Origin of the sequence: Candidatus Chloroploca sp. Khr17 (assembly GCF_004138165.1) — a bacterium.
Classification (GTDB): Bacteria; Chloroflexota; Chloroflexia; order Chloroflexales; family Chloroflexaceae; genus Chloroploca.
The window spans coordinates 1-50,181 of record NZ_RYFF01000041.1 but is presented as its reverse complement, the minus strand read 5'-3'; the positions used below and the strand labels follow the sequence as shown (position 1 = coordinate 50,181).

Annotated in this window: 47 protein-coding genes and 1 pseudogene; 17 read left to right on the top strand and 31 right to left on the bottom strand. The window is 59.7% G+C overall.

Annotated features, from left to right (window positions below; translation table 11 throughout):
- Positions 1-103 precede the first annotated feature (103 nt).
- The 4 genes from EKD05_RS19500 to EKD05_RS19485 all read right to left on the bottom strand — a co-directional run bounded on the left by EKD05_RS19500 (position 104) and on the right by EKD05_RS19485 (position 4,857).
- A complete protein-coding gene (locus EKD05_RS19500) occupies positions 104-358 on the bottom strand; it encodes a DUF4160 domain-containing protein (RefSeq protein WP_129676191.1) in 255 nt (84 codons plus the stop codon).
- Positions 359-566: 208 nt separating this feature from the next.
- Positions 567-1,781, bottom strand: coding sequence for a carbohydrate ABC transporter permease (locus tag EKD05_RS26840; protein ID WP_240695862.1), 1,215 nt, complete (start codon positions 1,779-1,781; stop codon positions 567-569).
- A 9-nt stretch (positions 1,782-1,790) separates the two neighbouring features.
- Positions 1,791-3,446, bottom strand: a complete 1,656-nt coding sequence (locus EKD05_RS19490) for a carbohydrate ABC transporter permease (RefSeq protein ID WP_129676188.1) — start codon at positions 3,444-3,446, stop codon at positions 1,791-1,793.
- Positions 3,447-3,639: 193 nt separating this feature from the next.
- A complete protein-coding gene (locus EKD05_RS19485; protein WP_129676185.1) occupies positions 3,640-4,857 on the bottom strand; it encodes a sugar ABC transporter substrate-binding protein in 1,218 nt (405 codons plus the stop codon).
- A 291-nt stretch (positions 4,858-5,148) separates the two neighbouring features.
- Here EKD05_RS19485 and EKD05_RS26835 point away from each other — a divergent pair, with 291 nt between their 5' ends.
- Positions 5,149-5,340, top strand: coding sequence for a hypothetical protein (locus tag EKD05_RS26835; RefSeq protein WP_240695861.1), 192 nt, complete (start codon positions 5,149-5,151; stop codon positions 5,338-5,340).
- A gap of 242 nt (positions 5,341-5,582) precedes the next feature.
- Here EKD05_RS26835 and EKD05_RS27270 read toward each other — a convergent pair.
- From EKD05_RS27270 to EKD05_RS19390, 18 genes and pseudogenes are all read right to left on the bottom strand, one after another.
- Positions 5,583-5,711: pseudogene (locus tag EKD05_RS27270) on the bottom strand (LacI family DNA-binding transcriptional regulator); the annotation flags it as partial.
- 633 nt (positions 5,712-6,344) lie between these two features.
- The gene (locus EKD05_RS19470) at positions 6,345-7,115 is read right to left on the bottom strand and encodes an AAA family ATPase (protein ID WP_129676179.1); all 771 of its coding nucleotides are present in this window, start codon (positions 7,113-7,115) and stop codon (positions 6,345-6,347) included.
- Between the two features lie 87 nt (positions 7,116-7,202).
- Positions 7,203-8,063, bottom strand: a complete 861-nt coding sequence (locus EKD05_RS19465) for a PhzF family phenazine biosynthesis protein (protein ID WP_205703994.1) — start codon at positions 8,061-8,063, stop codon at positions 7,203-7,205.
- An 8-nt stretch (positions 8,064-8,071) separates the two neighbouring features.
- Positions 8,072-9,556, bottom strand: a complete 1,485-nt coding sequence (locus tag EKD05_RS19460; protein WP_129676176.1) for a hypothetical protein — start codon at positions 9,554-9,556, stop codon at positions 8,072-8,074.
- An 87-nt stretch (positions 9,557-9,643) separates the two neighbouring features.
- A complete protein-coding gene (locus EKD05_RS19455; protein WP_255427255.1) occupies positions 9,644-9,973 on the bottom strand; it encodes a DUF5615 family PIN-like protein in 330 nt (109 codons plus the stop codon).
- Between the two features lie 24 nt (positions 9,974-9,997).
- Entirely contained in the window at positions 9,998-10,306 is a 309-nt protein-coding gene (locus EKD05_RS19450) for a DUF433 domain-containing protein (RefSeq protein WP_129676167.1), read from the bottom strand.
- Between the two features lie 306 nt (positions 10,307-10,612).
- A complete protein-coding gene (locus EKD05_RS19445; protein WP_129676163.1) occupies positions 10,613-11,773 on the bottom strand; it encodes a sialidase family protein in 1,161 nt (386 codons plus the stop codon).
- A gap of 152 nt (positions 11,774-11,925) precedes the next feature.
- Entirely contained in the window at positions 11,926-12,339 is a 414-nt protein-coding gene (locus EKD05_RS19440; RefSeq protein ID WP_240695860.1) for a class I SAM-dependent methyltransferase, read from the bottom strand.
- 48 nt (positions 12,340-12,387) lie between these two features.
- Positions 12,388-13,314, bottom strand: a complete 927-nt coding sequence (locus EKD05_RS19435; RefSeq protein ID WP_129676160.1) for an N-acetyltransferase — start codon at positions 13,312-13,314, stop codon at positions 12,388-12,390.
- 35 nt (positions 13,315-13,349) lie between these two features.
- A complete protein-coding gene (locus tag EKD05_RS19430) occupies positions 13,350-14,507 on the bottom strand; it encodes a M28 family peptidase (RefSeq protein WP_129676156.1) in 1,158 nt (385 codons plus the stop codon).
- 29 nt (positions 14,508-14,536) lie between these two features.
- Entirely contained in the window at positions 14,537-15,352 is an 816-nt protein-coding gene (locus tag EKD05_RS19425; protein ID WP_129676153.1) for an ABC transporter permease subunit, read from the bottom strand.
- Positions 15,349-16,293 carry an ABC transporter ATP-binding protein gene (locus EKD05_RS19420; protein WP_129676150.1) on the bottom strand — a complete coding sequence of 315 codons (945 nt, stop codon included), beginning with the start codon at positions 16,291-16,293 and terminating at the stop codon, positions 15,349-15,351. Before EKD05_RS19420 ends, EKD05_RS19425 begins: the two co-directional genes overlap by 4 nt.
- Positions 16,294-16,302: 9 nt before the next feature.
- Positions 16,303-17,553, bottom strand: a complete 1,251-nt coding sequence (locus EKD05_RS19415; RefSeq protein ID WP_129676147.1) for an alpha/beta fold hydrolase — start codon at positions 17,551-17,553, stop codon at positions 16,303-16,305.
- A 69-nt stretch (positions 17,554-17,622) separates the two neighbouring features.
- Positions 17,623-18,189 carry a class I SAM-dependent methyltransferase gene (locus EKD05_RS19410; RefSeq protein WP_165360831.1) on the bottom strand — a complete coding sequence of 189 codons (567 nt, stop codon included), beginning with the start codon at positions 18,187-18,189 and terminating at the stop codon, positions 17,623-17,625.
- An 84-nt stretch (positions 18,190-18,273) separates the two neighbouring features.
- Entirely contained in the window at positions 18,274-19,098 is an 825-nt protein-coding gene (locus EKD05_RS19405) for a type II CAAX prenyl endopeptidase Rce1 family protein (RefSeq protein WP_129676141.1), read from the bottom strand.
- 132 nt (positions 19,099-19,230) lie between these two features.
- Entirely contained in the window at positions 19,231-19,767 is a 537-nt protein-coding gene (locus tag EKD05_RS19400) for a hypothetical protein (RefSeq protein ID WP_129676138.1), read from the bottom strand.
- The gene (locus EKD05_RS19395; RefSeq protein ID WP_129676135.1) at positions 19,760-20,527 is read right to left on the bottom strand and encodes an ABC transporter ATP-binding protein; all 768 of its coding nucleotides are present in this window, start codon (positions 20,525-20,527) and stop codon (positions 19,760-19,762) included. The genes EKD05_RS19400 and EKD05_RS19395 overlap by 8 nt, the downstream gene beginning before the upstream one ends.
- 3 nt (positions 20,528-20,530) lie before the next feature.
- Positions 20,531-22,849: an FtsX-like permease family protein gene (locus EKD05_RS19390; RefSeq protein WP_129676132.1), complete on the bottom strand. Its 2,319-nt coding sequence runs from the start codon at positions 22,847-22,849 to the stop codon at positions 20,531-20,533.
- Between the two features lie 158 nt (positions 22,850-23,007).
- Between EKD05_RS19390 and EKD05_RS25930 the strand changes: the two genes are divergently transcribed.
- Positions 23,008-23,169, top strand: a complete 162-nt coding sequence (locus EKD05_RS25930; protein ID WP_165360830.1) for a hypothetical protein — start codon at positions 23,008-23,010, stop codon at positions 23,167-23,169.
- A gap of 93 nt (positions 23,170-23,262) precedes the next feature.
- On the opposite strand, the gene EKD05_RS19385 is transcribed toward EKD05_RS25930, so the two are convergent.
- The 4 genes from EKD05_RS19385 to EKD05_RS19370 form a co-directional block, all read right to left on the bottom strand.
- The gene (locus tag EKD05_RS19385) at positions 23,263-24,177 is read right to left on the bottom strand and encodes a CPBP family intramembrane glutamic endopeptidase (protein ID WP_129676129.1); all 915 of its coding nucleotides are present in this window, start codon (positions 24,175-24,177) and stop codon (positions 23,263-23,265) included.
- Positions 24,178-24,282: 105 nt separating this feature from the next.
- Positions 24,283-24,912 (bottom strand): response regulator transcription factor, encoded by a 630-nt coding sequence (locus EKD05_RS19380; RefSeq protein ID WP_129676126.1) that lies wholly within the window; start codon positions 24,910-24,912, stop codon positions 24,283-24,285.
- 286 nt (positions 24,913-25,198) lie between these two features.
- The gene (locus EKD05_RS19375) at positions 25,199-28,447 is read right to left on the bottom strand and encodes a two-component regulator propeller domain-containing protein (RefSeq protein ID WP_129676123.1); all 3,249 of its coding nucleotides are present in this window, start codon (positions 28,445-28,447) and stop codon (positions 25,199-25,201) included.
- Positions 28,448-28,510: 63 nt separating this feature from the next.
- Positions 28,511-28,855 (bottom strand): DsrE family protein, encoded by a 345-nt coding sequence (locus tag EKD05_RS19370; RefSeq protein WP_129676120.1) that lies wholly within the window; start codon positions 28,853-28,855, stop codon positions 28,511-28,513.
- 724 nt (positions 28,856-29,579) lie between these two features.
- Here EKD05_RS19370 and EKD05_RS27095 point away from each other — a divergent pair.
- A complete protein-coding gene (locus tag EKD05_RS27095) occupies positions 29,580-31,895 on the top strand; it encodes an SUMF1/EgtB/PvdO family nonheme iron enzyme (protein WP_129676117.1) in 2,316 nt (771 codons plus the stop codon).
- A gap of 350 nt (positions 31,896-32,245) precedes the next feature.
- Here the strand turns inward: EKD05_RS27095 and EKD05_RS19360 are convergent, their stop codons facing one another.
- Positions 32,246-32,419, bottom strand: a complete 174-nt coding sequence (locus EKD05_RS19360; protein WP_240695863.1) for a DUF2442 domain-containing protein — start codon at positions 32,417-32,419, stop codon at positions 32,246-32,248.
- A gap of 340 nt (positions 32,420-32,759) precedes the next feature.
- Here EKD05_RS19360 and EKD05_RS27025 point away from each other — a divergent pair, with 340 nt between their 5' ends.
- Together EKD05_RS27025 and EKD05_RS25925 are read left to right on the top strand one after the other, a co-directional pair.
- A complete protein-coding gene (locus EKD05_RS27025) occupies positions 32,760-32,882 on the top strand; it encodes a hypothetical protein (protein WP_255427253.1) in 123 nt (40 codons plus the stop codon).
- Between the two features lie 173 nt (positions 32,883-33,055).
- Positions 33,056-33,319, top strand: coding sequence for a hypothetical protein (locus tag EKD05_RS25925; protein ID WP_165360828.1), 264 nt, complete (start codon positions 33,056-33,058; stop codon positions 33,317-33,319).
- Positions 33,320-33,423: 104 nt separating this feature from the next.
- On the opposite strand, the gene EKD05_RS19350 is transcribed toward EKD05_RS25925, so the two are convergent.
- On the bottom strand, positions 33,424-34,182 hold the full coding sequence (locus tag EKD05_RS19350) for a DUF4351 domain-containing protein (protein ID WP_129676108.1): 759 nt from the start codon (positions 34,180-34,182) through the stop codon (positions 33,424-33,426).
- A gap of 249 nt (positions 34,183-34,431) precedes the next feature.
- Between EKD05_RS19350 and EKD05_RS19345 the strand changes: the two genes are divergently transcribed.
- The 6 genes from EKD05_RS19345 (at position 34,432) to EKD05_RS19320 (ending at position 40,690) form a co-directional block, all read left to right on the top strand.
- Positions 34,432-37,206: a LuxR C-terminal-related transcriptional regulator gene (locus EKD05_RS19345; protein WP_129676105.1), complete on the top strand. Its 2,775-nt coding sequence runs from the start codon at positions 34,432-34,434 to the stop codon at positions 37,204-37,206.
- Positions 37,207-37,485: 279 nt separating this feature from the next.
- On the top strand, positions 37,486-37,776 hold the full coding sequence (locus tag EKD05_RS19340; protein WP_129676102.1) for a hypothetical protein: 291 nt from the start codon (positions 37,486-37,488) through the stop codon (positions 37,774-37,776).
- A gap of 37 nt (positions 37,777-37,813) precedes the next feature.
- A complete protein-coding gene (locus tag EKD05_RS19335; RefSeq protein WP_205703992.1) occupies positions 37,814-38,578 on the top strand; it encodes a hypothetical protein in 765 nt (254 codons plus the stop codon).
- A 124-nt stretch (positions 38,579-38,702) separates the two neighbouring features.
- Positions 38,703-38,993 (top strand): hypothetical protein, encoded by a 291-nt coding sequence (locus tag EKD05_RS19330; protein WP_129676098.1) that lies wholly within the window; start codon positions 38,703-38,705, stop codon positions 38,991-38,993.
- Positions 38,994-39,045: 52 nt separating this feature from the next.
- Positions 39,046-39,540 carry a DUF6326 family protein gene (locus EKD05_RS19325; RefSeq protein WP_129676094.1) on the top strand — a complete coding sequence of 165 codons (495 nt, stop codon included), beginning with the start codon at positions 39,046-39,048 and terminating at the stop codon, positions 39,538-39,540.
- A 166-nt stretch (positions 39,541-39,706) separates the two neighbouring features.
- A complete protein-coding gene (locus EKD05_RS19320; protein ID WP_129676091.1) occupies positions 39,707-40,690 on the top strand; it encodes an NAD(P)-dependent alcohol dehydrogenase in 984 nt (327 codons plus the stop codon).
- A gap of 111 nt (positions 40,691-40,801) precedes the next feature.
- Here the strand turns inward: EKD05_RS19320 and EKD05_RS19315 are convergent, their stop codons facing one another.
- Together EKD05_RS19315 and EKD05_RS19310 are read right to left on the bottom strand one after the other, a co-directional pair.
- Positions 40,802-41,455: a response regulator transcription factor gene (locus EKD05_RS19315; RefSeq protein ID WP_129676194.1), complete on the bottom strand. Its 654-nt coding sequence runs from the start codon at positions 41,453-41,455 to the stop codon at positions 40,802-40,804.
- 8 nt (positions 41,456-41,463) lie between these two features.
- Positions 41,464-42,519 (bottom strand): sensor histidine kinase, encoded by a 1,056-nt coding sequence (locus tag EKD05_RS19310; protein ID WP_165360827.1) that lies wholly within the window; start codon positions 42,517-42,519, stop codon positions 41,464-41,466.
- 478 nt (positions 42,520-42,997) lie between these two features.
- Between EKD05_RS19310 and EKD05_RS19305 the strand changes: the two genes are divergently transcribed.
- The 5 genes from EKD05_RS19305 (at position 42,998) to EKD05_RS19290 (ending at position 46,666) form a co-directional block, all read left to right on the top strand.
- On the top strand, positions 42,998-43,834 hold the full coding sequence (locus tag EKD05_RS19305) for a type 1 glutamine amidotransferase domain-containing protein (RefSeq protein WP_129676085.1): 837 nt from the start codon (positions 42,998-43,000) through the stop codon (positions 43,832-43,834).
- Positions 43,835-43,889: 55 nt separating this feature from the next.
- Positions 43,890-45,053, top strand: coding sequence for an MBL fold metallo-hydrolase (locus EKD05_RS19300; protein WP_129676082.1), 1,164 nt, complete (start codon positions 43,890-43,892; stop codon positions 45,051-45,053).
- A 7-nt stretch (positions 45,054-45,060) separates the two neighbouring features.
- A complete protein-coding gene (locus EKD05_RS25920) occupies positions 45,061-45,228 on the top strand; it encodes a hypothetical protein (protein ID WP_165360826.1) in 168 nt (55 codons plus the stop codon).
- A 236-nt stretch (positions 45,229-45,464) separates the two neighbouring features.
- Positions 45,465-46,298 carry a heme-binding protein gene (locus tag EKD05_RS19295; RefSeq protein WP_129676079.1) on the top strand — a complete coding sequence of 278 codons (834 nt, stop codon included), beginning with the start codon at positions 45,465-45,467 and terminating at the stop codon, positions 46,296-46,298.
- 5 nt (positions 46,299-46,303) lie between these two features.
- The gene (locus EKD05_RS19290; RefSeq protein WP_129676076.1) at positions 46,304-46,666 is read left to right on the top strand and encodes a hypothetical protein; all 363 of its coding nucleotides are present in this window, start codon (positions 46,304-46,306) and stop codon (positions 46,664-46,666) included.
- Between the two features lie 141 nt (positions 46,667-46,807).
- On the opposite strand, the gene EKD05_RS19285 is transcribed toward EKD05_RS19290, so the two are convergent.
- On the bottom strand, positions 46,808-49,888 hold the full coding sequence (locus EKD05_RS19285) for a hypothetical protein (RefSeq protein WP_129676073.1): 3,081 nt from the start codon (positions 49,886-49,888) through the stop codon (positions 46,808-46,810).
- An 83-nt stretch (positions 49,889-49,971) separates the two neighbouring features.
- Here EKD05_RS19285 and EKD05_RS26420 point away from each other — a divergent pair.
- The coding region (locus EKD05_RS26420) for a hypothetical protein (RefSeq protein ID WP_205703990.1) at positions 49,972-50,181 on the top strand (210 nt) is incomplete at its 3' end.

Sequence of the window (50,181 nt, the reverse complement as noted above, 5' to 3'; positions counted from 1 at the left end):
CACCTCGCGGGTGGTGTGGTCAGTGAAGGTCAGGCGGACGTGAAAGCCCTCAAGCGGCTCGGCCGCCACAATGTCCATAAGTTGCATCACGATTCCCTTCCTCCTATGGATCAATCCATTCGAGCGGCTGATGGCGTTGCGCACGATCCCAGTTCGCTTGGAGTGCTGCCATGCGGCGGGTTGCCCAGGCGAGAACCTGCTGTTCAACCCGCCGTGGAAGTGCTCCGGCAGCAATGCTTGCCGGATCGATCTGCATCAACGCCTGATGGCTGCCATACCGTACATGAACATGGGGCGGATGGTGGTCATCATAGTACAGAAGGATGATGACCCCATCAAACTCGGCAATCCGTGGCATAGGTTCGATCCTGGTGGGTTACCATCATCGGGCGACCCACCACCACAACGATACAATGATAGTATACCATCTTGAAGGAGCCATCCGTGGGAAGGCAGGGCAGCAGGGCTGATGCAAGGTCCACCTGACCGGAGCACCGTCGGGCTGAAGCCCTCGGCTACGGGTCGCGAAGGCCCTCGCAATACATTATACCAGGCGCACGACGCCTCTACTTGATCCCGGTCGTTGCAATGCCCTCGACAAAATAGCGCTGGGCGAGCACGAAGATCAGCAGCGGCACGCTTACGGCGATCGTCGTGCCGGCCATTACCAGATTCGGGCTTTCGGCGGCGCGACCCTGTAGCACCATCAGCGAGAGGGTCAGTACCTGATTGCCGAAGTTGCCCGTATTGATCACGATCAAAGGCCAGACAAAGCTATTCCAGGCATAGAGGAAGGTGAAGGTGGCCTGGGTCGCGATGGCCGGGCCGGCCAGCGGCACGAAGATCTGCCAGAGAATGCGCAACCGCGAGGCCCCATCCATCAGCGCCGCCTCCTCCAGATCTTTTGGAATGCTGATGAAGAACTGGCGCATCAGGAAGGTGCCGTAGGCAGTGAAGATCCAGGGCATCACCAGGGCCGCGATGCGGTCGACCCAGCCGACGATCACCATCAACTGGTACATGGGGATGATCAAGACCACAAAGGGGATCATGATCGTCCCCAGGTAGACCACGAACAGGCTGTCGCGCCCGGGGAAGCGCAACCGGGCAAAGGCGTAGCCGCCCAGCACCGAGGTCACTACCTGCCCGATCACCACCAGGATCGTCACCAGCATGGTATTGGTCAAACTACGATCGATGTTCTGCAACTCAAGCACACGCTGGTAATTCTCGATTTGCAGATTGATCCGCTCGACCGGTGTCGCATCGGTAAGGCTCGCGTCGAAAGTGACTTGCGGGTCGTCCGGGTCAACGAAAACGCCCATGCGCCCACGACTCAACTCGAACACCGGCAGGGTCTGGCCGCCCTCCTCGATTTCCCAGAGCAGCTTCGTCTCTCCGTCGACCGTGATCTGCTCCTGAGCAGTGAAGCCGCCGACGGGTTTCGCGTCACGAGGGGCTCGTTCAAACGTCCGGCTCGGATCATCGACGCTGGCAAAGATCACCAGTGGAGCGCCCTGATCGACCAGGGCCAAAGTACGCAAGCCTTCCGGCGTCTCAACCCGGTAGAGCGGCACCATCTCACCATTGACACTGGCCGTCTGAACGCTGTAAGGCAGCAACTGGGGCGGCGAGCGGAAGACATCGCTTGAAGCCTTGAACGAGGTAAAAAACATGAACATGAACGGGAAGATGATCAACAACCCGAACATGGTCAGCACGGCGTAGGCGCCGATATAGGTGAGCCACTTCTGGGTCTGGTATGATCGGGCACGCTTCATGATGTTCCCCTACATGTCGCCGTAGCGGCGCTGGATCCGGAACTGCACCAGGGTGACGGCGAAGATGAACAGAAAGACCACCCAGGCCACTGCTGCGGCATAGCCCTGCTCGAAGCGGTTGAAGCCGCGCTGGTAGAGGTAGAGCACGGCGGTCATCGTCGAGTTGTTCGGGCCGCCGCCGGGGGGCGGCGTCATCACGAACGGCTCACTGAAGACCTGGAGGGTGGTGATCAGGGTCGTCGTCACAACGAAGAAGGTTGTGGGCGCCAGAAGCGGCAGCGTCATATAGCGAAAGCGCTGCAGGTTGCTCGCCCCGTCGATCGTCGCGGCCTCGTAGATCTCGCCGGGAATGCCCTGGAGTCCAGCCAGGAACAGAATCGTGTTGAACCCCAGCAGTTGCCATGCCGCCATAAGAATAATCGAGGCCAGGGCGGTCTGCTGGCTGGCCAACCAGGAGATCTGGACGGGCGCAATCTCGACGAAAGGCAGCCGGTTGAACAGACCGAGCACCTGGTTGATGCCATAGTTCAGGAAGCCGATATTCGAGTTGTAGAGCCACTTCCAGATCACCGCGACGCCGACCACGCCGGCGATGCTGGGGATGAAATAGATCGCACGGAAGAACTGCATCCCGGGGATCTTGCTGTTGAGAACCGTGGCCACCAGCAGGGCCGGGACGACGCTCAGCATGGTCACCCAGAAGCAGTAGACGATCGTATTCCAGAGTGCGATCCAGAAGATACGATCCTTCGCCCCGATCACAAAGTCACCCAGGCGCACGAGCTCGATATAGCCGCTGCTCAAGACCGCACCCGAGCGCTGGCCGGGCGGCACTTGGGCAAACTGTAGGCTGAAGATCTCGATATAGTTGCGCAGGCCTACGAATTCGGCCGTGAACGAGTCGGAGTTGGTGAAGCTGAGGTAGAGCGAGAAGAGCAGCGGCCCGGCGAAGAAGAGCATGAAGCCAAGCAGGTTCGGCGCGATGAACAGGAAGCCGCTGACCGCCTCGGCATCGCGCTCGCCTGCCCCGAAAGCGACGGCAAGCTGTGGCCGCAGCATCAGCCAGAAGAACAGGCCGAAGAGCACCGTGGCCGAAAGGAGCACTAGCGCCAATGGGTCGCCGAGCCCGCTGAGCAGCCCGATCACGCCCTGGATCAGCCCCATCGCCAGCAGCAGGATGATCGCGCTGGCGCCCATGACCCAGCCGCCGACACGGTGGAAGGCAGCCTGCGTTGTCGGCGCGTGGGTGAAGCGATCGCCGACGGACCCGATCAGAAAGCCTACCAGCACCCCGAGCAGGAGCCAGACCCAGCGGTTGAAACTTGCGGCGACTTCGTCAAGGCTGATGTAGAGGCCGAGCACGCCGAGCAGGCTGAGCAATGACCCGACCCCAAAAATATAGTTGAGGCCAAGGCTGATCGCACGGCCCCGCCTGTCGCGACGGAGCAGCAGTACGAGCGCGCTAACACTGGCGACCGCGGCGAGCAAGATCAGGCCCGCAACATAGAGGCGCAGACCGTCGCGCTGCACCCAGCGGGCCTGAAGCAGCGCCCAGGTCGCGGCGACGAGTCCGAAAGCGAGTAGGGCGTGCCAGGCCGCGCCAAGCCTGATCACAAGGGCCGCGCCGGCCGTTGTGGCCGGCTTCCGTGCGGTCGTGGTTGCCATGGGCTTACCCTTATGCGGGCGCAGGCTGAGCCTGGCTCAGCCTGCGCCCGCATGCATTCACCGTTAGACAAGGTTTCAGAAGGGGGATTTGTGATTGTCAGCTTTTTCGGCGAAGCCGAAAAAACTGACAATCACAACCCTTTCTGACGAGGTTGTGGTTTGCCGGAACTGTCAAGTAACGGCGAACCATGTCTTACTGATCAAAGGCCTGGTTAGCCTCCTCACAGACGGTAGCCCGGTAGTCCTCGAGAGTCAGGTCGCCATTGAGCAACGCGGTAAACTTCGAGCCTGTGGCGGCGTCGAACTCAGGCCACGAGCCGGCCCATAGCGGGCCTTCAACGGCCGGGTCGTTCGCGAGGTTGTTGATGAACGCCTGATTATTGGCCGGTGGGGTGTAGGTCAGGAAGGCCTGGATCGCCTCATCGGAGACGCGCGAAGGAATGTTGGCACCCAACTCGGCGATCTTGCTCTGGGTCTCGGCCGTGGTCAGGGCGCGAACGAGCTGCCAGGCTGCCTCGGGGTGCGCGGTGTTGGCATTGACCACATAGGCGCCCCAGAAGAGCCAACTGCGAGCGCCGCCGGGGCCGATCGGCACGTCGACAACGTCCCAGTCGAACGCGGCGCTTGCGCGGGTGCCGGGTGTCGCCCAGCGGCCGTTGAGGAACATGCCGACATTGCCGGCCAGGAAGGGCGGCTCGGAGTCCTCGCCGTAGGGCACGGCCACACCGAACTCGTTGTAGAGCCGCGAGGCGAACTCCATGCCCGCCACCGATGCATCGCTATCGAGCGCACAAGCGGTGCGATCCTCGTTGAAGAAGCCGCCGCCGGCCGAGTTGATGAACAGACCGGGGTTGGCCCACCATGCGTTCATACCAAAGCCCTTGACGTCGCCGCCCAGGTTGTTGACCGCTACGGCCGTCTCAAGGAACTTGTCCCAGGTCCACTCGCCGTTAGCCGCCAGCACGCGCGGATCCTCGGCGCCGGCCTGCTCGATCAGGTCGTTGTTGATGTAGAGCGCGAAGGTCGAGACGTCGCGGGGCAGGCCCCAGAGCGTCTCGCCGGTCATGCCGGTCTCGGGATTGAAGGTTAAGTGGAACATCGGGCCAGGATAGAAGTCGCCGTCGTTATAGTCGGCATCGGCATCGGCCAGGTCGCGGAGATCGAGGATAAGGCCGCGCGTGGCGAAGTCAGCGATGTCGGTGCCGGGGATCCAGAAGACGTCGGGGGCCGTGCCGGCCGACAGCTCGGTCTTGAGCACATCCTGGTACGACGATGTCTCAGATCCGCCCGGCTCGTAGGTCAGGCTGATGTTGTCGAGCTGGGCGTCGAGTTCGCTGGAGATCTGGCTATACACGTCGATCTCGGCCTGGTTGTCGGGGCGAGTGCGCCAGCGAAGGGCGACCTCGTCCATGGCCACCGGGGCCTCCGTGGCGGCAGCCGCTTCCGTAGGTGCCGGGGCTTCCGTAGGTGCCGGGGCTTCCGTGGCGGCGGGCGCTTCCGTAGCGGCAGCCGCTTCCGTAGGTGCCGGGGCGGTGGTAGGCTGCGCGGTAGTTCCGCCGCCACAGGCCGCAAGAGCCAGGGTAAGAATCGCGATCAGACTGATCCACGAAAATCTGCGTTGCATACGCTGCATGAGCTTGTGTCCTTTCACATATGTGCAACAGTGCAAACTTCCCTACATCGGTGTGGGAAGAGAGAATGTGTGACGAGCACATCAGGCGGTCCATCGTACTGCCCGGTGCTCTGTGTTTGGCGTTTTACGCTCTATATTTCAACCACCTCCTTTCGGGAACCGTCGCGCCGCGATCGCGTCACCCGCGAGGATCGCACCAAGGCAAGCGCAGGCCGCCTCGACCGGCCGGGAGCCGGACGGGCGAAGTGTGCCGAGCAGTAGGATGAGCAGCATCGCCGGGGCGCGAGCGGGCAATCAAGCCGAGCAGCGCCGCCGCTCGTGCCGTGCGCGGTCGAGAATAGCCGGTTGTAGTTATGGCAGGTGGCCGCCGCATCAATGCCGCGTATGATCGCGAACAGGTGCGGAGCGGCAAAGAAGCGGTCTGAGGAGGAGGTGATGAGCAGACCGAGCATGCACGAGCGGCGCGGGCCGCGCAACCGCGCCCACGATCCGGGCACGTAACCCGCCGCGGCGGTCACGCACGCGACCCTGGCCCGGGTCGCCGTACTCACATAGAGGTGCTGGTTGAGTACGTCTGATACGGTCGCAGGCCAGACCCTTTCAACCTGCGCAACCTCATCGATCGTCGCCATGTGATCACCCGTCGGTGAGGCTGGCCCGGCGTTGGGCCGTGTCACACCGCAACATGTAAAACATTTTGCGCCGGAATCGGGGTGGCGAGACGATACGTCCAGATAGCGGCGTAGATAAGATCTATGCGAAAAAGCATACACCGCCCCCGCGAATTTGTCAATGTATCTCGCGCACGTGCGAAACTACTATCCTTCGTCCAGAAGCAGAGAAACGCGATCGTTGGCATAACGACGGCGTGGCTGATGCCGTCGTTGCGGCGACCCCGAACGAACCGCGGTGATCAGGCTGAACCTTGGGTGCTTCTGACGGCGAGACCCGGCATAAGGTGCTGACACAGTTATCCCCCCCCGTGGCGTTATCATGGCCCCGTAGGGGCGCAGCCTCCCCTGGCTTACCCGTTGCACGAAGGGCATGCCTGGTGGCTGCTGCGCCCCTACATTGGTGACCGGGCGATCTCCGTTCACGGGGCGGGCGGCACGCTCAACGTCCACCGCGGACATGGCATGTTGGAAGGCTTCGCCAATCTCCCCGTTTTGCTCAAACCACGCAACCGCTGACCGAGCAGATCACGGAAAAGATGATGATAGCGATACCACCTGCGCTCGTCATCAAGCGGAATGACGAACAGGTTTTCACATGAACGCGGACGTATCCGCTTTGCCTTGCATCGAAAGCGCCGCCAATTGCAACCCTGCCACCCAACCCTCGGTGCGTTGATCTAATGCGGCAACCTCTTCAGCCGAGAGGCGCAGCCCCATCACGTGATTCAGGAATTCGGCGGCTTCGTCTTCGGTGAAACGCAAGTCAGCCGCGCGCATCTCGGTCAGTTGATGTCTGGTGCGCAAACGAGCCAGCGGCAGGGCTGGGTCTTCACGGGTCGTGATGACCAGATGCATCGGCGGCGGCATATGCTCGACCAGGAACGTGAGCAAGGCATCCACCGATGTGGAATCTAGTGCGTGATAATCATCGAGAACAAGAACGAAGGCATCTTCAGTTGAAGAAAGTTCGTTGAGCAGGGAGGTCAGTACATCTAATGTCGAAACAGATTGAGCCGACTGCAGCGCCGCCAACACACCATCGCCGACACCTGAGATCAGAGTTTGCAGCGCTGCCACCAAGTAGGTCAAAAAGCGAATAGGGTCGCCATCGCCTTCATCCAATGAGATCCACGCCGCAGGGGTTTCGCCAGCGGCGATCCATTCCCTGATGAGCGTCGTTTTCCCAAAGCCCGCAGGCGCAGCGATCAGAGTCAGGAGATGCCCCTGCCTGACCCCCTCCGATATCGAAGCAAGCAAACGCGGACGCAACACCAAACTGCGTCGAAGCGCAGGCAGATTGATCTTGGTTTTGATGATCGTCTTGAGCATAGTGTGATAGAGAAAGTGTGATCGTGCCTGCATCCCATCTCAGCGGTCGCATCGTAGGTGCGCTAGTAGAATGTAGATTACGAACCACAAGTGAGAGCAATCACGGACAAGGAGGGCGCGTTAACTGGCTGCCCCGACACTGATTTCTCCTCGCATATATTGCACGACCTTCCCCCCAATGAGAACGCGGTCTCCCCGAAGTTCGCAGGTGAGTTCCCCGCCACGATTCGAGAGCTGCAGCGCTGAAAGATTGCTCTTGCTGAGGCGATTCGCCCAGTAGGGGATCAGGGTGCAATGGGCAGACCCAGTCACCGGGTCTTCCGGCACCCCAGCACGCGGCGCAAAAAAGCGAGATACAAAGTCCACTTCTTCGCCACAAGAGGTGACAATCAGTGCGAACGCGTCAAGGCGCTGAATGGCCGCATAGTCGGGCACGAACGCCTTCACCTCCGCTTCGCTTTCGAGCACCACCATGAGATCGCGGGCGAGCATGGCTGCTGCTGGTGTTGTTCCGAGTGCTTCGATGAGGGTGCCGTCGATGGTCACTGGCGTGCCAGGGCGGGACGGAAAGTCGAGAAAGAGATGATCGTCCTTGCGGATCACCGCCAGGCTTCCGCCTTTGGTTTCGAACCGCAGGTGGGCGTAGTCGCGGTAATACTCTTGGAACAACACATGCGCAGTCGCCAACGTTGCATGCCCGCACAGGTCCACTTCCACAACAGGGGTAAACCATCGCAGCGTAGAGCATACGGGATCGGGAATGACGAACGCCGTTTCGGCGAGATTATTCTCTGCCGCGATAGCCTGAAGCGTGTGGTCTTCGAGCCATTCGTGCAAGACGACAACCGCAGCAGGATTGCCGCCAAAGACGCGCTTGGTGAACGTATCGATCTGATAGATTGGAAAGTTCATATCTGTCCTTATCAGCCAGCTAACGGTTGGCGTCAGCGGCATTGCGAAGCGGAGCAACGTCGGCTGCACGCCCAGCGTTAGCCCGCTTTGTGTTGCTTGGTGAGTGCTTGTATTCTACGCCAGAGTGTAGGTGTTGACACAACTAACGTCCGAAGCCCTAGAATTGAAAAAGGAATCAAAACTATTATGTACCGATTGGCGTCAAAACGAATAAGAGTTGCCATCTCTGCCATGTTATTCGGACAGGTGATGGGCAATCCGCTAATCAACGTTGTGCCTGCTCCAATGCAGCTATACATGATAGGCACTCGGATTAATATCAAGAGCATCAGGGCTAGTGAAGCGATGCCTAGTATTTTGGTGTGTCGCTTATCGTCTAAGAAAAGTCCGCTAATACCGAGTGAGGCAAGGGTTGACCAAAAGAGAATTCCCGATTGCGGATTGAAGAGATTGGCGTATATGTAGCCCAAATCAAAAGAAATCAGGTTGATGTCTCCCTTGAATAGTCCCAAATGAAACGGATTGCCGAACTGTGAAAGGTTGTATGCCAACAGAATAACAGCAGGCACCAAAGCACCTAGAACATAGTTTTTCAAAAACCCGAATTCCCTGATGATAACGAGCGAAACAAGTACAACCGTAGCGATAACAATTGTTTCGAGGCGAGTTAGCACCAACAGTCCTAAAAAAAGACCTGAAAAAAATTGTGATAACAGTGTCTTTTCTAGAGACGCCTTCACAAAAAAGTAGCCAAACAAGCAACTAATGCCAAAAGCAGTTAACGTGGCATAGGCAGGAGTGTTGACAATGTTGTGCATGAAAACGCTTGAAGTAACTACCACAAGCGGGGCAAGGCTTGCCCCCAAAACAGGTGTGTTTTCCAATGCCAGCGTTTTGACAGTAATAATCAATCCGATAAATAGAAGCCCATAACCTGTGAAAAGCATGGAAGAAATTATTTTCCACTCAAACCAACTGTCTTGGGTTTCGATATAAAAGTTTTTGAAGAAAACATCTTTGAACAAAAGCGGCTTGGCAGGCAAGAGCATTCTCTCTGTCGGGGGTTGTAGCGGGGAGCCTTGTGCAGGGTTTGACGGATTCTTAATTTCTTCTGTATGCACTAACGGTTCGATAAAGCGCGATGTGATGTAGTAGGGAATCAGTGAAAGAACAGGATAGCCAGGGGAGCGTTGTTCGACGAAGTGAAGATTTCTTACGATGGGGTTACTATCTTTTGATGTAAGTCTTTGGACAATGGCGTAATAGTCAATCGAGTCGGTTTGAATGTTCGCCATTCCTGAAGAAATGACAACGATCACGAGGAAAACCATGAGAGCAGTAAAAACTGCATAGTCGAACAAGCGAACAAATTTGTATTGTCTACGTGTTTTGTCTGAGAAATAAGTGAATAGTTGTTTCATTTTTCGACGCCTCAAATGGAAAAGTGGCCCAACGTCTTGCCCATCACCCGCGCCGCACTGATAGAGCGAAATGACAATCGGGCCGAAACTGATTTCTAAAATCGCCCTGATCTTGTCGACGCGCAGCGGCGTCGGGTGCATGAGCTTGTTCGGCGGCAGCCGAGTTATGGTTTATAACGGAAACTATCGCTGGATCTTCTGAATAGGCTATTGCCGATCCATGGCGTGTTAAAGTGGAAGATAGATAACCCGATCCACAACATCTGCTTCGCTGCCGGCTGCCGCAATCAGTTCCAAATCCTGAACACATTGTCCAATCGAGATCGCCTCTTGATGCGCGTAAATCACGCCTCCAAAGGCAAGACCCGCCCGCTGTCGCTGTGTTGCTTCGGTCAGCAAGTCATCATCTTGGGTAAAAAGCACTCGTCGCAGACTCGTGGCCCGATCGAGGAGTTTGGAGTCTGCAATTTCATGGGTCTGGTCTTCGTAGGCCGTGAGGACATCCACCTGTCGCAGGCGTAAGCCCAGCGTGATCGCTCGTGGCACATGATGATCCATGTATAGGTTGAGCGGCATGGGGGGTTAGCTCTGTGCTTTGAGGCGTGCGATCAAGGGCGCGGGCGGAGTCATGCGGCGCAGTTCCTCAGCGCGTTCCCGCCGACGGGCGATATCCTGATCGAGTTCATCCTGATGATCCCAATAGTAGGCCAAGGCGGAGTGAATTTGGCCCAGCGACAGATAGGGGTGCTGAAAGTGGAGTTCTTCGGGACTCCACCCATAGGCGGAGCGCTCCAACACCAATTCGATCACTTTCATCGTCGTGCCAACGATACGCGGAACCCCCGCATCATCGAGCACAATATGTTCGTATCGAGTTTCAACCAGTGACATTGTCGCCTCCTGTTTGCAGCCCGCTCATCAGGTGAAACCACCACAAGTATAGCACGTGGGTGGAAAGCATAGACGTGATCATAACAGATTTTACCAGGAAATGAAAGCACACATGTGTTGTTTCACTGCCCAGCATGGGCGGTTCGGGTTGATGACGCCGCCGAACGCAAGCATCACCCGCTTGCCGGATGCGACACACAACCCTCGTGTCCCAAAAGACGATAACCACGCGAAAGTAGCTCTGGAACTCGGCGCGTAAGGCAAGTCGGGTGCATGCAGGGTTAGGCACATCTTTTTGAATACTTCTTAGTGGACGATCATGGGCAAAAAAACCTTGCAGAGGCAGGTTGAGAAAATCTGGAACCATGTAAGGCCATCATCGTTGCTTTGCCAAAGCCCATCGTCTCTCACTTGTAACAATTGACCAGGGGATCCATAATTCGGGATTAGGTTATTTCCAGGTATAGGTGATAACTGTTCCCAGTGATTCCCTGCATCTGTGCTATGATACAGCCCCTGCCTACAATGCGCTAATAATCTCTGTGTCTGTGTAGGGTGGGCCAGTAACTGCTCACATCCTCCTGAAGGCATCGTTTCCCAAGGTGTCCAGCTCCTTCCTCCGTCGTTGCTGCTCTTGCCCGACATGTAATATGCTGCAGGATACTCCTGGGAGTTGAAATCAGCTAGCCCGTAGAGATGCTCAGAGGCAAGCGCATCCAATGCAAGTGTATCAACGGGAAACCTATAAGGTTGCCAATAATGAGTGTCTTGCCACTCATGAACCCGAACAAATCCATCTTCGGGGTTTATTGGTGATAGCACTGGGTTGCCAATAGTCGTCAAGCTAACTGTATATACTCTTGTCCAGTTTATCCCAGCATCTGTACTCAAGTAGGCCCAAGAGTCGAGCCAGTCTGGGGGGGGATACCACCATGAAGTCGCATACCACCATGAAGTCGCGAAAATGTACAGGCGATTTCCATCTGCAGGTGAGGCAACCATGCCAGTAATAAAGGCATGAAGCGGCCCATCAAGGCCAAAATCTCGTTCAGCCCAAGTTTGGCCTCCATCACCCGTGCGATACAGAGACTCTCCTGAATAGGCTAAAATTCGCACTGGTGCCACTGGATCTTGACGAGGGGCAATGGCTATACCGCTGATAGCAGATGCGGGCATTGTGGGAACTACCTGCCATGTCGAGCCACCATCCCTGCTGAGCCGCGGTGGCAAGGAGTTGCCCTGAAAACTTACATTTAGAGCAATTGCATTGGGTAAATCAGAGGATGTGGCAACCTGATCAATTTTAAGTTGAGCACATTGCAATGCTGATATATTCGGGTCTCCTGCTGCATGTATAGTATGGGAGTGAGGTTCAATCTTCTGATTGATGCTGGCTATCAACATTGCCCACATGAATATGCCCGCCATTCTTAGGAAGCTATGAACTGCTTTCTTTCTGTCAGGCATGGCTACTCCTTGGTGCTGATATTCAAATGGCTGATGACTTAGGTTCCGTTTTGGACGGTGTGCCTAACGCCGGGCTTCACCTGCACCGCTGGCGGCTTCCGTAGACCGAGGCGAGCGACGGCACGAAGCGACGTTTGCGTATCAGAGATGGTTCAATTGGGCAACAAGTGGTTATATAGTCGTCTCATGCTCCGTTCGATTGCTTCTGGCTCGATAATTAATTGCAATGAACTTGACGGAACCAGAATGGTCTGATATTTGCGCGGAAGCTCTAGGTTTTCCAAGTATTGCTCGTATAACTTTGGTTCTAACTTAAATTCATCTGCCTTGTGCTGGCATATCGCTAACATCTCTGGCGAATTATCAACGCCATCAATATCAAGGCCTTGCTGTAAATAGTCCAGTAATAGTCGCCCAGTGCCACAGCCGACATCAAGAACTGGCTGTCCATACTTTTGAATGATATCCAGATAGAAATGACGGTCTGCCCAATGTGAGGTCTCTCCCCGTAACACATCCCATGCTTCTGCCATTAGACCTTTATATTCGTATTCAGGTGTTTTCATGTTTCTTCCTAATGCTGTTACTTGACGATGGTTGTCTTCGTCAATCCATTACCATGCTTTGACCCAGGGTTCAGATACATCATATTCGGTGAAACCCAGCGAGGCATACAACGCCCCGGCAGCTTCGGCATAGGAGCCAACCGTGCAGAGCGTGGCGCCCAGGTCGCGGACGCGGCGCAGGCCTTCGGCCATGAGCGCCTTGCCCAAGCCTGTGCGCTGATGTTCAGGATGCGTTCCGACCGGCTCGAAGGCGGCGGTGCGGGTCGCCTCATCATACCAGAGCGTGCAGAAGGCGCCGAGCGCGCCGTTCGGGGCAACCGCCACCAAATCGAGATCACGGCGGTAGAGCGGGGCGCGCTGGATGTTGGTATACCAGGCCCAACCTTCGTATTTCTCATCCGGCTCATGGGGGTGGAAAACCTTCCACGAGAGCCAACTGCGGGCAGGATGCTCGTCTAGGTCGCCCAGGGCGCGCAGGGTATAGCCTGCGGGGGTAGGAACGTCTGGAATCGGTAGGCTCATTTCACGGCGGCGCTGGTATTCGGGATGGTTGCCCCTGGCGTAGCCGCGCCGTTTCAGCACATCCTGCCGTAATTGGTCGTTCTCGTGCGCCCAGACGACCAGACGCTGCCGCCCATCGGCCTGCGTGGTGGCAAATTGCGTTTCTGCCGCTGAAAGCATGGCCACTTCAAGTTCAGGGCAGCGACATGTAGGATGCACTTGCAAAAAGGCTTCCCCAGCCCCATCGGGATGAAGCACGGCTGCTAGGCGACCCTCAGCGGTCTCCCAGATAAAAATCGCAGCCGAAAGGTCGAATTTGAGGATATTCGCGTTGACGTGCCAGCGCCAGTAATCCCAACGGTAGAGCGGCCAACTGACTTCGCGGCGGTCGTTCGCGAGGAATAGTTCGCGCAGGAACACACGAATGTTCCAGTAATCTTGGTCGGATTGGTATTTTCTAAACGTCAGTTTCATACATGTCTCACGAAATCACGAGCAGGATTGTTTCATTACGCTTTCGCCACGATGATTTGTATCAGCCGCTCGACCAGCGCGACAGCTTCTTCGAGCTTATCCGCGCTCATGACATCAATCGTATCTGCGGTCGAATGCGCCAGGCCGCGTGCGCCGACCGAACTGAGCGCCACAGCTGGGATGCCGCGAAATGAAAAGGTCGAGTGGTTGCTTTCCGGCCACGGCTCGACCCACTGCACGCCGGGGAACTCTGCGGCCACGTGCCGGATGGCCTGTTCCATCTCCTCCGGCGTAGCAATTGCGGTGAGGCTGTTGGCTGCCAGCATTGCGCCGATGCCGTCCATATTTATTGCACAGCGGATGGATGGAAAATAGGCTTCACCGCGCCGAACGTATTCATCGTCGCCGATCGGCAGGTATTCCTCGCTGTTGAAGGCGACAAATTCCAGGTCGACACCTGCCTCCCATTTGGAGAGCCGTTCGGCCAGTGCGAGTAGGGCCGCCGCGCCCCCACCGTTATCGCTGGCGCCGGGGGTGTTGATTTTGGTGTCGAAGTGGGCGCACACGACGATGCGTTTTTCAAAAACCCCGTGCGTTCTCGCCACGATATTCTGCGCCATGGCCGGGATTTTGCGCGCTGCAATGCACAGGTGCGCCGCCGAATCTGCGTTTTGCATGAGCCGCCGCGCCACTGCCTGGGGAACAGTAGCGGCGGGCAGGTCGAGTTCCCAATCTTCGGTCAGATGGCCATAGTAAACAGTAGAAGTTGGCGGGGCGAGCAATGCGGCGGGTTGAATCTGCTCTAGCAGTTGGATAATGTGGTCGTCGCGTTCATCCTTCAGGAACCAGGATTTGGCCGAGAGCGGGGCGCGGGCCAGGTCGCCATAGAGCAAGAGAATTTTCCCGCGCGCCGAAACCGCTTCCAGTTGCGCAATCGTTCCGGCAGAGATCACCGGCGCGGTGACATCACAGGGCAGCGAAAAGGCATTGGCGGCGGCATCCAGTTGCTCGCCTTCCTGTTCCAAACGAATGAAATCCTGCTCCCAGGCGGTGCAGGCATAGGGCTGTTCTTCCACGTCCAAACCGGCGGCGCGGAAGGTTGCTCGGATGTAATCGGCGGCCTGCTGGTTGGCAGGTGAACCGACCGGGCGCGGACCCAGGCCGATGAGGGTATGTACATGTCTGTCAAGCATCTCAAGCCTCCTCACTGCCGAAGATCAATTCAGAACTTTGTCATCAATTGGCTGCGGCGGAAACTTTTACTGGCAAACCAAAGCAGAACCGCATCGATCAACCAGATCGCCAACCCCACGATCATGACAACGCTGAGGCTGAAGTACATCACACCAGAAACCTGCCCAACCATAAGAGCGATCACTGGCAAAACCACCAACCCACCCGTTTGGTAGGCATCCTGAAATCCTTGCGCACGGGCGGAAGCAAAGACCATCACCACAAGTCCCAACCCCGCAACCGCAGGTGTGACCCACACCACTAGCGCGATCCACATCCAATTCGGGAAGAAGATGCGCCCGATGCTTTGCCAGCCAGCGGCGTTTACCATCACCGCATAGACGATGAAACTCAACAACGTGACGGCAAGCGCCGTAGTCCATGAGCCTAACAGTTTGGCGGCGAATAGTTCCTGGTCAGTGATTGGCGTATAGAGCAAGGCTTCGAGTGTTTTGCGTTCCTTCTCCCCGGCAAAACTATCCGCCGCTAGCACGGATGAAACCATCAACGGCATAATCAGGAACATTGGTGCCAGCATATAGACTAGGCTAAAAACGATCAGTTGTTGATTGGGTGCAAACCCGCTCAATTCATGAAGCAGACCTGCGGGCATACGCGCCAGCAATTCACCGATGTCGTTGGAGGCACCGGTCGTTTCGGTAAACGACGAAGCATAGGCCATGATCCAGGGCAGGATCACGAACAAAACGAGAGGCAGAATAATGATCGGCAAGACCACGCCCTTGTTTTGGATGGCAACTTTCAAGTCTTTGCGGGCGATGGCGAGAATGGCCCGTGTGTTCATTGGGTGTTTCCATGCAATGCAAAATACACTTCTTCAAGATTGGCTTCCTGTGGCGCGAGCCGATAGACGTGCAATCCCTTCTGCACAAGAATGTGTAAGAGTTCAGGGATGGCTTTCCGCCCGGAGAGAGTCAATGTGAGCATATCCTTCTTCTGTTTTGGGGGACCGCTCACCAATTGAGGCAGCCCCTGCACGATCTGAAGGACAAGTTCTATTTGCGTGGGATCAACTTCAAGATCCACATCGAGGCGTTTGACATATTGGCGGGTCAGGTCTGAAGGCGTGCCCAATGCCACCAGATGCCCATGTTCCATCACAGCCACGCGGTCACATAGCTTTTGAGCTTCCACCAGATTATGTGTACACAGAAAAACGGTGCAACCTTCGCGGCGGGCCAGATGTTCCACCAAGTCATTGACGTGTCGCGCCGCCACCGGGTCCAGACCTGACGTTGGCTCATCGAGAAAGAGAACTTCCGGTTTATGGAGCAGGGCACGCGCAAGCGCGAGCCGCTGCTTCATCCCCTTGCTATACCCGGCAACTTTTTCATCGGCGCGCTCAGCTAGTTCAAATTCTGTGAGCAGAAAATGTACACGCGCCGAAACGTCCGCACGCGGGAAGTTATACAGATCGGCATAGATGGACAAATTATCACGGGCCGTGAGACGCTCATCGAGCGAGGGCGTTTCAGTGAGCACACCGGTTCGGGCACGTAACGCGGAACCCTGCGTCTGTGGGTTCAACCCGAGCACCCGTGCCTCCCCGCTGGTGGCTTCGATCACGCCGTTGAGCAAACGCACGGTGGTCGTTTTGCCTGCGCCATTATGGCCGAGAAAGCCGAAGATTTCGCCAGCTTGCACCTCAAGCGTTAGCTGATCAACCGCTTTTATTTCGCCAAAGTGCCGTGTGAGCGATGAGGTTTGAATGACAGGTGATACCATATAATCCCTTTACAGCTGCTGCGTCTGCGCCAGCACGGTCTCTACCATCACGTCCACAAAACGCGCCGCTTCGCTCACCCAGGGGGTATGCCCCGAAGACTCGAACCAGACGATCTGCTTGTGGGGGGCTTCCAGCACGGCGTAATACTGTTCGACGAAGACCGTTGGGGCGTTGATGTCGTGGCGGCCAATCAGGAAGTAGACCGGAACTTCCAGTCGGGTTGCCTGCTGGCGGAAATCCACCTCCCAGAGTTGGGGGTAGACCACATCCAGGGTTTGCAGCACGCCGCGGAACCAGCTGACCTTGTCGTACAGACCATATTCGGGGGCGGCCAGGTCGCGCCAGGTATTGAAGCCGTTATCCCGAATGGCTGGATTCTGGTTCATATAGGTGAAGGTATCGCCCAGAAAGGCGGCTTCTTTCCACGCCATGCCAGCGCCGTAGTAGGGCGGGGGGCCTTGTTGGATCAATGTCTGCACTTTGGCGGTATCGCCGCGTTCACGCGCCCAGTTCAAGGCGAATTCGTAACACATCAGGTCATTTTCGAGGAACGCCACCATTTGCCCAGTGCCGATGAAGGCGTGGAAATCCTCGGGGTAACGCTGGACGAGCCAGATCCCCAGTGCGCTGCCCCACGATTCGCCCAGCACATAGACCTTCTCCTGTCCGAAGCGTTCCTTCAAGATCGCCACCAGGGCGTGCGCGTCCTCGATGTAACGCTCTGGGGTGATGGTGGCGCGGTCAACGGCATCGAAGGACTTGCCCGCGCCAGGCTGCTCCCAGTTGACGACAACAAAGTGGTCTTCCAACCCGCCCAGGGCGAAGCGTGCGGCGGCCAATTGGCTGCCGCCAGGCCCGCCCGCCAGGAACAGCAGCACCGGTTTGGTCGTGTCTTTGCCACGGATCGAAAGCCACTGCTGGCTGCCATTGAGCGTGACGGTTTCGAGCGTGGCGATGCTGCCGGGCAGGGGTTGACCGTCGGCACCGAGGATGGGCGGGGTCATCGCAAAGGCCTGCGAGACGACCACGGCCAGAACCGCCGTGACGAGCAGTCCTGCCAGCGCCACGAACGTTGCTTTTCCGGCGGGTTTGATCCAGAAAAAAGCGAACAACAAGCCCAGGTTACCTGCGGCGAGCGGAACCCAGACCCAGGCCGGGACGGCGGTGGCCTGGGGCAGCAGCAAGATGGGCAGGCACAAAACGAGCGCCAGCAAAAGTGCCAGCAGGCGGCCAAGAAAGATGAAGAACTTTTTGTACATCAGTTTTTCGCCTTGCGTTGCGGCTGGTGGTGATACCGTGTTTGTGTTCACCAGGAACATGCGTGCATGTCAATGAATTTGTGATGATTTCTGCGTGACCCAGATCAGAAAAATATCCTCACCAATGAAGCATTTTTGCCGTTTCAGACGCGTCAGTGCTGAGTGTTTGAGCACGTCTTCGATGTCGTGTTGCGCATGCGAGAAAATCTCGAGATCGCCCGCCAGATGACGGGTATATGGTTTTCCTTGCAGGTCGGCGGTTGGCAAGCGGGTGGTAAAGGCACACAGGCCACCTGGTTTGAGCAGGCGCACGGCCTCGGCGAGGATGAATTCTAACTCAGCTATGAAGTGGAATACGCCACAAGCAATCAAGTGATCAACATGCGCCGCAGGATAAGGCCAGGGCGTGGTCGTCAGGTCGTGCTGCTGCAAAGCGGCGAAAAAGCCCTTGGCCCGGCAAATTTCAAGCATGGCGGGGGAAAAATCCATGCCCGCGACGTGCAACCCGGCCTTGGCAAAGGGCTGCGCCGAAAGTCCACTGCCTGTTCCGATATCGAGCAGGTATTGACCGGGGTGGATGAATTCATAACAGAGCCCAAACACCAGGTCGGTGATGTAACAATCGTAGGCGCGCACCTGGGCGTCATAGTCGGCGGCGTAGGAGTCGTGTTGGGTATGCATCATACAGGTACTCGAGCTAAAGCTTGCCTTCAAAGAAAGTCAACCAGATGCTTGTGGGCCGGAACGCCGGATAAACAGCCAGATGAAAGCCGCCGCAAGCACGGCCAGCCCGGTGCTGATCGCCGTCCAGGTCATCTCTTCGGCGGTGGTGGTATAGGTTTGCCCGAAAATCAACGCACTGGAGGAAAGACTGGCATGCATAAAGTAGGCGATCAGCAAACTGCCCTGAGTTCGTTCATAGACCCAGGTGATGATGAAGGACCAGGCGGTCAACAAGATCGGGCCGAGCAGGCTAATCAAAATCAGCGAGTCGAGGCCCCTGCCGCCAAGCGCGAAGTAATCCGCGTAGCCGTGCCACAAGCCACCCCAGACCAGGCCCAGCAACAGGGTGGCGACGAATGGGGAGTGGCGTTTGAGCAGGTGTGGCAGGAGAAAGCCGCGCCAGCCGCATTCTTCCATCAACCCGGCGGTGAGCCCGAGGGCAATGCCGGGGCCGAGCAGGTTTGCCATGGCGCCGAGATCCACCGGGTAGCCTGCCAGCCAGCGTACGAGTGGCGTGAGCGCCGTCACTGCAGGGATCACCAGCAAGGCAAACCACCAGCCTCCCACCTTCCCGATACGTGCCCTGGCCCACAGAGCGTGCAGCCCCGCTTGTCCATACACCAGCCAAGTGGTGAACAGGCCGCTGAGTGAAGGCCCAAACCCGCCCAGAATGACGAAGATGAAAGCGCTGGGCGGGGCTTGCATCAGTCCACCGGGTTGGATGTACAGGAATAACAATGACCAGATGCCGAAAGACCAGATCACGGTCAGGATGATATAGGTGAGCATTGGATGACGGACAAACCAGGCTTTCATGTTCATCTGTGACTCCCAATCAGTCTTGAAAGCTTCGTGCTCATAGTGTAGCGGACGACAAACAAAAACTCCCCCGCCCAGGGGGGAGTTTGAGACTGGTCAGGTAGCCAGGAAATTCTCTTTCCAGATGTTGCAGACTTATGCAATTTGCGGGATGGCTGTTGCCGAAGGTGTTTTTTCCCAGGGCAGTGCACAGCAGATGTCCCATACGGTGACTTCGGCCTCGATGAATGTTTCACCCAGGGCGCGGGCAACCGATATGCGATGGTGACCGTCTTCAACGAAGTAACATTCACTAACCTGGATGAGCTTCACCGGTTCGAGCGGGATGTACTGGCTGCGCGCAATCGCCACGCTGACCCAACGGTCGCGGGTGCTGTCTCGGCGGGGCTGGAAGAGATGGTCAAAATCGTTGGCGCGTCCCAGTGTTCCACAAATCTTTTCCAGGCTGACGGAGCGCAAGCCACCATAGCGCCGGGTGCGCACTTGTTGGTGTGGCAGGGCAGCCAGGTCGCGCAAGCCGGAAAAACGCCGCAGGATAAAGCACTTGATTTGCTCAAAAGTGGCCGACTGGCGCGCCTGGTTGAAGCGGTTGATAGCGCTGTTCAACAAAAGGGCATGATTGTTGGTGGTCTGGTATTCGGGTGAAATAGGGGAATAGAAACTATTAAACATGGTTCATCTCGGCCAACCAGGCCGTGAGCGCTTCCTCGCGGGCCTTGCCGTCATCCCGCGTTTCATCGTACACGCCGGGTAGGTATTCGCCTGCGATCCTGCCATCCAGAATGAAGAGTACCCGCTCCGTTTTGGTAGCCACCCCGACATCGTGCGTGACCAGCAGGATGGTCACACCAGTGCGATGAATCTCGGCCAGCAGGCGCATGATTTCGTTGGCCGAGGTCGAGTTCAACGCGCCGGTCGGCTCGTCGCCGAAGATGATTTTTGGATCGCCCATCAAGGCACGGCAGATGCCGACCCGCTGGAGTTGCCCGCCCGAGGCCTGGGTGATGTCGCGCTTTTCCAGCCCGGCAATGCCCGTTTTTTCCATCAGCATGGTTGCTTTTTCGGTGAGCCGTGCGCCATGTTTGCGGCCATCGCGCATGGATGGCAGGAGGATGTTGTCGAGGATGTTCAGATTTCTGAGCAGGGTCGGCTGCTGGAAAACAAAGCCCATGTTCGTGCGGCGCAGATCGGCGAGTTCGTTCTCTTTGAGCGCTGACACATTCGCGCCGTCGAAGATGACTCTTCCGCTGTCCACGCTGTCCATGCCGCTCAGGGCATACAACAGGGTCGATTTTCCCGAACCGGAAGGGCCCATCACGGCGACAAATTCGCCCTGTTGGATGTCCACCGAGATGCCGTCGAGCACGTTGCGTTTTTCCGTGCCCACGCCGAAGGATTTGGTGATGTTTTCGCCACGAATCAGGGGTTGCATGGATTAGTCCTTGATATTTTCTGAAATTTTGATGTGGCCTGCGTCCAGCGTGCCGAAAAATGTGGAAGCCAGCACCGCGCTCGCCATCAGCAGGGGACTGAGCAGGTAGGCAAAAGCCGGGTTGACGATGAAGGTGAAGGAAGCCGCCCCAAACGAGGCCATCACCGCCCCTACCAATCTCTCGCCGAGAGTGTTTGCCAGCAGTGTCCCGAGCAACATGCCGAGGAGCAGGACGAAAACCGAGCGCGCCACATACTGCGCCCGAATGTCCGCGTTGGTAAACCCGAAGGCTTTCATCACCGCAATCGCGTATCTGTCCTTGGCGACCAACATGCGTATGAACAGCAGGGTAATCAGCACGGTCAGCGCCAGCGCAACGCCGATGGCGGCATAGGAGGCTGCGCCCATGGCGTTGATGGTTCCGCCGTAGGTCTGCCGGATATATTCATCAATGTCCGAGACTTTGGCAAAAGCGAACCTGTCCGCGTATGCGGCAATTTTCTCATCCAGCAGGGTTGGGTCTGCCAGTTCGGCGGTGATGACGCTCCACATCGTGTCCGCCGAAGGGTCAGAGAAAACTGCTTTGGCAGTCTTGCCGCCATTGGTCAGATCCGAATACGTGCCGCAGACCGTGAGTGTGCTCGTGCGCCCGTCGATGACCAGCGTGATGACATCCCCCACCGTTTTGCCCATTTCGCTGGCATTCAGCACCGAAAGCGCGATCTCGTTCGCAGCGGCAGGGGCGCGCCCCTCGGCATAGGTTAAGGGAAAGACCGAGTGGTCGCCCAGTTCGACCTTGAGACGCTCATCCGAGCTGTCGTTCAGTTGTACGCGGAAGGTTTGGGTAGTCAGCACAACAAACCTGGCAATGGCTTGGTCGTTCGCCATCACCGCAGCAATTTCCGCCGCTTTTTCGGCGATGTGGTCGGTCTGCTGGATGTCAATGCGCAGGTCGCTGTTCCCGACCCCCATGTAGGTTATGAACGTGTCGGAGGCGATGGTGTTGTGCAGATTCTGCGGGACGATGATGATAAATGCCGCCAGCACCAGCACCGTCAGCATGGTGACGTACAGGCTTTTGCGGGCGAGCACATCCTTGATGCCGAGGAACATGTTTGTGCCGAGCCATCGGTTTGCGCTGAGGCGGAAGTGCCTGCCCCCGCCCGCTTTTTCCTGCGAAACTCCGAAACGGACGGCTTCTGCCGGGGAGATGTGGCGAAAGCGTCCCAGCACGCCGTTCACGTAGGCGCTGATTGCCACGAAAACCAGGGTCACGCTGAAAATGCCCAAGAGCGGCGCAAAGGTGGCGTTGGCGCTTTCACCCATGTACAGCCGGATGTTGGCGAGCAGCGCGTCCCGGAAGAGCAAGGATAGCCCGTAGCCCAAGAGACTGCCCACTGCCGCGATGGCAACGTATTGGGTCAGGTAGATTCTCTTGATGTCGGCAACGCGCAGACCGATCGCTTTCATCACGCCGATTTCGCGGTAGTCATCTTCGATTTTTGCCAGCAGGCTGAAACGGATGCACAGGAAGGCGATGGCAATCACCAACACGCTGACCAGCAGGATGACCGCAATCATCAGCCCATCGGCAAGACCGTTGAACAGCCTGAACAGTGCATAGGTGAGGGTCGGCCCGTTGGCCTCAAGCCCGGCGGCGGTGTAGGCAGCCTCGAACGCGCCCAGCCTGTCCATGTTATGCAGCCGAAACTCGATCAGGTATTCCACGCTGCCGAACTGCTTGAGCGCCGTGAAATCATTGTGGCTCACCAGGAAGCGCTTGGACGAGGAGAGCAGCGGCTGCATTTGCGAATCGCGCAGCGCACCGGCGATGGTGAACCTTTTCCCGGCCACCGTCACCGTCTCGCCAACCCTGGCGATGCCGCCCTGGATATAGGTGATGGGGACATAGATTTCGCCATCAGCGACGGTGATGACCTCTCCGTCGAGGTTGAGCAGGAAGTCGAACGTTTCGCTCTGCATCGCCAGCCCGTTATCCTGGACGCTGGTTGCCAGCGAGCCGCTTTCAAAGACAAACTGCGCACCGTCCACGTTGAGAAATTCCAGCGTCTGGAAGTCGGCGACAGCTTGATTCTGTTGGGCGAACGCCGCCAACCGCGCCGTGTCCAGTTCGCCGGCGTGCATTTGGGTGAAATGCGGCGTTTTGGACTGCGTCATCAGGGTATCGATCGCGCCCGACAGGTTGACGACCAGGACAGCTGCCAGCGCAACCAGCATGGTCGCCGCGGCGACAAACAGCATCGTGGTCAGCGTGATCGCCTTGCTTCTGCGAATATCGTTACGGAGGATACGGAGATACATCGGTCACCTCTGATTTCTGTCGATCACTCTGCCAGGTGTCTCGGCGTGCTAGCACCTAACCAGTATCGTGGCGGCGGTCTCGCTCGCCGATCTGCAAGAGCTATGCGTGCCCAAACACTCTGGCCTTGCGCATACGGCCTTGCAGCAGGCGCAGGCGCATGAACTCCCCCATCGGGATAGCGATGGTGCCAGTGGCAGCAATGTCGCGGTTGACCGCCAAGCAGGAAGACCATCAATTTAGTTACCGGCGTGGCTTGGACGACGTGGTAGGCATCCAGCACGATGAGATGAGCGAGCGTATTCATGAGAAGCATCCTTGAATGTGCATAAAGCTGAACTGCGTCCATCATAAAACCACAAGACCTTCCGGGCCACCGCCCTGCCTTGGACATAGATGAGGCCAGGCCATCGGCTCACCCGCCCGGCGTGACCGAGCCGAAAGCGATAAAGCAAAAGACCACCACATCCATCCAAATATGGATGAACCAGGGCCAAAAAAAGCCGCGCGTTTCGAGCATCGCTTTGCCCATAAGCCATCCGGGGATGACGGCCATCACCACACCGAGCACACCGTACGGCACCCCATAGAAGTGGCCGATGCCGAAGTAGACGGCGGTCATCAGGAGGGCCTGGGCAGGACCAAGCGGACCTTCCAACGCACCTAGCCAAGGAGCGCGGTAGATCATCTCCTCACCAAAGGCATTGCTGGCGGCAAAGATCAGCACGAATGGCAGCAGTGGCAGCACGTCTTGGATGGCTTGTAGCGCAGGGGGCTGGCCAAAAACAAAGCCAAAGACCAGCAATCCCAAGCACATAGCCCCCGTAATGGCCGGGCCTAAGATGTTCCATGCGGGCGGGCGGGTCAACACCAGGGGAATGGGTTGGGCCGGGGCATCCAGCTTGCCTTTGACAAAGAAGAAGCGCCCAAAACTACCCATCAACGCCAGCGCAATCAGCGCGATAGCGATGCCCATCGTGGTGCGCGGAAGTTGCACCGCAAGCATCGTTTGGAGAAACGGGCTGGCATTGGCGAACCAGGTGGTGTAATGCAGGGCGTGGTACGCCCGGTCTACGCCCCATTCAACCAGGTACACACTGAGCAGGACGGCAAAGTAGAGCCATAAGGCCCGTAGCGGTTTCCAGAACAGGCTGATCAGCAGCAACCCGCCAATCAGGCCAACTTTAGACCAGAACAACCAGCAGGGTATGCTGCCAGTCAGTTCCCTGAAAAAAATATCGGGCAGTTGAGAGATCAGCAGGGTTACGATCCAGATTATGAAGATGAAAGCGTTCGTTGACGTTTTAGGGTTCATCAGGTACTCCGGCATCTTCACCGATCTTGAAATCTCTATGCCCGTAGTCTAGCAGGCGACGAAAAAAAACTCCCCCGCCGAGGGGGGAGTTTTGGCTTGGTCAAGTGACCAGGAAGAGGATTAAACAAGTTTTTTTTGGATCGCCATCGTCACGGCCGCGACGCGGTTATCCACGCCCAGTTTCATCAGGATGTTGCTGATGTGGTACTTGACCGTGGAAAGGCTGACCACCAGCCGCTCGGCAATTTCGGCGTTGTTCAGGCCCTCGACCAACAATTTCAGCACTTCGCGCTCGCGCTCGGTGAGCACTTCCGTTTCCTGGGCCTGCTGACTGGCATGGACAAGGGCCTGAGCTGCTTCGGGCGAGAGGATCATTTTGCCCGCTTTGGCAGCTTTGATCGCAGCGGCCAATTCCCATGCGCTAACGTTTTTCATCAGGTAGCCGATCGCTCCGGCTTTGAGCACGTTCTGGACCAACTCGTCCTCGTGGAAGCTGGTCAGGGCGATGATTTGGATACCCGGATGTTGCTTTTTGATCGCGGCAGTCGCGGCCACGCCATCCATGACCGGCATCATCAAGTCCATCAGGATAACATCCGGCTTGAGCATTGCAACCAGGGCGACGGCCTGTTCACCGTTTTCGGCCTCGCCGACCAGTTCCAGGTCAGGGTTGACGCTCATAAACGCGCCCAGGCCAGAGCGGACAACGGCATGGTCATCAACGAGCATGATGCGAATTTTGCCACTCATACAGTCTCCTTCGGCTTAGGCATGTTTCAGAATCGGGCCTTCCAGCTTGACCGTTTGGTCGCACCGGCTTCCAGCCGGTGGGGCTTCCTGACCGGCTAGAAGCCGGTGCTGCTTGACCGTTTGGTCGCACCGGCTTCCAGCCGGTGGGGCTTCCTGACCGGCTAGAAGCCGGTGCTACCTTCGCTGCGAACGGTCAAGCTCGTTTGAAACATGCCTTGCTCGTCTTTTGGCTTACATTCCTGCGCCGCTTCCAAGCAAAAGAAATGCGTGATGCACAACAAGCAGATCATGGGGGGGGCCAAACAATTGAAATCTGCGTCCCCTCGCCGGGTTCGCTGTAAATACGCAACGTCAGGCCAATTGCTTCGGCGCGTTCGCGCATGATTTTCAGGCCGAGATGGTCGGCAGTGACAGCCAATGGATCGAAGCCAACGCCATTGTCGGCCACGGTCAGGCGGACGGTTTCGCCCAGCCGCAGGGTGACCACGGCCTCGCTCGCTTTGGCGTGCTTTACGACATTGTTTAAGGCTTCCTGGACGAGCCGATACAGGCCAACCTGCACATCGGGCGGTAACTTGCGTTCCCCTTCGACGCTGAGTTGAATGTTTATGCGTGAGCGACCAATCATCGCTTCAGTCAGTTGGCGTAAAAGTATGGGCAGCGGCACTTCCACCAGAGCGTTGGGGCGCAGTTCGACCAGCAGAGTGCGCATTTCAGCCAGCGCACCACGCGTGAGTTGGCGCACCTCCTCGAGGCGACGCTTGCCCTCGTTCGGATTCATTGCCCAAATATCGGGCAGCACGTCGGCGATTATGGTGATAGAGAAGAGGGTTTGGGTAACGGCATCGTGCAGGTCACGCGCCAAGCGGGTGCGCTCGGCAGTCACGGCATCCTGCGCAGCTTTCGCACGCAGGCGTTCGTTGGCAAGATTCAGTTCCTCGGTTCGTTCGGCAATGCGCTGTTCGAGCATCTTTTGCAATTGGGCGTTTTGTTCGCGCACCGCCCGTACCCGCCACTGCAAGCCGCCGACCACAAGCGCAACCACGCCCAGGAACAAGCCTACCTGGAACGGCCAGGTCTGCCAAAAAGGTGGCGCGACCGTCAGCCGCACAGAGGTTCCGGTTTCATTCCAGATGCCGTCCTTGTTAGCGGCGCGGACGCGAAAGGTGTAATCGCCGCCGGGCAGGTTGGTGTAACTGGCGTAGTTGCGCGTGCCAGCCTGCACCCACGTTTTATCGAAGCCTTCCAACTTGTAAGCATATTGGTTTTTGGAGGGTGACTGAAAATCGAGGGCGGCAAATTCAAATGAGATGAAGTTCTGGTCGTAGTTCAGGCGAACCGTTTGCGCGGGGTCAAACGCCTGGGGGATGTTGAAAATCGAAACGTCGGTGATGACGACCGGGGGCGGGAGTTCGTTCTGGCGCAGGTTGAGCGGGTCGAATACGCTGAAGCCGTTGACGCCGCCAACGTAAAAGTCGCCGTTGCGGGACTGGAAATAGGCATTCGAGTTGAACTCGTTGCCTTGCAAACCGTCGCTTTTTTCATAGACCAGGAATGTCTCGGCCTGGGCGTCAAACCTGACCACGCCATGATTGGTGGTCAACCAGAGCAAGCCCTGTGCATCCTGCAAAAGCCCCATTATCGAGGCGTTGGGCAAGCCGTTTTTCTCGGTGTAGCTTGTGAACTGACCAGTTTGGGGGTCGTAGCGGTTGAGCCCGGCCTGGGTTCCCAGCCAGACCATGCCATCAGGGGTTTGGAGCATCGTCCAGACGCCATCGTTGCTGAGGGAGTTGGAGTTGGCGGGGTCGTTTTTCAGCGTGGCGAAGGTCGCTGTGCTGGGATCTAGGCTGAGAGGGTCGGAAAGATCGAGGCGGTAGAGGCCGCCGCCCCATGTTCCCGCCCACAGTTCATCCCCCACGAGGCCAAAAGAGACCGGCGGTGCGGGCATGGCATAGTTGACAAAGCCCGTCGCGCCAGGGTCGAGGCGTGAAAGACCGGCGAAATTGCTCACCCACAGCCGCCCGGCCCGGTCGCGGATGAGGTTGGTAACCTGGTTTTCGAGCAGGCTGTTGGGGTCGGCGGGGTCGTTCTGGTAACGGGTGAACAGGCCAGTTTGAGGGTCGAAGTGGTTCAGGCCGCTGCCGAAGGTGCCGACCCAGAGCGTATCATCCGGATCGGCATAGAGGGTGAGCACAATATCGCCGGAGATGCTGTTTGGGTTGGCCGGGTCGGAACGGTAGGGGGTAAATTCGCCGCTAGTCGGGTCGAAGCGCACGAGGCCGTTTTCGATGGTGCCCAACCAGATACTGCCGTCGCTGGTTTCGGTAAAGGCAGTGATGTGGTTGCTGGGCAGGCTCTTGGGGTTAGCGGCATCGTGGCGGTAGGTGCGGAATTGCAACGTATCGAGATTGAGTTTGTTGATGCCGGCGCTGAGCGTGCCAACCCAGATGACGCCGGAGCGGTCGGGCCAAACGGTGAAGGTGTTGTCGCTCGAAAGGCTTTCGGGGTCGGCAGGGTTGTGATGAATGCCGCTAAACTCTCCATCGGGAGTCATGCTCCAGAGACCGCCCGACCAACTGGTCGCCCAGAGCGCCCCATCGCGGTCGAAGGCCAGGTCGGTGAAGTTGTTATCGGCAATCTGGGTAGCAAAGGTTTGGCTGTTATCGAAGTGAGCGCACGTGCCAGTTTGGGGGTCATAACGGTCGAGGCCGCCGCCCGCAACGCCGTAGCCGCCGTAGGCAATCCACAGCGCGCCACCATCAGGGGCAGGCAGGAGGTCGGCGATGTTGGGGGAGGCCAGGCAGTCGCCGGTTTGCTCCAGGCGTTGGGCTGTGCCGGTAGCCGGGTCGAACAGGTTCAGCCCTGCGCCGGGGATGTTGAACGCGCCCGTACCGATCCACAGTTTGCCATCGGCAGTTGGCAAGATGACCGAAAGGGCGTCGCTGGACAGGCTGGCGGGGTCATCAGGGTTGTGGCGGAAGTGGGTGAATGTCCCGCTGACCGGGTCGAAGCGTTCCAATCCGCCGAGGGTGGCGACCCAGTAAACACCCTGCGCATCCTGGAGAATGTCGGTGACAATGGGGTGGCCGAGGCTCGCAGAGTTGGCGGGGTCGGGCGTGTAGCGGGTGAATTGCTGGGTAGCCGGGTCAAAGCGGTTCAGGCCACCGCCCCAGGTGCCAATCCACAGCACGCCGTCGCGATCCTCGTAAAGCGCAATGATGCTGTTGTGGCTGAGGCTAGCCGGGTCATCGGGATCATGTTTAAAGTGGGTGAGGGTGTAGCCGTTATAGCGATTCAGGCCGTCTTGCGTACCAATCCATAGATAGCCCTGGCGGTCTTGTAGTAGGGCCAACCCGGCGTTTTGCGAGAGGCCGTCGTCAATCGTGAGATGCTCAAAGCGAAGGTGCGCACCGGGGGCAAAGGTGACGCCGGTTGCACGTGCGGCGACGGGCTGGAAGGCGGTGAGCAGCAAAACGATAGGGAGAATGAGGAAGCGCCAGAACCGCCCGCAATGACATGTTTGATCGTCTACCATGCGATGATCCAGGGTTTAGACCCAATACTTTTCAAAGAAGATCACCCACCCCCCAACGCACCCCTACAACGTGATTACCTTCTGGGCACCCCACTGAGCCGCGATGATGTCGGGCATGCCACCGATGACCCCGACGGCCAGTTGCTCGGTCAGGCCATAATAATCGAGACAGGTGAGACAGCTGATGACGTGAACGCCCCGGGCTTCCAAAGCCTGGAGTTCAGCGAGCACGGGCGAGCCGTGGACAACGAGCTTAACCCCCTCGGTGTAGACGCAGATCGCGGCGGGAAGGCTGTTGTTCTCGTTGAGGAGACGCAGGTACGTCGCCAGCAACTTCTGCTGCAGGGCCGGGTCAGTCTCGCCCATCCCGGCGCGGTTGATCAGGATCACAGTCGTCATATCAGGCATTGGTCATCTCCTCAGCGCGATAAACTCAGCGCGATAAAGTGGTCGAACCCACGCTGCCAGAGGCGCGCAACCCCACGAGACCCGCGTGGCACCACTATTCTACCCGATGTTACCTGACGCACGGCAGAGATGATCCACGGGGAGCTATGCAGTGCTGCGACGCGCACCAGTGCGGCGTTGAGGCGTTGATGCAGCCGTGGGCCGACGCACGTGATGGCGGGTGTGGGGTCGGGATGGGTGAGGGGCCACGTGCTTCGTCCGTACGGCGGTGGGTGGTCGCTGTGTGTGGCGGTCGCGATGGTGCGGCCGTGGGCCGACGCACGTGCGAGGGGTGTGAGGTCGAGATGGGTGGGGCGGCACGTGCTGCGGCCGTACGTCGGTGCGCTCGTCAGCGCAGGGCCATCGGCATGAATCCGCATGCCTCATAGCAGGTCATGCCAGAAGCGTTGGGCGGCAGAGGCAACCACCCAGCGATCGTCGAGGCTCTCGGCCAAGTCGAGGTGCGCAGGCAGGCACAAGCACCTCCTTGGTGGGCAGCAAGGGAAAGCTGAAAGAGGAAAGATGAAAGAGGAAAGCTGAAAGAGGAAATGAGCCGTGAACGCGGTGCGTTGCCATGCCTTTTCAGCTTTCCTCTTTCCCTCGCTGATCCGTACGTACGCACGCATTCGTCTGTTACAATGGAGTCATATCCGACGTGGACGGTTTATGGAGCAGCGCGGCGCATATGGCTTTTTTCTCAACCACCGCCCTTGGCCCGGGCAGCCCCGTGTTCCGGGGGCGTGCCGCCGAGTTGGCGCGCCTGCTGCGCCTCTGCCGCGAGGAGGTGACGCGCTACGGGGTAGTCTACGGTGGGCGGCAGAACGGCAAGACGAGTTTGCTCTTCCAGGTGCTGGGTGTGGTCGAGCACCCGACGAAATTGTGCCGGATTGACTTTCAGGCGATCCAGGGCGCACAGCCCGAGCGGGTCTTTGCCTATCTGGCCGAGCAGATCGACACGGTCGTGCCGCTTGGTCGTGACCTCGGGCAGATCGTCAGTGCGCCCCGTCTCAAGGCGCGGCTCACTGAGGCGCTGGCGCGGACCGAGGTCGGGCGGCTCGTGCTGATGCTCGACGAGCTTGGTGCGCTGCCGCCAGCCTCGCGTGAGGCGCTGGGCAACGCGCTGCGTTCTTTCTTCCACGACCGGCTGATCTCGCTGCCATTGCAGAAGTTGCAGGTCATCTTCAGCGGCGGCGTCGAACTCTACACCATGGTCGTGAGCGAGGTCTCGTCGCTGCACAGTGTGTGCGAAGAGATCTACCTGCCCGACCTGCCCGCGCCTGAGGCGGTCACGCTGATAGCCGACGGCCTCCAGGCGGCAGGCGTCGAAGCTGCCCTGAGCGAGACGCTTGGCCGGGCGGTCTACGCGCAGGTGGCCGGTCACCCCTACCTAACCCAGCGCATGGGCGAGTTGCTGGCAAGCGCCCACGCGGCGGGCACCGCGCTGAGCCTTGCTGACGTGGCGCATGCCGCGAGGGAGATTGTCGCCGACGCGCCGCCGTTGCTCCGCCGCATCCGCGACGACCTGCGCACGCACCAGTTGGAGGAGGCCGCCCGCCGCCTGCTGCGCGATCGCCCACCCTTCGACCGCCTCGACGACGACATGGTGCGCCTGGAACTGATTGGCCTCGCGAAACGTGACGGCGCGCACTGGGCGCCGCGCAACTCGTTGCTCGCGGCGGTGTTCCAAAGATTGCTTGGCGTGGCCGCGCCGACGCCCGAGCAGGAGCGCCCGACGACCGTTGCGCCCGATGATCCTCCAACGGAGGCCCAGGTCATCCTCGCCGAGAAACGTCGCCGTCTGCACGCGCTTGAGCTCACGGCGGCGCGGTACGGCATTGACACACCGCCCCACATCACAATCGAGATCGAAGACCTGCGCCGGGAAATCGAGGACCTGCGCCGCGCCGGGGAATTAGAAGAGCATCATTTCCAATACGCGGCTGACCTGCGCCGGGAAATCGAGGACCTGCGCCGCGCCGGGGAAACATCAACGGCCCATCCTGGCCCATCAAGCCCGGACACCCCGGCGGATCGCGCCCCGCCCGCCGTGGCAGCGCCACCATCGCCCGCCCCAACGCCGCCTATCCCGCAACCACACGAGCAACCAACTCAACCACCTGATCCTGGCGCGAAAAAGCCCGCCCCCGCGCCCAGGCCTCAGGGCCAGAGCGCCGGGGCCACCTTGCCGCCCTGGGTGCCCGCGCTGGTCAACGTGCCCGCTGGCCCCTTCCTGATGGGCAGCAGCGACGCCGACACAATGGCGAACGACAACGAGAAACCCCAGCACACGCTGACCCTGCCCGACTACTGGATCGGCAAAACCCCGGTGACTAACGCGCAATTCCGGCCCTTTGTCGAGGGCGATGGCTATACCAACCCCGCCTACTGGACGAAGGTGGGATGGGAATGGCGCGAGGAAAAGGGGATTGGTAAGCCAGAATACTGGGACAACGCGAAATGGAACGGCGACGACTACCCGGTGGTTGGGGTGAGTTGGTTCGAGGCGGTCGCCTACTGCCGCTGGCTTAGTGCCCAGACTGCCCACTCGTTCCGCTTGCCCAGCGAAGCGGAATGGGAGAAGGCGGCACGGGGGACGGATGGGCGCATCTGGCCGTGGGGCAATACGTGGGAGGAAGGGCGTTGTAACAGTGCGAAGGGTTTCTTTTCTTCGGTTGGCCGAGTCTTTACTGGTCGAACGACACCTATCAATCAGTACCCATCCGGAGCCAGTCCATATGGGGCTCTTGATATGGCCGGCAACGTCTGGGAGTGGTGCGCGACGCAGTACGGCAAGAACTACCCCTACCAGCAAGAAGATGAGTGGGCCGAGGCCTATGTGGAGCGAGATGAGGCACGACGGTTGCGTGGCGGAGATTATTCGGACTACCAGAAATCCGTCCGGGCTTCGTTCCGCTACGGCTTCTACCCGCGCGACCGCTACAACTTCTTCTTCGGGTTGCGGGTCGCCAGTCATTCTCCGCTGCCCGGTTCTGATTCCTGATTGCTGTTTTCTGTGTTTGGGCGGACCATAGGATGTAGGGCGATTGCATCATACGACACCGGATAAAAAATACGCTCTATGTGGCAGCATGTGCATGCAACCAGCGGCGCAAACGGCGGCACCCGGCAACAACCTATGTGGCAGCATGTGCATGCAACCAGCGGCACCCGGCAACAACGAGGCACCCGCAAGGGCACCCGCAAGGGCACCCGCAAGGGCACCCGCAAGGAGTGCCCCTACAGGGCCGGGGGCCGGGATCGGTGTAGGGGCACCCCTTGCGGGTGCCCTGGTGGGGTGCATGCACGGAAGATGCAATCGCCCTACCATAGGATGGCAGAGCCAGGTGGGGGCTACCCTTCTTCGTTCACCGGCTCGGCGATCATGCGCTCTGCATCCTGAAGCAACGGCGTAAGCGCCAGATCTTCATCCACCTCCGGCCAGTGGATGCCATAGCCAGATGGTGATACCATGATGCACCTCCCTGATGCATAGCTTTGCTCGGCATGCCAACGTAGTTCTTTCAACGGTACCCGTTCAGGTTCATCGATGCAAGCGAGAAGGCTGGAATGTTTCAAATGAGACCCGTTTTTTGACGCAAAGGCGCAAAGGCGCGAAGCTTTGATCCAGCCGGCGTAGGCCGGCTTCGCATACGGCAGCCGAGGCGTTGACGCCGCTGGTGTTATGGTCTTTCAGAAATGAATCCGCTCCAGCCCACGAAGGTGGCCTTCGCTCCCTATGAGCCGAGCCGTTCACGGCCACGGCAGGAAGCTGCAATCGCCCTAGGTGTCTCGATGCAGAACCTGGACATGCGCATGCCGTGCGTGATAAAATGCCCGCAAATCATATCGTGCAGGAGTACGTGCGATGCATCTCGAAAACTACCTTGATTTCCACGCTGAAGATGTGATCCGGCTGAAAGGTCATCGCATTGGTCTGGAACATATTGTCGAACGCTACCACGAATGGGGGCCACGAATGAACGAATAGCGTATGGAGCAGCCCATATTCGTTTATTCGTTATCAGCATTCGTGGTCAGCGGCACTCCAAGGGCACACCACGTGGTGGCGAACGATGCTGACACCCTATCTTCCGGCTGCACCTCATCCTGGATCGCGCCCAGGGCCGCACCACCCCCGCTGGCCTGATCGCCAAGCTCACGGTGATCCAGAGCAGTTTCCCCGATCTGTACGAAAAGATTGGCCGTGATCCCACGCTGCTGCGCAATTATGAACGGGTAGCTACGGGTCGGCTCTCACCGTCGATCACGCAAGAGCAACGTGATGAAATGGCACGCCATGGGCAAGATCGCCGGCTCCTGGATATGCTGAATCTGCCACCCTTCGCGGAACAACTCGCCGACGACGAACTGCGCGATCTCGTGTACCAGAGTATGAGAACGCTTGAGGGAAACACCCCAGCCTAAGCTGCTTCCCCCACCCCCGGCACCACCACCCAACGCCGCCGCGTCCCACCAGACCTGCGCCGGTTGGCGTTGAGCCTCTGCCGTTGGCAGCGGGGGGTCAGAGGTCATGCACCATCAGGCGCATCATCCGTCGCCGCAGCCCCGTGCTGATCAAGCCAGGTCGTCAGGTCGGCGGCCTGGGTGAAATCGAGCAAGGCATCGCTCAAGTCGAGCAGGGCCTCGCCACTTAGGGCGGTCACCTGCGCCTGCACGGTGGCACTGAGTGGCCCCACCTTGCGGGTGAGCAGGCGCAACACCAATTCCCGCTGCCCTTCTTCGCGTCCAATTTCCTCAAAACTCGTGACAAAGGTCTCCATCCCCAGTTCCTCCTGTTCTACCTGGCGCATCGCATCACGGGCCTGGCGGGCCAGTTCGGGCTGCAAGCGCAAGAGATGCTCCATCAGCCGCAGGAGCAGGCGAATGTCAGCGGCCTGGTAGCCTTGGCGCAAGAGCGCCCGATAGCGTACCACCTTCCGGCGCAACCGCTCCTCCGGATCGCCCCGCGTCTCTTGGGCATCACGATGCATCAAGGTCACGGTGGCAAACGGATTGGTCAGGGTCGCCTGCACTGCCGGGTCGTAATCCAGCAGTTTGACGGTTGGAAAGCGAAAGGTCAGGTCACACCCCCACAGGTGCCGGTTAAGCTGGTCAGGACGCCAGGCGGGCTGGTCGTCCCCCAGCACGGCGAGGCTCACCACAGGCAACCGCTCACGATCCATCAGGCGCACGTGATAGAAGAGCATCCGCTCTGGAAAGGCGGGATCACGCTGGCTCTGAATTTCCAGATGGACAAGCACCCAGGCAGGCGTGCCATCGCGCCGCACGACCTGCACCAGTTTGTCGACCCGTTACCACCACCCTTAGGGCGATTGCAGCTTCCGTGGATGCACCAGGCCAGGGCACCCGCAAGGGGTGCCCGTACACCGGATCCGGCCCCCGGCCGGTAGGGGCACCCCTTGCGGGTGCCCTGATAGCGCGTCTTGTTGTATCCGGTTTCGTATGATGCAATCACCCTATCTCGCGGGGTCTGTTCTCTGCTACCAAACAGCGCGGCCTGGCACTATAATAGAGCAATGCCCACTACGCTGCTCGCCACAAAGTTGTACCGACCGCCGCCCCGGCCAAGGGGGATGGTGCGGCCCCACCTGATCGCACGGCTCAATGCCGGGCTGCACCGCAATCTGACCCTGCTTGCCGCCCCGGCCGGCTTTGGCAAGACAACGCTGCTCAGCCAGTGGCTGGACGGTTGCGCACGCCCGGTCGCCTGGCTGACCCTCGATGCGAGCGATCACGAGCCCACACGCTTCCTGGCCTACCTTGTCGCCGCGCTCCAGACCGTCGTGCCAGAGTTTGGGGCGGGGCTGCTGGCTGCGCTGCTTGCGCCACAGGCGCCAACGCCTGCCGCAGCGGTAACGGATCTGATCAACGCACTCGCTACGCTTGCGCAGCCGGTCGTGCTCGTCCTCGACGACTACCATCTGGTCAATGCAGCGCCGGTTGATGCGGCCCTCGGCCTGCTGCTGGCGCACCAGCCTCCCCAGCTCCACCTGGTGATCGCCACCCGCGAGGATCCGCCGCTGCCCCTGGCCCGCCTGCGCGCCCGTGATCAGCTGACTGAGTTGCGCGTCTCCGAACTGCGCTTCAGCCACACCGAGGCGGACGTGCTGCTCAGCCAGACGGAAGGTCTGAGTCTGTCGGCAGAGGTGGTCGCTGTGCTCACGAGCCGCACCGAAGGCTGGGCCGCCGGCCTCCACCTGGCGGCGCTTTCCCTGCGCGGCCATCAGGACGCAGCCAGCTTCGTGCATTCTTTCTCCGGCAGTCAGCGCTTTGTGCTCGACTATCTGCTCGAAGAAGTGCTCCAACAGCAGCCCACGCTGCTCCAGCAGTTCCTGCTCCGCACGTCAGTGCTTGACCGGCTCTGTGGCCCGCTGTGTGACGCGGTTCTCGCCATGCCCGTCGGCACCGGGCAGGCGACGCTTGAAGCCATCGAACGCGCCAATCTGTTCCTCATTCCACTGGACGACCAGCGTTGCTGGTATCGCTACCACCATCTGTTTGGCGAACTGCTGCAGCAGCGCCTCCCGCAGGAGGCGGCCATGGACGCGGGTGCGATCGCCACGCTCCACCTGCGGGCGAGTGGCTGGTATGAGGCCCAGGGTCTGCTGCTTGAGGCGCTGCACCACGCCGCTGCGGCGGCTGACCCCGCCCGGCTTGCTGCGCTGGCCGAGCGCACGTGGGCGCAGATGGACAGCAGCTTTCAGGCGGACGCTTGGGGCCGCTGGGTGGGCCAGTTGCCGGAGGAGGTGCTGCGCGTCAGGCCGGTGCTGTGTACCCAGTACGCCTGGGCGCTGATGGATATCGGCCAGACCGAGGCGAGCGAGGCCTGGTTGCGCCACGCCGAGCGCTGGTTGCCCGCTGCACACAGCACGGAGTCTGCGTCGCACGACGAGATGGCCTCGATGGTGGTGGTCGCCAGCGAGCTGCTGCCCAGCTTGCCGGCGCGGATCGCCGCCGCCCGCGCCTACCTGGCCCAGAGCCGGGGCGATTTCGTCGCGGCCCAGCAGTATGCCGCCACCACGCGGGAGCTTAGCGCTGAGACGGAGCCGCTGCTGCACGCCCAGGCGACCGTGCTGGCGGGGGTGAGCCAGTGGGCTACCGGCGCCCTTGAGGTAGCCTACCGCGCCTTCGCCGCATGGGTCGCGCAAACGCGCGAGGCCGGCAACCTTGCGTTCGCCCTGGCCAGTGGCTTTTATCTGGCGGAGATTCGGCTTGCCCAGGGCGAACTGCGCGAGGCGGCCCGCCTCTACCGGCAGTTCCTCACCCTGGTACCGGCCGATCACGAAGCCCTCAGGATGGCGGCCCCACACCTGCACCTGGGTCTGGCCGTGATTGCCCACGAGCAGGGCGATGCCCAGGCCGCCACGTTGCACCTGCGCACCAGCAAGGCGCAGGGCGAGCAAGCCGCCTTGATCGACTGGCCCTTTCGCTGGCATCTGGCCCAGGCCCGGATCGAAGCGTCGTCCGGCAACTGGGAGGCCGCGCTTGATCTGCTGGATGCGGCCGAGCGGCGCTATCGTCCCAACCCCGTCCCTGACTTGCGCCCCGTCGCGGCGCTCAAGGCGCGGGTGTACCTGCGGCAGGGCAATCTGCTCGCCGCAACGGCATGGGTCGCGGCGTGCGGCGTCACCGCCACGGACGCCCTGAGCTATCGGCGTGAGTTCGAGCATCTGACCCTCGCGCGCGTGCTGTTAGCGAAGCTGACGCGCAGCGTTATTGCCCGCTCTCGCCGCGAGCACGTCGCCAGCGATCAGCACGACGTGCTCGATCTGCTCACGCGACTGCATGCGGCAGCGGAGGCTGGCGGCAGGATCGGCAGCCAGATCGAGGCGCTGCTGCTCCAGAGCCTCGCCCACGAGGCCCTGGACGATAGTGAGCAAGCACGCATCCCGCTGCAACGTGCGCTGGTGCTGGCCGAGCCAGAGGGGTACGTCCGGCTGTTTGCAGACGAGGGCACACCACTGGCACGGCTGCTGGAACGGGAGCGGGACACGGGCGGAGGGATGCAGCCGTACCTTCACAGCCTGCTCAACGCCTTTGGCAAGCAAGCAGCGGTTCATCCTTCATCCTCCATCCCTCATCCTTTGATCGAGCCGCTCACCGCACGTGAGCGCGAGGTGTTGCGCCTGATCGCCGAGGGGCTCAGCAACCAGGAGCTTGCCGCACGGCTGCACCTCTCGCCCCAGACGGTCAAGGTGCACACGCGCAACATCTACAGCAAGCTTGGGGTTGCAAGCCGCACTCAGGCCGTTGCCAGAGGCCGGGAACTCGGCTTCCTGGAGCGATCGTAGAGCATTTGCTTTGTGTTGCGATTTGGCGAAGCCAAATCGCAACACAAAGCCAAATCTCACCGGGGCGGCACCCCGAGAACCCCCGCCAGGGGGATTCTCTCCCGACGTTCTAGCGCGTTGTGCATACCTACCCCCTCAAATACCACCGCGGTGGTACGCCATGCGTGCCGTCGGGTGCTATCGTAGAGATGTTCGAGCACGTGGGCTGCGATGGAGCGTTGAGCATCATCGGACGCTGGCCCCGCACCATACGGGAACCTACCACGCAGGAGTGTGAGTATGGAGCAGCACCAACCTCCCAGGGCAACCCGTGGCGAGCCGGCTGTTTACCAGATCAAGGTGAAGGGCCAGCTGAGCGCGGACTGGTGCGCCTGGTTCGACGGGATGACGATCACCCAGGACGCCACCGGCGCAACGCTCATTACCGGCTTGGTGGCCGATCAAGCAGCCTTGCACGGGCTGCTGCGCAAAGTGCGCGATCTCGGCCTGACGCTGCTCGCACTGAGCTCAAGCGAGCCGGGAGAATTGGACGGGTTAGCGGCAGATTCAGGCGACCTACCCGGCGCGTAGCTGAAACCGGCCCGCCCGCGACGAGAAGGAGATACATATGAACGATGTACGGAACGTGGCGCAGGTGAGCACAGACACCAGGTCAGCGCTCGGAGGAACTCGCATGAGCGAGGCAGCGACACCAGCAGTGGCCGCGGGGAACCCGGTATCTACGACGCGAATCGTTGGCGGCACCGCGGTCGCCTTAGCCGTGTCGGGGTTCGTTCAGAACGCGGTGTTTGGGGGCACTGGAGCGCCTGCCTACAGCGATCCGCTTGGTGTGGTCCTCGCCTACCATGCCGCGAACCGGGGCGCCTTTGCCATCATTTCAGGTCTGGAGACTGTGAACATGGTACTGCTCCTGGTGTTCGTCACGGCGCTGCACGGGCTCGTTCAGCGCCGGGGCGGCGCCGGGGCGGACTGGTCGCGGCTCGCGGTGGCAGCCGGAGCGGCTTGCTCGACGTTATTCGCCCTCTTCATTGCCACGCAGATTGTGGTTGTGCTCGCCGCAAGCAACCTGGCCGAGCCGAACCCTGCCTTCGCGTTGATGTGGCAGCTCCATGCCGCGCTCTTCGCGCTCGCGCTGCCCGCGCTCGGGGCGACCTTCATCGGCGCGGCGTTGGCCACCCACGCCAGCGGTTTAACCCGACCGTGGCAGCGGCTGTTCGGCATGGTGGGCGGCAGCTTGCCCATCTTGGCCGGGCTTGCAAACCTCGCCATCGCGGATGGGTCGCCACTGATATTCGTCGGGGTTCTGGGCTATTTTTTGTGGCTCGTCTGGCTCGTTGTCATCGGCATACGGCTCATCCGTGGACAGGGCTGACGTCGATCTATGGTGGCGCTCGTTGAAGCGAACGAAAGGAGGTTGGAATGGGTCACGCACACTTCGCAGACCGCGACCCGCTCGCGCACGTCGTGCTCGAGTCACCGGCCACGAAAGGAACGCATTGTCGAACAAACCAAATCCGGGAGCCGGATCCGGTCGACCGGCTGTCTACCAGATCAAGGTGAAGGGCCAGCTAAGCGCGGACTGGTGCGCCTGGTTCGACGGGATGACGATCACCCAGGACGCCACCGGCGCAACGCTCATCACCGGCTTGGTGGCCGATCAAGCAGCCTTGCACGGGCTGCTGCGCAAAGTGCGCGATCTCGGCCTGACGCTGCTCGCACTGAGCTCAAGCGAGCCGAGAGAATTGGACGGGTTAGCGGCAGATTCAGGCGACCTACCCGGCGCGTAGCTGAAACCGGCCCGCCCTAACACTTTCTACATTATTCAAGATAAGGACTAAAATGAGAACCCAGACAGCAGAACTCACCACGCTAGAGGACCGGCAGGTTCCGGTTCAGGCGAAGCTCGCAGCAGCATGGACCAGCTTCATGTTCCTCTACCTCTACGTTGACTACCTCGGCCTGTACAAGCCCGGCGTTGTCGACGACATCCTGGCCGGCGTCGTCCATGAGTTCGACATCGGCCCAACCTTTGTCGCCATTGCGCTCACGGCCTTAGCCATCCCGACCCTCATGATCCTGCTCTCCACGACACTGCCCGCCCGTCTCAACCGCACCATCAACCTCGTCGTAGCAACGCTCTACATCCCCTTCTCGATGTACAACGCGGTCGGCGAGTCCTGGACCTACGCCTACTTCTACGGCCTCTCCATCGGACTGGAGGTGCTGCTCCTGGCCTTCATCCTGCGCGCCGCCTGGATCTGGCCCCGCGTGGCCTCACCGTCGATGCCAGACCTTGTCGAACCAAACCGGTCGCAGATCCAGATGGGACGGTAGGCCCATGGCTTCGATCCGCACCGCCGGTCTGACCCAGGGCAATTGCATTATACGTGTACGGGCACCCCTTGCGGGTGCCCTGGTGGGGTGCATACACAGACACTACCGGGCATGCCTGCCCCGATGAACCGCAGGCCACAATGAGGAGCGATCACCAGTGCAAGCAATGACCTATCAGACCTATGGCGAACCCGACGTGCTCCAGTTGACGACGTTCACCAGGCCCGTACCTAAAGCCGGCGAGGTACTGGTGCAGATCCACGCCGCGTCACTCAATCAGGCCGACCTCTACCTCCTGCGCGGTAAGCCGTGGCTCGCACGCCTCTCATCGGGGCTGCGCCGACCGAAACACCCGACCCTCGGCGCCGACATCGCCGGGCAAGTGATCACGGTCGGTGGCGGAGTGACCCAATTTCAGCCGGGCGACGCGGTATATGGCGACCTCGCCGCCTATGGCTTAGGCGGGTTCGCCGAGTACGTCTGTGTCCGCGAGGAGGCGCTCGCGCCGAAGCCGGCGAGCCTCAGCTTCGCGCAGGCGGCGGCCGTGCCGATGGCGGCGGTCACCGCGCTGCAGGGGCTGCGGGTGGCCGGGCCGATCGCGGCGGGAACGCACGTGCTTATCCACGGTGCGTCGGGTGGCGTCGGCACGTTCGCCGTGCAGCTGGCGAAGGCCATGGGCACCCACGTGACGGCGGTGTGCAGTGCCCGCCACGTGGAGCAGGCGCGCACCCTCGGGGCCGAGCACGTCATCGACTATACGCAGGAAGACTTTACGCAGGATGGCCGACGCTACGACCTGATCCTGGTCGTGAACGGCCGACACCCGCTCGCGCAGTACCGGCGCGCCCTCAGCCCCCGGGGCCGCCTCGTGGTGGTCGGCGGCGACGTGGGGACGATCCTGCGGGCGACGCTGTTCGGGTCGGTGGTGTCGCTCGCCCACAGCATCACGGTGCGCAGCTTGGTTGCGCGCCCTAGTCGGGACGATCTGCTGTTCGTGGGTCAGTTGCTCGACAGCGGCGTGGTTGTGCCGGTCATCGACCGCTGCTACCCGCTTGGCGAGCTTCCCGAGGCGATGCGCTACCTCGCAAGCGGCCACGCCCGCGGCAAGATAGTCATCACGATGGAGCAGGCCGGTATTGCCTCAGGTTAGATGGGCGGCTTCAACGGGATCAGAAAGCGCATGTAGCATACGGATAGCCGCATCAAGTAGACCAACGTCGATGGATGGCAATGACAGACTCTCCTTTGTGACAACAGGCAACTATTTCAGCCCATGTTTAACGGCAATAACGGCCGCTTGTGTGCGGTCACGCGCTTCCAGCCGGTTCAAAATATTGGAGATATGTGACTTGACCGTTCCCTCGGTGATCACCAGCGTATCGGCGATCTCCTTATTGCTCGCACCATTTACCACCAAACGCAACACCTCTACCTCACGCTCAGTCAATTTGTTTAGGGGATTTTTGTCGTCATTTTTCATCGCCGCTGAGAATGAGTAGTTCTCTTTGGAATTGACTAATTTGCTCATGGCTGAAGGCGCCAGTTGCACCATGCCCCGGTGTGTCATCTGAATCGCCTGCGCCAGATCAAGCGCGGGCGTGTTTTTCAAGACGTAGCCAAACGCCCCTGCGCGCAACGCTCCGGTCACATACGCTTCATCGTCGAACGTGGTCAGCATCAGCACCTTGATCTCTGGAAATCGGCGGTGAATCTCAGCCGTTGCCTCGATGCCGTCCATCACCGGCATGCGCACGTCCATCAGCACGACGTCAGGCAGCAGGTCAGCCACAAGCACAATTGCCTCCTGGCCGTTTTCAGCCGTGGCCACCACGTCGATGCCCCGTTGGATGTTGAGCAGGGAGGCCAGCCCGTCTCGCATCAAGAGTTGATCATCGGCAATAAGGACGCGAATCACCGGTTCGCTCATGAGATTCCTTCTTTTGGTAATACCACGACCATCTGTACACCACCGGCCGGTGAACGATCCAGCGTCATCTCTCCCTGCACCAGTTCGACACGTTCGCGGAGACCTTGAAGTCCATAGCCGCCGGTCTGCATTGCTTGCCAGTCAAAGCCGATGCCGTCGTCGGCCAGCCGCAGAGTAGCCGTTTCTGCGTCCAACGACACCTCAATCAGCACCTGTTGCGCCCCGGCATGTTTCTGTACGTTCGTTAACCCTTCTTGTGCGGCGCGAAACAGGGTCAACAATTGCTGTTCGGAGAAACCTTCTTCATCACCGCGCCACCGCACATTCACTGACAACCCACTTCGCTGCATGTTCTGCACCAAAACATTCAGCGCCGACTGGAGGGTAAACGTTTCATCTGTTTCGCGCAGCGCCCCGACGGAACTGCGCACCTCGGTCAGCGCGTCATCGGTCAGCCCTTTGGCCGCTTTGACGGCTAGCCCCGCTTCTTCTGGGTTGACAGCATCGAAGGCTATCGCTTTCTCCAACTGCACACCAATGACCGTCAGGTAGTGCCCCAAGCTGTCGTGAATCTCGCGGGCGATGCGGTTTCGTTCGCGCATTGTGGCTAACTGGGCTACCTCCGCAGCATACCGCGTCAACTGGTCGTTCGCTTCAGCCAGCTCGTGCAGCAGATGTTGCGTCTCTTCCCGAGCACGCCGTTCTTGCAATAGGGCATAGGCGAGACCATAACCGCCCAGATAGGTCACCAAGAGTAACGTTATGATTAGAGACTGCAGACGGATTTCTGGAATAGGAAAGAGCAGCACGCTGAGCATCACCCAAAAAAGAGACCCGATAGTGATCGCCAGTGACCAGCGCCTCGGCAGATAAAAGACAGCGATAATCGGTATGAGCGTGTACAAGACGCGGGGAAACATTCCGGCAGAAACGATGGTGATCGCTTCCGCGAGCAGCAGGGTCAGACCAATCCAGAGCAACGCGATCTTGGTCCCGGGTGCTTTAACGTACCGATACCCTATCCAGCGCGCCGTTACCCAGATCACGCCCATACATAAGAGTATGAACCCTAACCGCCAGGATATGACCGATCTTGGTCGGACATAAATACCCGAGATCAAGATCAGGATACTGCCCCCCAAAACTAACTGAATGAGATTGACCGGAGGGTTGACATTTAGCCACGCCCACAAAGATGGCAACGAATTTAGTTTCCGGCGAGAGGAGATGTTTGTGTTCATCATGCTCCAAGCGTAGCACAACAGCAGTTTCTCCAACAACCTTCTATGTACAGATAACGTCCCCCACGTTCGGCGTATATCTTTTGGGGGATGCGACAGCCGTCGTTTTCACCTTTTTTTCTGTCCTGCGCCAGATGTAGCCGGCCAGCACTTCTTCTACACTGTTGACAGAATAGCCAAAGGAATTGACCGGCCTGCTTCCGCCTGAATCAGGAAGTCCCTTTCGCCGAGCAAGTAGTCGATTCCGTCATACAGGCGATTCCGTCATTATAAGGGAGAAAAGACCACGATGAAAAAGGGTTACCTTTGGGGAGGGCTGGGCGTAGCAGGAGCCATCTTGCTTGTCCTGGCGCTATTGCCACAGATTTTGGCAACCATCGGCCTTCATCCGGCGTACGAGAGAGGTGAGTTCAACCTAACAGGAAAGAAAGCGCTGATCATCGCCACCAATCACGATACATTAGGTGACCCGGAAGACGGAGTGGCAACCGGGGTGTTTGGCTCAGAATTGACCATCGCCTACTACGATTTTCTGGATGCCGGTATGACGGTTGATATTGCCAGTATCCAAGGGGGCGGCATCCCGTTCGAACCAGTCAGCCTGCGCTGGCCGCTGGCCACCCATGCCGATCGCCGCTATTTGAACGATCCGGCTGCGCAAAGCAAAACTGCCAACTCGCTGAAGATCGACGATATTGATTTCCGCGACTACGAGATCATCTGGCTGGCCGGTGGCTGGGGTGCAGCCTACGACCTGGGCTTCAGCGAAGTGCTTGGCACGAAGATCTCGGAAGCCCACGCGGAAGACGTTCTGCTCGGTTCGGTGTGCCATGGGGCGCTCGGTTTCCTGATGGCGACCGACGTCGACGGCAGCCCGCTGGTTGAAGGCCGCACAATGACCGCCGTCACCGACAAGCAGGTCGAAGAACTCGGTATTGGAATCACGCCACAACACCCGGAAACCGAGTTGCGCCGACTAGGCGCAAACTTTGTGAGCGCCACCGCATTCCGCGATTTCTTCGCGACGTATCTAGCGGTTGACGGCAACATCGTCACCGGACAAAACCAGAATTCATCCGGCGAGACTGCACAGACGCTGCTGCGCATGCTGGACGAGCGCGACTGATCCCATTCTGTAACGATCATCGATATGCCAGACATTGAACCTGGAGGAGATACAAATGGCCGATGTGAAACGAAAAGATGAAGCGCCGGATCCCCAAGAGGATTCCGGTAAGGAAACCCGCACTAAGGGGGTATCTCGTAGGGGTTTTCTAATTGGTGCCGGGATGGGTGTTTCCGGTCTGCTTGTTGCTGGCGGAACGCATTTCATGAACAACCTGCCGGATGTCGCTGTTGAAAGGCTATTGCAAAACGCATTTGCTAGCGGAAGAGACGCGAAGCATTTCGAAGATGATGCCTTATACGTCATCACAACTGGTACGGGCGCTCCGCTGCCTGACCCCTTGCGAGTCGGCCCTCAAGCAGTCGTCATCGCAGGGGATCAAATGCTTGTCTTTGATGCAGGCCCCGGCAGTACGCGCCAACTCTCGCTAACTGGCTTGAATCTCAGTTCAATGAGCGCGCTCTTCCTGACCCACTACCATTCAGACCACATTAGCGATCTCGGTGAGTTGATGCTACAGCACTGGGCAAGCGGTGGTGCGACTGAGCCACTGCCCATCTACGGCCCTCCAGGAGTCGAAGAGGTTGTGGCAGGATTCACTGCTGCCTATCAACTCGATCGCAGCTATCGAATTGCACATCATGATGAAGAAGTCGTACCCCCTTCTGGGTTTGGAGGAGTGGCGCACACGTTCGATCTCGGCGCTGATCTCATGTCTAGTGCCGTAGTCTATGAAGCAGGTGATGTGCAGGTGATTGCCTTCAATGTAGACCACCCCCCCGTAGTTCCAGCGGTTGGCTTCCGCGTGAATTACAAAGGTCGCAGCGTCATGATTACAGGCGATACGATTTACTCCGATAGCCTCATTCATCACGCGATGGGCGCTGATTTGATGGTCAGTGATTCCTTGAATCACAAGATGTCACAAGCGATATCTGAAGCCGGAAAAGATATGGACAACAACCTCTCTAGCGTTACTGAGGATATTCAGGAATCGCATATCAAGCCGGAAGAAGCCGCACTCGTTGCAAGAGAAGCAGGGGTTCCGGTGCTGCTCATCACACACGTTCTGCCCCCAGTACCAAAATTGTTGATCAATCCTTTCCTGAGAGACGCACGCGCCATCTACAGTGGTGAGGTACGGATGGCCAATGACGGTACGATGGCAAAACTGCCGGTCAATTCAGATCAAATCATTATCTCAGAACTCTTTGGGTAGGTGAATCATGATGGACAAAACCATCTTCATTCGCGCTGTGCTCGTCGTCTTCTGGCTGCTCATCCTTAGCCGGATCCCCGCCTTCGTCAGCGGGACGCTGGATACCATCACCATTGTCTCGACAATTGTGGAGCTCAGCTTCCTGGTATGGGGCATATTGATTCTTAGGAAATAGCGGCCTTGCTGGAATAGATTAAGGCCGCCTCTGATCCAGCAGACATTACTTGATCATATTCTGGGTAGCGAAGGCTGGGATCACGTGCGCCTGGAAGAAGCCAGCCACTTCCTACAAGACAACCAGGGTGAGGAAATCGCCCGCCGCGTGAACGCATTCATCGCCGCCAGACCGGTAGCGGCCACCGCTGATATGACCGATAACTCCCTAACTGGGAACTCCTGGACACGGACTATTTGCTGGGCGACAACTATGTTGAAGGCACCGCGCTGGATGACGGTCTGACCTTGCAACTGACGATGGCTCCAACGAGCGCTGAATATACGGGGATTACGCCTGAAGAGATTGCCAATGAGTTTTATGGCGTTAGGCGGACTCTGAACTTGGATAGTGATCCCGTCACCTACCAGGTTGTGCGTATAGTGCCTTTGATCCAGGGTGAATATCGCCTTAGCCCTATAATCCGCACTGGCGCTTCGACCTGGTATTACCTTCTCGACGGCATAGCCTCGACGGTGACCGGCAATTTCGAGTGGGTCGGCAATCTCGCCTTCAGCCGACTGGCGGGCTACATTTTCGGCAACAACCGGCGGAGGGACTCGCTGGCGATGACGGCGCCGGTTACCCAGACCAGCGAGCGGCAAACGATCGCCATGACGGCGCCGGTATTCCAGGAGCCGGAGCGCACAAAGATTGCGATGACCGCACCGGTGACACAGATCGGTGCGGAGAACACCTGGGTCTTTTCCTTCATCATGCCGGCGGAATATGCATTGGAAGACTTGCCCGAACCAAATGATTCCCGGATCCGGCTTGTGCAGCACCCGGGGCAGTTGATGGCAGCGCTGCAATATTCGGGCACCTGGCTCAAAGTTGTGTATGAGTCCAAGCGCAAACACCTGGAAGCCTTGATCGAACAGAACGGATATGTTGCCACAGGCCCGGCGCTATTTGCGCGCTATGACCCGCCCCTCACATTGTGGTTTCTGCGTCGCAACGAGGTGCTCATTCCAGTCGAACGCAGGTTGCAGACGGGAAACGCATCGTCGGGGGGTGTGGATGAAGGGTGATACCGATGAGCGAGTTGGTGACCCTCGCGCTTCCTGAGCCGCTGGTCGAAAGTGCACGCGCGGTCGCGGCGCGAACCCAGCGGCGCGTTGAGGATGTCCTGGTCGAGTGGCTTGACCGTGCCGCGGCTGAGGTACCGGTTGTCTTGCTGCCCGACGATCAGGTGCTGGCGCTGCGGGATCTGGAAATGGATGCGGCAGCGCAGGCAGAGCTATCGCTCCAGCGGAACGGCACGTACACTGGTGCGGGTCCGTCGCGCTTTGGGAGCACGCTCGAGTCACCTGCGGGAAGCAGTGGCCTGACCCGCAAAGAGGCGCGGGGCTGGGCGCAGGAAGAGGTGCGGAGGGTGCGGGAAGCACAGCCATCATAGCGGCATAGCGCGAGAATGAGGGAGGCGGTCACAATTTTAGCTCCTTGGCCGCCGCGATCCCCGCCGCTCCCGCACCGATCACGCAGATCCGCGGGTAGGCTATCCGTCCCTGCATCAGGTCCTCGTTTCTCGCCTGGCCCTTTAGCGGCGGGCCAGGGGTAAGTAGACGCGCCGTAGCGTCGGGGTGGTGGTGGCCACGCCGTCGCTCTCCGAGCGCAGCGTGGTGACGCCGCTGCTACTGCTCAGGCTGAACTGCCAGCCCGGTGCCAGACCGGTCACCGTGACGGTCGCGAACGCGCCCGCGCTGCTGCCGGCGCTGACGAACGTGAAGCTGTCGCCGGCGCGGGGCGCAAAGCCCTCGCTGAAGGCCAGCACCAGTTCGCCGTCGAGTTGCGCCGCCCCGCTGACGGTCAGTTGGTCGTACTGGTCCGCCCCGATGAGATCTAGCTGTAGCTTGCTGGCGGGTAGAAAGGTCGCCGCACCCTCGATGGCCAGGGTGCCCGGTTGGGCACCGAGCGCGGCCAGCGTCTGGAGATTGCCGCTCGGCGGCAGGGGTTCCAGCCCGACGTTGATCGTGCCGTGGTTCACCAGGGTACCGACGATCGTGCCACTGCCGCCGAGGGTGCCGTTCTCCCAGATGGTGAGGTTCTGGTCGGCAACGACGCGCCCGCCGTCCAGCTCGATTGCCCCGGCGCCGGTAGGCTCGGCGCTGGCCGGGGCCCCCACTTCGATGCGCTGCGCTCGCGCCTGGCTCTCTGCACCGGCAACCGACAGCGACGCCTCGTCGTCGCCCAGGCCGATGAAGAGCGGGCCGACGCAGCGGAAAGTCCCGCCGTCGCTCAGCCTGAAATCGCCGGCCCCGCTGAAGCCGATGCTGCAACTCGCGCCGGCTCCCTGCCCGGCGGTGAGGGTCGCGCCCGCGCCCTCCACGAACACGATGGGCAGCGATCCGGGCTGGTGGCCGACTGAGAGCGAACGGCCGATATCAACGATGCCGCCGTCAACGATGCGCAGGCTGGAGACGGCCCCGGCGGTGTTGCCGAGCAGCAGGTCCTGCCCGATCAGCAGCGTGGCCGGCTGCTGCAGGCTCTCGTCAACCCCACCGACCAGCACGCGGCTCCACGTTGATGAGCCGGGCGGCAACGCCACGGGGAGCCCCGGTGCCAGATTGTCTACCGCCAGCGACTCGCTCACCTGCACGCTGCCGCCGTCGCTGATGCGCAGGCTGCCGGGGTGACCGCTGCCGAGCTCCAGCCCGGCCTGGATGCTCCAGCTTGTCGGGTTGGTGGGGTTGATCGCCTCATCGAAGCCGACCCCACTGACCGACACCTGCGAGAAGCCGCCCTCACCGCCGCTGGGGTCGAAGGCGGGGTCGAAGTTCGGCGAGAAGGGCGCGCCGCCGATGCGTGCGCTGCTGCTCTGCAACGCGCTGCCGCCGACGAGGCTGATGTAGCCGGGATAGCTCTCGCCCACCAGCAGGCCGCCCGATTGCCACTGGCCGCCAACGAGGGTGTTGAACGTACCCACGCCGCCGACGCCAAGCTTGGTCTCGCCAGTGCTCAGCGTGCCGCCGAAGAGCCCGAGGCCGGCCCGCCCGGCCTGCCCGATCACCAGCGGTCCGCTGACCGTAAGCCGTGCGTCCGCCAGGATCTGCATGCCCGCAATGGTCGCCAGGTCGGTAGCGCTCGTCGGCAACGCGCCTACCGTCACCTCGCCGGCCAGCACACGGTCGCGCAGCGACAGGTCTGTCGTGCCCTGCCCATCCCGGCTGCCCACCCGCAGCGCGCCGATGATCGCCAACTCGCCTGCCGTCCAGGTCACCTCGCCGTCCTGCAGCTCCACACTGCCCACTTGCTGGGTGCCGGTGCTCACGGTGTAGGCATTCGCCAGGTTGAACAGCGCCTTGTCGCCCTGGCCCGGCACCTCTTCGCCCGCCCAGTTGGTCGGGTCGCTCCAGGCGCCGCCGTCGCCGTTGATCCAGCGACCAAGGGTGGGCGAGAGCAGCACGAGCCGGGCCCGGCTGAGCGTCGGATCGAAATAATTGGCTGCCAGTGCGCCCCCGCTGCTCGCCCGAAACAGGAAGCTGAAGCTGATCGGGGCGGGGAAGAGCGGGTCGTTGCCCGCGAGGATCAGGGTGGAGTCGCGGAACAGGCCGCCGGCGGGATGCGCCGGGTCGTCGCCGGGGGCCAACTTGTAGACCACGCTGCCGTCGGGCTGAAGCTGCGCGCTGCTGAAGGTGTTGAGGATCGAGTTCGACAGCGAGCTGCCGCTGCTGCCGCTGAGCTCAAGCACGGTGTTGCCGTCGCGCACAAGCCTGTAGCGCCAGGTGTCGTTCGGTGCAAAGGTGAGCAGCGCGTACAGCAGGTTGCCGGCGTCGTTCAGCTGGAGGCTGCGCACCTCAAGGGCGCTGACTTCGGTGGTCGAAAATTGCTGTTCGACCTGGGTGGTGCCGTTCAGACTGCTGATGCGAAAGCCGATCTGCTCTAAGCGCGGGCGCGGCCCGCTGCAGTCGGAGTTGGGGTAGACCAGTGTGCTCAGGATCTCGTGGATCACCCCCTTGCCGTTGGCGTTTACGCGCACACTGGACTCGTCGCTGCCGGCTGCGGCGAGGCTGCCGTTACTGCACGAAGTACGCGTGCGCGGCCGCCGTAGCACTTCCTGGCTGCTCACGCCATCGCTGCGGTAGACGATAAAACCCGAGTCCCCCTCGACTTCGGCGCGCTCGCTGGCGAGCCAGCGCCCGTTACTGGTTGGCGTCTCAGCATGGAACCTCGTCCCGGGCGGCTTGAGCTCCAGCAGCGTGAAGCCGCCGCCGACCTCCAGGCGTAGGGCGCGGGTGATCTCGCTCTGCCCGGCCTCGCTGATCCAGAAATAAACGCGCCCGCTCGCGTCGACGAACCAGGGCATGGCGCGATCAATCGTGACGCTCGTGCCGATCCCCGAGGGCAGTTGGGCGGGCACCTGGGCACCGTCGAGTAGGAAGGGCTCGACGCTGTTGGCGATCAGCCGGTAGACGCCGATGGTGCCGGCGATCTGGGCGAGGAAGTAGACCGTGCCGTTGTTGTCGATCAGGCCGCCCGCCAGCCACTGGAGCTCCGGGTTCGGAGGCAGCGTGATCACATCGAAGCCGACGGCAGCCCGCGCCGGCGACGGGGCGGGCAGCAAACAGAGCAGCAGAATTATGGCGAGCAGGCGCCGGAGCGGTGCGTGCGTTCTGGTCATTGTAAGGACTCCTGGTTTCACTGCGGGACGGTGAGCGCGCGAAGGTGTGTTCCCGATAGTAGCGCCTGCCTTGTTGAATGTCAATGAGATTCTCTCGTGAGGCAGAACGGGCGGCAAATCGAGTTGACCTTCAACACAGTACCGTTTTCAGCTTTCAGCTTGCCAATTTCTGCTTTCCCCGCGGTGGGCTACTCGATGGGGCGACGACCGGTGCAATTCGTGCAGCGGTCGATGGCCTACTCAGTCGACCAGTCCTCAATGACAAGTCCAGGCACCTGGGCAAAGTCGCGGGT

What these genes read in the sequence shown, in the direction of transcription:
- EKD05_RS19300 (WP_129676082.1), top strand. Translation starts at nt 43,890, where the DNA reads ATGGCCGATGTGAAACGAAAAGATGAAGCGCCGGATCCCCAAGAGGAT.
- EKD05_RS19345 (WP_129676105.1), top strand. Translation starts at nt 34,432, where the DNA reads ATGCCCACTACGCTGCTCGCCACAAAGTTGTACCGACCGCCGCCCCGG.
- EKD05_RS19500 (WP_129676191.1), bottom strand. Translation starts at nt 358, where the DNA reads ATGCCACGGATTGCCGAGTTTGATGGGGTCATCATCCTTCTGTACTAT.
- EKD05_RS19435 (WP_129676160.1), bottom strand. Translation starts at nt 13,314, where the DNA reads ATGAAACTGACGTTTAGAAAATACCAATCCGACCAAGATTACTGGAAC.
- EKD05_RS19415 (WP_129676147.1), bottom strand. Translation starts at nt 17,553, where the DNA reads ATGTACAAAAAGTTCTTCATCTTTCTTGGCCGCCTGCTGGCACTTTTG.
- EKD05_RS19425 (WP_129676153.1), bottom strand. Translation starts at nt 15,352, where the DNA reads ATGAACACACGGGCCATTCTCGCCATCGCCCGCAAAGACTTGAAAGTT.
- EKD05_RS19380 (WP_129676126.1), bottom strand. Translation starts at nt 24,912, where the DNA reads ATGAGTGGCAAAATTCGCATCATGCTCGTTGATGACCATGCCGTTGTC.
- EKD05_RS19455 (WP_255427255.1), bottom strand. Translation starts at nt 9,973, where the DNA reads ATGGATCATCATGTGCCACGAGCGATCACGCTGGGCTTACGCCTGCGA.
- EKD05_RS19450 (WP_129676167.1), bottom strand. Translation starts at nt 10,306, where the DNA reads ATGTCACTGGTTGAAACTCGATACGAACATATTGTGCTCGATGATGCG.
- EKD05_RS19420 (WP_129676150.1), bottom strand. Translation starts at nt 16,293, where the DNA reads ATGGTATCACCTGTCATTCAAACCTCATCGCTCACACGGCACTTTGGC.
- EKD05_RS19285 (WP_129676073.1), bottom strand. Translation starts at nt 49,888, where the DNA reads ATGACCAGAACGCACGCACCGCTCCGGCGCCTGCTCGCCATAATTCTG.
- EKD05_RS19395 (WP_129676135.1), bottom strand. Translation starts at nt 20,527, where the DNA reads ATGCAACCCCTGATTCGTGGCGAAAACATCACCAAATCCTTCGGCGTG.
- EKD05_RS26840 (WP_240695862.1), bottom strand. Translation starts at nt 1,781, where the DNA reads ATGAAGCGTGCCCGATCATACCAGACCCAGAAGTGGCTCACCTATATC.
- EKD05_RS25930 (WP_165360830.1), top strand. Translation starts at nt 23,008, where the DNA reads ATGAACTCCCCCATCGGGATAGCGATGGTGCCAGTGGCAGCAATGTCG.
- EKD05_RS19485 (WP_129676185.1), bottom strand. Translation starts at nt 4,857, where the DNA reads ATGGACGAGGTCGCCCTTCGCTGGCGCACTCGCCCCGACAACCAGGCC.
- EKD05_RS19430 (WP_129676156.1), bottom strand. Translation starts at nt 14,507, where the DNA reads ATGCTTGACAGACATGTACATACCCTCATCGGCCTGGGTCCGCGCCCG.
- EKD05_RS19470 (WP_129676179.1), bottom strand. Translation starts at nt 7,115, where the DNA reads ATGCAGGCACGATCACACTTTCTCTATCACACTATGCTCAAGACGATC.
- EKD05_RS19340 (WP_129676102.1), top strand. Translation starts at nt 37,486, where the DNA reads ATGGAGCAGCACCAACCTCCCAGGGCAACCCGTGGCGAGCCGGCTGTT.
- EKD05_RS19375 (WP_129676123.1), bottom strand. Translation starts at nt 28,447, where the DNA reads ATGGTAGACGATCAAACATGTCATTGCGGGCGGTTCTGGCGCTTCCTC.
- EKD05_RS19320 (WP_129676091.1), top strand. Translation starts at nt 39,707, where the DNA reads ATGACCTATCAGACCTATGGCGAACCCGACGTGCTCCAGTTGACGACG.
- EKD05_RS19460 (WP_129676176.1), bottom strand. Translation starts at nt 9,556, where the DNA reads ATGCACCCGACGCCGCTGCGCGTCGACAAGATCAGGGCGATTTTAGAA.
- EKD05_RS19400 (WP_129676138.1), bottom strand. Translation starts at nt 19,767, where the DNA reads ATGTTTAATAGTTTCTATTCCCCTATTTCACCCGAATACCAGACCACC.
- EKD05_RS27025 (WP_255427253.1), top strand. Translation starts at nt 32,760, where the DNA reads ATGCATCTCGAAAACTACCTTGATTTCCACGCTGAAGATGTGATCCGG.
- EKD05_RS19325 (WP_129676094.1), top strand. Translation starts at nt 39,046, where the DNA reads ATGAGAACCCAGACAGCAGAACTCACCACGCTAGAGGACCGGCAGGTT.
- EKD05_RS19445 (WP_129676163.1), bottom strand. Translation starts at nt 11,773, where the DNA reads ATGCCTGACAGAAAGAAAGCAGTTCATAGCTTCCTAAGAATGGCGGGC.
- EKD05_RS19385 (WP_129676129.1), bottom strand. Translation starts at nt 24,177, where the DNA reads ATGCCGGAGTACCTGATGAACCCTAAAACGTCAACGAACGCTTTCATC.
- EKD05_RS19335 (WP_205703992.1), top strand. Translation starts at nt 37,814, where the DNA reads ATGAACGATGTACGGAACGTGGCGCAGGTGAGCACAGACACCAGGTCA.
- EKD05_RS25920 (WP_165360826.1), top strand. Translation starts at nt 45,061, where the DNA reads ATGATGGACAAAACCATCTTCATTCGCGCTGTGCTCGTCGTCTTCTGG.
- EKD05_RS19305 (WP_129676085.1), top strand. Translation starts at nt 42,998, where the DNA reads ATGAAAAAGGGTTACCTTTGGGGAGGGCTGGGCGTAGCAGGAGCCATC.
- EKD05_RS19405 (WP_129676141.1), bottom strand. Translation starts at nt 19,098, where the DNA reads ATGAACATGAAAGCCTGGTTTGTCCGTCATCCAATGCTCACCTATATC.
- EKD05_RS19440 (WP_240695860.1), bottom strand. Translation starts at nt 12,339, where the DNA reads ATGAAAACACCTGAATACGAATATAAAGGTCTAATGGCAGAAGCATGG.
- EKD05_RS19310 (WP_165360827.1), bottom strand. Translation starts at nt 42,519, where the DNA reads ATGGGCGTGATCTGGGTAACGGCGCGCTGGATAGGGTATCGGTACGTT.
- EKD05_RS19490 (WP_129676188.1), bottom strand. Translation starts at nt 3,446, where the DNA reads ATGGCAACCACGACCGCACGGAAGCCGGCCACAACGGCCGGCGCGGCC.
- EKD05_RS19390 (WP_129676132.1), bottom strand. Translation starts at nt 22,849, where the DNA reads ATGTATCTCCGTATCCTCCGTAACGATATTCGCAGAAGCAAGGCGATC.
- EKD05_RS19370 (WP_129676120.1), bottom strand. Translation starts at nt 28,855, where the DNA reads ATGCCTGATATGACGACTGTGATCCTGATCAACCGCGCCGGGATGGGC.
- EKD05_RS19290 (WP_129676076.1), top strand. Translation starts at nt 46,304, where the DNA reads ATGAGCGAGTTGGTGACCCTCGCGCTTCCTGAGCCGCTGGTCGAAAGT.
- EKD05_RS27095 (WP_129676117.1), top strand. Translation starts at nt 29,580, where the DNA reads ATGGCTTTTTTCTCAACCACCGCCCTTGGCCCGGGCAGCCCCGTGTTC.